Origin of the sequence: Geobacillus sp. PK12 (assembly GCF_004123125.1) — a bacterium.
GTDB classification, from domain to species: Bacteria; Bacillota; Bacilli; order Bacillales; family Anoxybacillaceae; genus Geobacillus; species Geobacillus zalihae.
Window position 1 is genome coordinate 113,053 of sequence record NZ_SDKL01000013.1, and the last position, 56,953, is coordinate 170,005.

Sequence of the window (56,953 nt, forward strand, 5' to 3'; positions counted from 1 at the left end):
TCGTCTGCAGATCGACAATGCCTGATCGTTGACCCCGGCGCGGAAGGCGCGGCGCTCGTCCGCCGGATCGAGGAAAAAGGGCTGACCCCGTTGGCGATTTTGCTGACGCATGCGCATTTTGACCATATTGGCGGCATCCCGGACGTGCTTGCCCGCTGGGACATTCCAGTGTATGTGCACGAAAAGGAAAAACAATGGCTGCAAGATCCGGCATTGAATGGCTCGCTTTATTTCGGCGGTCCGGTCGCTGTCCGCTGCGAACCGACATGCCTGAAAGGACCGACGGTGCTGAACATTGGTCCGTTTGCGTTGGATGTCCGCGAAACGCCGGGTCATTCCCCGGGCAGCGTCTCGTATTATTGCAAACAAGCCAATATTGTGTTTTCCGGCGATGCGCTGTTTGCCGGCAGCATCGGACGCACGGATTTGCCAGGCGGCAACCATCAGCAGCTGTTGAAAAGCATTCATGACGAACTGCTTACGCTGCCGGAGGAAACGATCGTTCTTTCAGGCCATGGGCCAGAGACGACGATCGCCGCAGAGATGGATGCAAATCCGTTTTTGCATGGGTTTTCGTAAGAAAAAAAGCCGTCTACGCCGGCTTCACACAAGCAATCCCCTCGGGCAAACGCAGGGGGCTCCTTTGGGCAAGGAAAAGCGCAACCGAAGGCCTCCTGGCGCCGGAACACAAAAAAACCCTTCTTAGCCGCGCCAAGAAGGGTTTTTGGGGGATGTTCTATCCACAATAATGGGAGGGGATATAGTTAAGCTGCTACTATAACAATATATGATTATTTTCACTATGTCAACAGTAAAAAAGTGAACGACTCCCACTTCACTTTGCTTGAGGCGGGAGCTTCTTTCGGAATGATGAGGAAGACGGGGTAGAGAAATGGTGATGGATCGATTGTATGAACAGATTGCCGCGGCGCCGGGTGGGCGGGTGTCGTACGCCGATTACATGCAGATGGCTCTTTACGATGAACGATTCGGCTACTATATGCGAGAACGGGCGAAAATCGGCAAGGGAGGCGATTTTTTTACGAACAGCTCATTCGCGCCGGTGTTTGGCAAAGCGCTTGCTTCGCTTTGGGTTCGGATGGTGGAACAGAGCGGCCTGCCGCCGGCTGTTTGCGAGTGGGGGGGCGGAGACGGAAGATTGGCGCTTTCGGTATTGGAAGAATGGAAGAAAAAAAGTCCACATACATACGACCGCTTGTCGTATACGATCATCGACCAAAGCCCGTTCCACCGCCGGCGCCAGCGCGAAACGCTTCAACCCGCAGCCGAGAAGGTGGAGCAATATGACGATGTCTCTCGCTGGCTGGCCGAGCGTGGGCCGTTTTCCGGCATTGTGTTTAGCAACGAATTTTTTGATGCATTTCCCGTTCACGTCATTGTAAAGGAAGGCGGCGTTTTGCACGAATGTTTTGTCGCCGCCCGCGATGGCCGGCTCGTTGAAGAAAAGGCGCCGCTTTGCCGTCCCGCTATTGTCCGCTATTTACATGAGCGCGGATTGGATCTTGCTGAAGGGCAAAGGCTTGAGGTGCCTCTCGCGATGAAGGCGTTTTGGCTCGAGGTTGGGACGCTGTTTCATCAGGCGGTGATGGTGACGATCGACTATGGCTATACGGACGAACAGCTGCGCGCCCCGGCGCGGCGGCATGGAAGCTTGCGCGGATATTTCCGTCATCAGCTTGTTGCCGACCCGCTTCGCCATCCGGGGGAGATGGACTTGACGAGCCATGTACAATGGGATGCGTTTCGCTTGTACGCCCGTCAGGCCGGGTGGGAGGAAGTGGCGTTCGTTCGCCAAGATCGGTTTTTGCTCGCAGCCGGCCTTTTGCATGAATGGGACGTTTCAGAAGGCGGCGATTTCTTTTCGCCGGCAAGCCGCCAAAATCGAATGATCCGCGCGCTGATCGCCGACGATGGCGTCAGCCGCTTTTTTGACGTGCTGATCTTGCAGAAAGGGATGAGTTTTGCCGCGCGCGACTTTTGGCCAGCGCCCGAGTTTTTGCCGGCCGATTAACGGCTTCCTTCGCTGATCTGCAATGGAGAAAAGGAGTTCTGGTCAAAGCGGCAAAAAAACAGGCAGGAGGTTCTGCCTGTTTTTTATTCGCCCATGCCGGGCACCATCATAAACGTCGTCCAATACGTAAACGCCGCGAAGAAGATCGTCAAATACGCCCCGAAAATGTAAATGTACATTCTTTCGGTCAGCTTTAAAAAGCCGAGGAACAGGAAAAACACCGTTTGCCCAAAGAAGATGAGCGACGTCGTATGCATGTGGCCGAGGTAAAACATGACAGCAAAAATGCCGGTCCAAAAGGCGAGCACGCGGAACATGCGGTCCATTCTATATCCCTCCTTTGTTTGAAACCATTGGTCCTTACTTATTATAATGTACAACGATTGGGAATGTAAATAACGCTTTCGGACAAGGGGCAAGAAATAAAGCTAAGGCCGGCCGTTGATTTTTTCAGACAAAAAAGAAGGAAGGAGGGACGCTGTCACGGACGGATGACGATGCGGTAGGCGCAGCGATGGCTGCCTTCCATCATATTTTCCGTTTCCGTTACTTCAGCACCGGCAAACAGCGTCTCGACCATTCCTTCCAAAAAGGAGTGATGCATACCGCAAACCGTATCAGGTGCTTGCGCTGCGATTTCCTTGAACGGGCAGTTGAAAATATCGAGGTATAGCACTCCTTTTTCTTCATCATGGTGCAACTGCGGCAAACATCCAGCCGCTTCGGCCGCTTCTTCCATTATAGCGATTTTGTCTGCCATGGTGAGCGCGCTCGCTGCGCTGTTATGCGGCAAACGGCTGGCGACGAGCTCACGGCCGAATCGTCTTCCTGTTTCACGCAACGCCTCGCTTCCAACGGGACCGAGTTTGGCCATCGTTTGAATGGCGATGCGGGCGAGGAGTTGATAATCGCGGAACGGAAAATACAGCCCGATCACTTCGTCGGACAGCCGATACAGCCGGCTCGGCCGTCCGCCTTTTCCCGTTTTTTGCGTATCCGATACGACCATTCGAACGTCCTCAAGCTTCGTTAAGTGCAGGCGTGCGACATTTGGATGGATATGGAATTTTTCTGCGATTTCTTGAACGGAAACTTCGCGATGCACTTTTGCCATGTATTCATAAATATGAAATCTTGTCGGGTCAGACAATACGCTTGTGATTTTCAATGTTTGTTCCATCGGTTTCCCTCCCAAATGAATCATTGATATGGTTATTATAATGAAATCGTCCAAAGCGAGGAATGATTTTTGTCACTGCTTTCAGTGAGTGGACTGACATTCAAAAAAATTTCACAAAAAAGCTGCGCCAAAAGCAGGATAACGACTCATGCTCGTCGAAATAGAAAGCAACCTGTCGAAAGGAGGGAATCTGTGCTGAACGAGATCGAACAAACGGCAAACCGCCTCCTCGCTGAAGCGGTGCAGCGCCGCGCCTCGGATCTCCACCTCGTTCCGCGCCGCCGTGATGCCGCCGTTCGTCTTCGGCTCGATGGCATGCTTGTCGACGTTGGCGCTCTTCCGAAAGAAACGGCGGAACGCCTCATCGTTCACTTTAAATTTTTAGCCGGCATGGACATCGGGGAACGACGCCGTCCGCAAAGCGGCGCCATGGAAGTAGCGGAGTTTGGGGAAACGGTGTATTTGCGTTTATCGACATTGCCGACGCTCTACGATGAAAGCCTCGTCATTCGACTTCTGCCGCAGCGCCTCTCGCTGCCGCTTCGCGAACTATCCTTATTCTTCCACTCCACCGCACGATTATTTTCCTTCATGCAGCATCCGCAAGGGCTTGTGCTGTTGACCGGCCCGACGGGGTCGGGAAAAACGACGACCCTCTACACCCTTCTTGATCTTTGCCAAGCGGAAAGGCAACGCAACATCATCACGCTTGAAGATCCGATCGAAAAACAGAACGAACGATTGTTGCAAGTGCAAATCAATGAAAAAGCAGGCATCACATACGCCGCCGGGTTAAAAGCGGCGCTGCGCCATGACCCGGATGTGTTGATGGTCGGCGAGATCCGCGATCATGATACGGCGGCCATTGCCATCCGTTCAGCGTTGAGCGGCCATTTGGTCGTCTCGACGATGCACGCCGCCGATGCAGTCGGCGCCGTCTACCGGCTGCATGAATTCGGCATTCCGCTCGGCGATTTGGCCGAGACGCTGCTTGCCGTCTCTGCCCAGCGGCTTGTCGAGCTTTGCTGCCCGCTGTGCGGCGACGATTGCCATCCATCGTGCGGCCGTCTTGGGCGCCGCCGGCGCACGGCTGTTTATGAGTTGCTTTGCGGTTCAGCCCTGGAGGACGTGATTCATTTTCTCTCCAATGGGAGAGGGAAGCCCAAGCGCTCTTATATGACGCTCGCTCGCTTGATCCGCAAGGGGATTGCGCTCGGCTACCTGCCCGTCCGCATGCTTGAGCTCGTCGGAGGGGAAGAAAGATGAAACGCAAAATGTGGCCGCTTGTTGAACAGGCGTTGTTTTTCACCCGGCTCGGCCGGCTGCTCGAACGCGGTTACCCCCTTGGGCAAGCGCTTGAGTTTTTGGCCATCCAAGCTCCAACACACCGGCGGCTGGAAATAGAGCGCTGCCTGCAGCAGCTGCGCGCCGGGCTGCCGCTGTTTGCGGCTGTCGAAGCGCTGTCGGTCGATCGCATGGCGGTTAACCTTCTCTTTTTTGCCGAACGGCATGGCGACTTGCCGCGCGGCATGGCAGAGACAGGGGAAACGCTGGCGCAAAAAGCGCGCTTCCACGAGCAGCTTCGCCGCTTCAGCCGCTATCCGATGTTCCTTCTTTCTTTGCTCATCATCATGCTCGTCTTGATGGAATGGTGGCTGCTGCCGCAGTTTGAACGGGCGGCGGCGGCGTTTTCTCCACAACGCGGGCACACCGCTTGGCTGCTTGCGGTGGTCGCCCATGCCCCTATGGCGATGGCGGCCATCGCCGTCTTGGCGGTGTTCTCCGGGCTGTTTTACACCGCTTATTTCCGCCGCTGGCCGGTCTCCCGAAAACTTCAATTCGCCTTGCGAATTCCAGGGCTTGCTTCTTTTCTGAGACTGTTCCTCACCTGCCTGACTGCCCGACAGCTCGGGCGCTTGCTGCAGGCCGGGTTGTCGGTTTATGATGCGCTCGGCGTGTTCAGCGAGCCGTCGTCCTGGCCATTTTTGCAAATGGAAGGCCGGCGCCTTCGCCACGGGTTGATGAAAGGGATGGCGCTTGACAGATTAATCGGCGCCGCCCGCTATTACGAACAAGAGCTGGCGCTTGTCATCCGCCACGGCCAGTCGAACGGCGAGCTTGGCAAAGAACTTGAACATTACAGCGAGTTTTTGCTGCAGGTGATGGAGCAGCGAATCGAGTCGGTCTTAAAACGCATGCAGCCGCTTTTATTGGCGGTCGTTGGCTCGTTTGTTGTCGGCCTGTATTTGGCGATTTTGCTGCCGATGTTTTCGATGTTGAATGAAATGTGACAAGAATGGGACGGCTCTGTAGGAACAAGATGCTCAATCTTGGTGTGTTGCTCTTTGAGGAAGAGGCGCGCCCCTCGCCTCCTAAGGCTCAATCGACGAACAGATTCGATGGTCAATAGCCTGAACCGGTCATTCGCTAGATTCTATTTCTGAAATTTCGCATATGAGGAGGAGCGATGATGAATCAAAAAGGATTTACATTGATCGAAATGCTGATCGTGATGATGGTGATTTCTGTTCTGCTTCTGATTGCCATTCCGAATATAACCAAGCACAACAGCATGATCAATTCGAAAGGATGCGAGGCGTTTTTGAACACCGTGCAAGCGCAGGTGAAAGCGTATGAGATGGAGCATAACAAAATTCCGACGGTGCAGGAATTGCTCGCTGGCCGCTATATCAAGTCGGACAAATGTCCGAACGGTCATGCGATCCAAATCAGCACGAACGGCGATGTGAGTGAAAGTGGCTCGTAACGGCGGGTTTACGCTGCTTGAGATGCTGATCGTTTTCTCGGTGGTGCTCGTGCTTGCCGGGCTGGCTGTTCCGACGCTTGGCGGCGCTGTGCGCCATCAAGAGGAGATGTATATGCTGGCTGTGCTGCGCGCGGATTTGTATGGCGCGCAGCAGCATGCCATCGCCCGGCGGGTGAATGTAGCGGTTTTTTTTACCGACGGTGGCGCTGGGTACAAGGCGATTGATGCAGCGAGCGGCCGGCAGGTTGTCGCTCGTTCGCTCCCTTCTCCGTGGCGGTTTCGGCTCGGCACGCTGCGCAATCCGCTCATCTTTACCGACAACGGCAACATTGAACGGGCTGGAACCATTTGGATAGGGGGTGGCCCAATGACGTATAAAGTCACCTTTTTGCTGGGGAAAGGGCGATTTTATGTGCAAAAAATGTAGCGGCGGATTTTTGCTTGTTGAAGCGTTGTTCGCTTTGGCGCTGCTATGGACGACAGCGGCCGTTCTTCTCCCGCTGTTGACGCAAATGGCGCAAGAGCGCAACAGCCTCATTCTCGAGGAGAAAGCGCGCCGGCTGTTGGCCATCGCGCTGTATGAGGAGCCGCTTGTCGGAGAAACCACCATTGCCGACGGGCGCACGGTATTTCGGCTGCAAGCGAGCGATGAAGGGGGGCGAATGTGGAAAGTATGCGTGCGTTGGAACGATTACGCCGGCCGCGAGATGGAGCGGTGCGGGTATGGCAAGCGGTAGCGGCAAAAGAAAACGGGTTTACGATGATCGAAGCACTGTTGGCGCTGGCGGCTGCGATGGCGGTGGCGGCGGCCGTTCCGGCGCTGTTGTCCGTCCGCTTGCTGGCTCCGGAGCCGACGGACGCGTTTTCCCGATTGGAATGGCGGCTGTTTGTGCAACAGCTGGAAATCGAGCTGAATGAAACGAAGCAATGGTCGACTGGCGGCCGTGTCCTCTATTTGCAAAAATGGAGCGGTGAGACGGTCAGTTTTTCTGTTGTTGCGTCAAGAGCCGAACTGATCCGCCAGGTGGACGGCGCTGGCAATGAAACGGCGCTCCGTCATGTGCGCACTGTTTCGTACCGCGCCGGCGCACGCGGGATATTTTTGCAAGTGACGGCTGATGACGGCACCGTTTGCGAGGCGTTTGTGGCGCGGGCGTTTTAGCGGGCGGCTTGTACGGTGAGACCCCCTTGACCGCCGCTTCCCCCTTTTAGACTGGAAAAACGAGGGGAAGGGGAAATGGGTCGACAAGATGGCGTCATGTTTCCGATTGTGGCTGTTGTTTCTTTGTTGCTTGTCTTTTCTGTCATGCATGTCTTGCTCCTCTATGAAGCGGAACGACAGGCGGCTTATGCGGCCCGGCAGGCAGCCGAGGCGGACGAGCTTGTGCAGATGGCCGTGTTTGACGTAAAAGAACGCATCGCATCAGCAGATCCGTCGACCGCGGGAGAGGCTGGGGAATGGACCTATCCGCGCGGAATGGCCGCCTACCGGTGGGTGCGGGAAGATGCAGCGCACGTTCGGGTTTCTTTGTCCATCCGTTCGGCCTCTGGGCTGAGGCGCGCTGTCATGTTTACTGTCACGCTTCCGGCGCTTCATATTGTCGAATGGAGCGAGCAAAACGGTTAAAAGAGGAAAGAAGCGGAAAAACTAAAAGAAAAAAGGGGGGATTTGATGGCGGTCAATGATTATGTCAAGTTTGTCACCCAACAATTTGTCGCCTACATGGACTTGCCGAAAGAGGAGCGGAGGCAGCGGCGTCAGGTGCGGAAACAAGAGCAGCTTCCGCTTTCATACCGATTGTTTGGCATGGTGCCGCTTTCGCTTCGCTTGCTGTTTCGGCGCCGCCCGTAGCAGCCGCCCGCTGGCCTAGGCCGGCGGGCGGTTTTCGTGCCGACGGAAGGGGGTTCGTCGGTTTGAGCGCTGTGAGCCGGATGGACCCATCCCGGAGTTGATTCACGATGAGCGGGGCAGCAAATAAAACAGTCCGCCGTTGATGACGGAAACGGTGATGCGCGGCTTGTACTGCTTTTCCAACGCTTCCTTCTCAATATAATAGCACTCCGGCTTTTCTTCGCAGTCTTTGTAAAATTCATCAAGCAACGCCAAATCGTCGGCCCAGCGTCGGCGCGCCTCATCCGCCCACGCATGGTTGTCGGCGGCGATGCGGCTGCGTATGTATTGCTCGAGACGGCCGATGCCGCTTCTCGGCTTAATGAGCGGGGAGATGGTGAAACAGTAATCAGGGATTTTCGGCGTCAGCCGTCGCTCGCGCATCCGCTCATGAAACGACTCGACGATCGTTCCGCTAATGAGGTGAAGACCAAGGGAGACGATTTCATCTTTTTTTCGGTCGCATTCGTACGAAATCGTGACGTTCATGCCGAGCCATGGATGGAGGGCGGCGTTGCCGTCCAAAGGCGCGCTTGGCTCCTCATACAGGCGGATGAAGCTGCCGCGTTTTTGCGCTGAGCGGAACAGCTGGTGCAGCCGGGGAGCGCCGAAATGGAGGCGCTCGCCTTTGAGTTTGTCCGTCCGCTCGCTCGCGCGGGTGATGAGCGTCAGTCGCATCGGCTGCGGGACGCCGCCTGTCCGTTCAATATAATGCCAGTAAAACGGCCGATTCATCAGCTCTTTGTCCATTTCTGCCGTCAGCTGCACGGTGAGGTAGTCGTCGCTTGCTTCCACAAACGTGCAGCCGTTGGCGGCAAAATAGCGTTCGACAAAGCGGCGGATTTCATGTTGCTGCATGCCGCTCTCCTCCTTCCTTTCCGAGCTGCTCCGCCAGCTCGATCATCGCGACGATGTTTTCCATTTTGATTTTCATCTCCCCTTCGCTCCGTGAATGAACGAAGGCGTCTTCGAAGTAGCGCTCCAGGTTGGCGAGGTTCATTTTCGCCAAAATGTCGTCCAGCTCGCCGACGACTCGTTCGAACAGGCGGATTTTTTCGTACAGAAGCGTTAAAATATGTTCTTCGACCGTCTGTTTGACAGCGAAGTTATAAATGTAGACGTCATCCGTCTGCCCGAGCCGGTGGACGCGGCCGATTCGCTGCTCAAGGCGCATCGGGTTCCACGGCAAGTCGTAGTTGATGACATAGCGGCAAAACTGCAAGTTGATGCCCTCGCCGCCCGCCTCGGTGGCGATGAACACTTGGGCGTGGTGTTTAAACAGTTCCTGCATCCAGTCTTTTTTGCCGCGCCGGAAGCCGCCGCGAAACGGAACGGACGAGATGCCGTGCTGCTTTAAAAACCATTGCAAGTAAAGCTGCGTCGCCCGGTATTCCGTGAAAATAATGACTTTGTCATGAATGGAACGGATGAGCTCGAGCGCTTTTTCAGCCTTTGAATTCGTCTTGACGGCGTTGATTTTTTCCAATACGCGTTCAAGCGGCTCTGGAACCGCTCCGCTGCATTTATCGATCATGTTTTTGATCGTGAGAAACAGCGCCTCGCGGCTGCTGCACGCCTCGCGAAGAAGCGTGATGAGCGAAAACGAGCCGGCGAACGATTCGCGGCGGAGCGCCTTGACCGCTTCATACAGTTCCCGTTCCTCATTCGTAAACTCGATCAGCACCGGTTCAACGTGGCGCTTCGCCCATTCGATCGGCGTATCGGCGCGGCGGTTGCGGATCATCACTTTGTTGACGAGCGCTTTTAAATGGTCGTTCGTCTGTACGGCCCGCGTTTTTCCGTACGTTTTGGCAAACTGTTCCGAGCTGCCTAAATGGCCGGGTTTCAACAGCGAGACGAGGTTGAAAATTTCTTCGATCCGGTTTTGGATCGGCGTCGCTGTCAGGAGCAAACAAAACTTCTTTTTTAAATTTTGCACAAACTCGTAGTTTTTCGTTTTGTTATTTTTCAGTTTGTGCGCCTCGTCGATGATGATCATGTCGTACGACTGCCCGTAGATGATGTCACGGTGCGGCGGTTTTTTCGCCGTGTCGATCGAGGAAACGACGATATCGCACTGCTCCCAGACGTAGCTCTTTTTCTGCTGGACGGCCGGGATGAAAAATTTTTCGTTCAACTCTCTCACCCATTGCGAAACAAGGGAGGCGGGAACGAGAATCAGCGCTTTTTTCACAAGGCCGCGAATCATATATTCTTTTAAGACGAGCCCGGCCTCGATCGTTTTTCCAAGCCCGACTTCATCCGCCAAAATGGCTTTGCCGTTCATCTCCTCGACGACGCGGCGCGCCACTTCAAGCTGGTGCGGAAGGATCGTCAAGTGGGGCAGGTGTTTGGGCGCCTGCAAGCCATGAAATTCTGGGACGCTTAAATGATGGGCGGCCTCAAGCGCCAGTTCGTACATTTCCCAGCTCGCCCACGGACCGTCTTTTTCGACGCGTGCCAAAAATTCCTCCTTCCATGTTTCATCCATTTCAAGGTCAATGTTCATGGCGATCCCCTTCCCTTGTTGCGAATGTTTATATAGATTGCATGTGGTATGTTGGATAAAACAAGAACATTATTATGACTAATTGCCATGAAAGTTCGATTATTTCCTATTGCCCTTTGACTGTGATTGATGGTAGTATAAATTTAGAACATTCTCATGACTCGTTGATCAGGGTGTTTGTTAGTATGCCCGATATGGAAACAATTTATTGATGGGCGGATGACGGCAAGGGGAGAGACTACGGAATGTAGCGCCGAAGGAGCAAGCGGAAACGCGAATCTCTCAGGCAAAAAGACTCTTGCTTGACGCAGCTCTGGAGAGCGCCTGCGTTCACGCAGGCCACCCAAGAGGAAACCGATCGGCCCCATGGACCGCGAACGGACGCGCCAAACGGGCCGGCGGGAAACTTTCAGGTGCCAGGACAGAGCCCCCTTACTTGTTGATAGGGGGAAGTCTGTCCTTTTTTGTGTGACGTGGATCAAAGGAGGGAATCAGATGCTAAAGCGCACGCCCCTATTCTCGGTGTACGCCCGTTACGGCGCCAAAACGATTGAATTTGGCGGCTGGGAAATGCCGGTGCAGTTTTCCAGCATAAAGGAAGAACATGAGGCTGTAAGAACGCGCGCCGGGCTGTTTGACGTCTCCCATATGGGGGAAATTGTCGTCCGCGGCCGTGGGAGCCTCGCGTTTTTGCAAAAGCTCATGACCAATGACGTCGCCAAACTGCGGCCCGGCCGGGCGCAATATACGCTCATGTGCTATGAGGACGGCGGCACAGTCGATGATTTGCTCATCTATCAAAAAGGAGAGAATGACTACTTGCTGGTCGTCAACGCGGCGAATACGGAAAAAGACTTCGCTTGGCTAAGCGGGCATGTTGAGGGCGACGTCGAGCTTCAAGATGTATCGTCCGAAACGGCTCAGCTTGCCTTGCAAGGGCCGGCAGCGGAGCGCGTCTTGCAGCGATTGACGGATTTTGATTTGGCGGCGCTGCGCCCGTTTTCATTCGCTGACGGCGTCGAAGTCTCGGGCGTGAAGGCGCTCGTTTCGCGCACCGGCTATACGGGGGAAGACGGGTTTGAGCTATATTGTAAAGCGGAAGACGCCGCCGCGCTATGGGAGGCGATCCTAGCGGCCGGAGCTCGTGACAGCGTTCTCCCATGCGGACTGGGGGCGCGCGATACGCTCCGCTTTGAAGCATGCCTGCCGCTTTACGGTCAAGAGCTGTCCGACTCGATTTCACCAGTTGAAGCCGGGCTTGGTTTTGCCGTCAAAACGGAAAAAGAGCCGCCGTTTATCGGTCAAGCTGTATTGAAACGGCAAAAAGAGGAAGGGCCGCCGCGCCGGCTCGTCGGCATTGAAATGATCGACAGAGGCATTCCGCGCCACGGATACCTTGTATTTGCCGACGGCGAAGAGGTCGGGTTCGTCACGACCGGCACGCAGTCGCCGACGCTGAAGAAAAACATCGGCTTGGCCTTGGTGAAAGCGGATGTGGCTGCCATCGGCCGGGAGGTGGAGGTGGACATCCGCGGCAAGCGGCTGAAAGCGAACATCGTGCCGATTCCGTTTTACAGGCGGGCCAAGTGACGATTCCAAAGCGACAAGGAAAGGGGAAAAACGCAGTGCTCCATCGTTATTTGCCGATGACGGAAGAAGACAAACAGGAGATGCTGAAGACGATCGGCGTTGCCTCGATTGACGACTTGTTTGCCGATATTCCAGAACAAGTCCGCTTCCGCGGCGAGCTGAAGGTGAAACCGGCCAAATCCGAGCCGGAGCTGTGGAAAGAGCTTGCGGCCTTAGCGGAAAAAAACGCCAGCGTAAAACAATACGTTTCCTTTTTAGGAGCCGGGGTGTACGACCATTATATTCCGGCTGTCGTCGACCATGTCCTGTCGCGCTCTGAATTTTATACGGCCTATACGCCGTATCAACCGGAAATTTCCCAAGGCGAGCTGCAGGCGATTTTTGAGTTTCAAACGATGGTGTGCGAGTTGACCGGCATGGATGTCGCCAACTCGTCGATGTACGACGGCGGCACGGCGCTTGCCGAAGCGGTGCTTCTTAGCGCCGCGCATACGAAGCGGAAGAAAGTGCTCATCTCGACCGCCGTTCATCCGCAATATCGGGAAGTCGTGCGCACGTACGCCAAAGGACAGAAGCTCGAAGTGAAAGAAATTCCGTATGACGGCGGCATCACCGATCTTAAGGCGCTTGAAGCGGAAATGGGGGATGATGTGGCGTGCGTTGTCGTCCAATACCCGAACTTTTTTGGTCAAATCGAGCCGCTGAAAGCGATCGCGCCGCTTGCGCATGAAAAGAAAAGTTTGTTTGTCGTCGCCAGCAACCCATTGGCGCTTGGTGTGTTGACTCCACCCGGAGCGTTTGGCGCCGACATTGTGGTCGGCGACATGCAGCCATTTGGCATCCCGACGCAATTTGGCGGCCCGCATTGCGGCTATTTCGCTGTCAAAGCGCCGCTCATGCGCAAAATTCCAGGCCGTCTTGTCGGGCAGACGACCGATGAGGACGGGCGCCGCGGGTTTGTCTTGACGCTTCAAGCGCGCGAACAGCACATCCGCCGCGATAAGGCGACATCCAACATTTGCTCCAATCAAGCGTTAAACGCCTTGGCCGCTTCCGTTGCGCTGTCGGCGCTTGGCAAGCGGGGCGTGAAAGAAATGGCGGCGATGAATATTCAAAAAGCGCATTATGCGAAGGTGGAACTTGAAAAGCGCGGACTGTCGTCGCCGTTTGCCGGTCCGTTTTTCAACGAGTTTGTCATCCGGCTTGGACGGCCGGTTTCTGATGTGAACGATCGCCTGCTCGAAAAAGGAATCATCGGCGGCTATGACCTTGGGGCTGACTATCCGGAGCTTGCCGGTCATATGCTTGTTGCTGTCACCGAACTGCGGACAAAAGAAGAAATCGATCGGTTTGTCAATGAATTGGGGGATGGCCATGCGTAACGATCAACCGCTTATTTTCGAACGAAGCAAGCCGGGGCGCATCGCCTACAGCCTGCCAGCGCTTGACGTGCCGGCTGTCGATGTCAGCGAGCTCGTGCCGGCCGATTATCTTCGCACTGAAGAGCCGGAGCTCCCGGAAGTGTCGGAGCTTGACTTAATGCGCCATTATACGGCGCTCTCGAAACGAAACCACGGCGTCGATTCCGGGTTTTACCCGCTCGGGTCGTGCACGATGAAATACAATCCGAAAATCAATGAAAACGTCGCCCGCCTCGCCGGGTTTGCCCACATTCATCCGCTTCAGCCAGAGAAAACGGTGCAAGGGGCGCTTGAGTTGATGTACGACTTGCAAGAGCATTTAAAAGAAATCACAGGCATGGATGCGGTCACCTTGCAACCGGCGGCCGGCGCCCACGGCGAATGGACCGGGCTGATGATGATCCGTGCTTACCATGAAGCAAACGGCGACTTCAACCGGACGAAAGTGATCGTCCCGGATTCAGCGCACGGCACGAACCCGGCGTCGGCAACGGTCGCGGGTTTTGAGACGGTGACGGTCAAATCGACCGCCGATGGACTTGTCGATTTAGAGGACTTAAAGCGCGTCGTCGGTCCGGATACAGCGGCGCTTATGCTCACGAATCCGAACACACTCGGGCTGTTTGAAGAGCATATTGTCGAAATGGCCGAAATCGTCCACAAAGCCGGCGGCAAGCTGTATTATGACGGCGCGAATTTAAACGCGATTCTTGGCAAGGCGCGCCCGGGGGACATGGGCTTTGACGTTGTTCATTTGAACTTGCATAAAACGTTCACCGGCCCGCATGGCGGCGGAGGCCCAGGCTCGGGCCCGGTCGGGGTGAAAGCCGACCTCGTTCCGTTTTTGCCGAAGCCGGTCATCGAAAAAGGGGAAAACGGTTATTACCTTGATGATGACCGTCCGCAATCGATCGGCCGCGTCAAGCCGTTTTACGGCAATTTCGGCATCAATGTTCGGGCGTACACGTACATCCGCTCGATGGGGCCGGACGGCTTAAAAGCGGTGAGCGAATATGCGGTGTTAAACGCCAACTATATGATGCGTCGGCTTGCTGAGTATTACGATTTGCCGTATGACCGCCATTGCAAGCACGAGTTCGTTCTCTCTGGCCGCCGGCAAAAGAAACTCGGTGTCAGAACGCTCGACATCGCCAAGCGACTGCTTGATTTCGGGTTTCATCCGCCGACGATTTACTTCCCGCTCATCGTTGAAGAATGCATGATGATCGAGCCGACGGAGACGGAGTCGAAAGAGACGCTCGACGCGTTTATTGACGCCATGATCCAAATCGCCAAAGAGGCGGAGGAAAATCCGGAAATCGTTCAAGAAGCGCCGCATACGACCGTTGTGAAGCGACTTGATGAAACGACCGCGGCGCGCAAGCCGATTTTGCGCTATCAAAAACCAAAACATAGCGACAACTGATGTTTGAGCATTGATGAGCGCTCGCTCCCTAACGGAGCGGGCCGTTTCTTTGTACGACGGATGAGTCATTGACAGAAATGTTGAATTAGTTTATTATATAAACTAAGATCAAGAAAGAAAAAGCATGTGTCCATATGGAGAAGTTAGCCTTAACAGTCGGTGCACGGGCGCCCGACGGCTTGGGCGAAAAAGCTGATGGTCAAGAGTCGAACACGGCAGGAATCGACGGATGCAGCAACCGCCATAATAGCGAGGCGCCCCTGCCCTTTCGCAAGACACATTCGATCAATCAAATGAAAAGGATGACAGAGACGTGCGGACAGGAAACATTTCTCTTGTAAAAAAAATGAATAAACAGCTCGTCTTAAAATTGATTCGCGACCAGCATCCGATTTCGCGCGCCGATATCGCCAAGACAACCGGATTGAACAAGGCCACTGTCTCCGCGCTTGTTGACGAACTGATCGCCGAGCATTTCGTCCATGAAAGCGGAATCGGCGAGTCAACCGGCGGGCGCCGGCCGCTCATGCTTCGCTTCAACGCCGACGCCGGCTCGCTTATCGGCGTTGAGCTGGGGGTGAACTATTTGTATGCCGTGTTGACCAATTTAAACGCGGACATTCTTTGGGAGCAACGGCGTTCGTTCCGCCCGTCTGAAGGGCAGGAGGCGATCATCGGCGAAATGATGGAGCTCATCGAGGCGGCCATCCGCCGGGCGCCGGCGACGCCGTACGGCGTGATGGGAATCGGCATCGGCGTGCCGGGCGTCGTCCATACCGAAAGCGGGACCGTTGTGTTTGCTCCGAACTTGCGCTGGGACGATGTCGCCTTGGCGGCTGTTTTGCGGCAACGGTGGCCTGAGCGTCCTGTCATTGTCGAGAATGAGGCGAAACTGGCGGCGCTTGGAGAAAAGTGGTTCGGCGCCGGCAACGAGTTCGCCCACTTTGTTTACATCAGCGCCGGAATCGGCATTGGCGCCGGCGTCGTTCTTCACCATCAGCTCTATCGGGGTGTCAGCGGCCTAGCTGGTGAAATCGGCCATCATACGATCGATGTCAACGGCATTCGCTGCAGCTGCGGCAACATCGGCTGCTGGGAAATGTATGCGTCGGAAAAATACATTGAACGCCGTTTGGCTGAAGAAGGGCGTTCCGAATGGCTCGATGAACGCTTTTCCATCGCTGCGATGGCGTTGGCAGCAGAAAGCGATGAACAGTTGGCGCGCATTTTGGAGGAAACGGGGCGCTATCTCGGCGTTGGATTGTTGCAGGTGATTTATGCGTACAATCCAGAAGCAGTCATCATCGGCGGTCCGATTGCCCAAGCGGGCGAGTATGTGATCGGTCCGGCGCGCCAAGAAGTGAGAAAGCGAATTCTCGTCAAAAAAGAAAGCGAGCCGTCCATCATCTCCTCCAAGCTGAAAGAGAAAAGCTGCGCCATCGGCGCGGCTGCTTCGGTGCTTGAGGCGGTCGTCCTGCCGCCGGAATTTGCGGCGGTCTAGCGCATGCGAAAAGAGGCGCCTGCCTGTTTGGGCAGAGCGCCTTTTTGGTTAACGGGCTACGCTTTTTTCTTCACTTTCCCGGTCCATGTTTTAAATCCGCCTTTTAAATGGTACAAGTCGCGGTATCCTTTTCGGTAGAGCATTTGCGCGGCTCGCCCGCTGCGCAGTCCGTTTTGGCAGTACAAATAGATCGGCTGGTCTTTGCGCAATTCTTTCATGCGCATGCGAAGCTGCGTGAGCGGGATGTTGCGAGCCCCTAAAATATGTCCAGCCGCAAACTCATCCGGTTCGCGGACGTCGACGAGTTGCGCTTTTCGATAACCGGCGCGGAACTCTTCCTCTGTCAATGCTTTGACAATTCTCTTCTGCCAGAAGTACGTAATGACGGAATACACGATGATTGCGCCGAGAATAATGAGCAATGCTTCCACCCGTCATGCCTCCTTTCGCTTCGTCTGCTATTTCCTATTATATAAAGTCGCCGCCGGGAAGCAAAGAGGTTTTCGTGATGCCATTTTTCTTTCCTTCACCGGCGTTGTTTGCTAAACTAATAAAGGCGGCCAAAAGCGTCCCGCCCCTTGGCGGTGGTCGACAAGCCGCCGCAGCGTTTAGAGTATGGAACAATAGAGAAGGTGGAACGATGGCAAAAGAAGTATGGCGCTTTATCGATTCCGGCTATTGCCCGCCGGCGTTCAATATGGCGCTCGATGAGGCGCTTCTCGATTGGCACAGCGAAGGCAAAATTCCGCCGACGATCCGCTTTTATGGCTGGAATCCGCCGACGTTGTCGATTGGTTATTTTCAAAAAGTGGAGAAAGAAATTGATTTAGAGGCGGTCAAACGGCACGGCCTCGGCTTTGTCCGTCGGCCGACCGGCGGGCGCGGCGTCCTGCACGATAAAGAATTGACATACAGCGTGATCGTCTCCGAGTCGCACCCGGCGATGCCGAAGACGGTGACGGAAGCATACCGCGTCATTTCCCAAGGCATTTTAGAGGGATTTCGTTATCTTGGATTGGATGCGTATTTTGCCGTGCCGAGGACAGAAGAAGAGAAAGCCGATTTGCGCAGCCCGCGTTCGGCTGTTTGTTTTGACGCGCCGTCATGGTACGAACTTGTCGTTGAGGGGCGGAAAATCGCCGGCAGCGCGCAAACGCGGCAAAAAGGCGTCATTTTGCAGCATGGTTCGATTTTGCTCGATTTGGACGAAGACTTGCTGTTCAGCTTGTTTAAATATCCAAACGAGCGGGTGAAAGAGCGTCTGCAGCGCGATTTTAAAAAGAAGGCGGTCGCGATCAATGAGTTGACGAGCCGCACGGTGACGATCGAGGAAGCGAAAGAGGCGTTTTACAAAGGATTTGAAAAAGGATTGAACATCGTATTGGAACCGTACACGCTCACCGCCGAAGAGCGGGCGTACGTCGAAGAGCTGGCGCGGACGAAATACGAAAGCGACGAATGGAACTTCAAGCGCTGAGCAGCGACGCGGTAAATCGTTCGTTTTCCGGCAAAAACAGCGGCACTCCCCCGTTTTTCTCCGCTTTTCGCCGTGTTTTGTTTTTTTTTGCTTGACAAAATGAAATCATTTGTTCTCTTTAACAATATATAGTATGATTTTCATAAAAAATCATACTATATATTGTTTTTTTCTGTTTGATATGGTAAGGTAGAGAAGACAGGACAACTTTGCCAAAAACATGAGAGATTATATAAAAGAGGAGAGATAGGAGAATGACGGTGGCGTCATCCGAAAAAATGAAGATCAATATTGACAAGCTGAACGAGGATATCCGCCTATTTCCGCAAGTGCATCCGATTACGCCGGATATGCACATCACCCATAAAGGCGTATCCCGTTTGGTCATGCTTGACCGGTATTCATTCAAAGATACGGAGAAGCTGACGCTCACACCGGGCGACTTCGTCGTGTTGACGATCAAGGAGGATCCGAAATTCCCGGCACGAGGGCTCGGGTTTATCGTCGACATCGATTGGGAGGCGAAAAAGGCGCGCGTGTTGATTGAAGACGAATACCGGCACGTGCTCGAAGGGGAAGAGGCGGAGACCGGCATTGTGGTTCGGTCGCTCGACATTATTGATAAGCCGCTCGAGATTTTCTATGAGCAAATCGCCAAGCGCAATGCGACCGGGCTGGCGGCGGTGGAAAAGACGGAAGAAAAGCGGAAAGAGTGGTTCGAAAAGTTTTATCAAGAGCTCGCAAGCTTGAATTTTGTTCCGGCCGGCCGCGTGTTGTACGGGGCGGGTTCGGGCAAGGAAGTGACGTATTTCAACTGCTATGTGATGCCGTTTGTGAAAGACTCGCGCGAAGGAATTTCCGAACATCGGAAGCAGGTGATGGAAATCATGAGCCGCGGCGGCGGCGTTGGGACGAACGGCTCGACATTGCGGCCGCGCCATACGCTTGCGCGCGGGGTGAACGGCAAATCGTCCGGGTCGGTCTCGTGGCTTGACGATATTGCGAAGCTGACCCACCTTGTCGAGCAAGGTGGCTCCCGCCGCGGCGCCCAAATGATTATGCTTGCCGACTGGCACCCGGACATTATCGAATTCATCGTCTCGAAAATGCAAAACCCGCGCATTTTGCGCTACCTGCTCGAAAATATGGAAGACGAAGGCATCAAAAAAGCAGCGCGCGACAAACTGAAATTTACGCCGCTCACCGAGCGGGAGCGGGCGATGTACGAAGCGATCGTCCGATACAAGAACGCGCCTGACTACGGCGGTTTCACCGAAGACATCATCAAAGACGCCGAAGAAAAACTGCGCACCGGCGGTACATATACGGTGCACAACCCAGACTTTTTGACCGGTGCGAACATTTCCGTCTGCTTGACGAAAGAGTTCATGGAAGCGGTCGAAAAGGACGAAGAATACGCGCTCCGCTTCCCGGACGTGGAAACCTATTCCGAAGAGGAAATGCGCATTTACAACGAAAAATGGCATGAAGTCGGCGATGTACGCGAATGGGAGAAAATGGGCTATCGCGTCCGCGTCTACCGGAAAATCCGTGCCCGCGAACTGTGGAAGCTGATCAACATTTGCGCGACGTATTCGGCCGAGCCGGGCATTTTCTTCATCGACAACGCCAACGAAATGACGAACGCCCGCGCGTACGGGCAAAAAGTCGTTGCGACCAACCCGTGCGGGGAACAACCGTTGGCACCGTATTCGGTGTGCAATCTGGCCGCCATTAACTTGGCGAACATGGTCGACAAAGAACGGAAGGTCGTGGACTACGAAAAACTGAAACGCACGGTCGAAATCGGGGTGCGGATGCAAGACAACGTCATTGACGCCACGCCGTACTTCCTTGAGGAAAACAAAAAACAAGCGCTCGGCGAGCGCCGCATCGGCCTTGGCGTCATGGGGCTTGCAGACTTGCTCATTTACTGCGAAAAAGCGTACGGCTCTGAGGAAGGAAACCAGCTTGTCGATGAGCTGTTCCGCACGATCGCCACGACCGCATACCGGGCATCGATCGAGCTGGCGAAAGAAAAAGGCAGCTTCCCGTTTCTTGTCGGCGAAACGGAGGAAGAGACGCGCAAGCTGCGTGAAGCGTTCATCAACACCGGCTACATGAAACGGATGCCGGAAGATATTCGTCAAGATATTTTGAAATACGGCATCCGCAACTCGCACTTGCTGACGGTGGCGCCGACAGGATCGACGGGAACGATGGTCGGCGTCTCAACCGGGCTTGAGCCGTACTTCTCGTTCTCGTACTACCGGAGCGGGCGCTTGGGCAAATTTATCGAAGTGAAAGCGGACATCGTCCAAGAATATTTGGACAAACACCCGGAAGCCGACCCGAACCACTTGCCGCCTTGGTTTGTGACGGCGATGGACTTGCCGCCGGAAGCGCACGCCGATGTGCAGTGCATCATTCAACGTTGGGTCGACTCGAGCTTGTCGAAAACGGTCAACGCGCCGAAGGGCTACACCGTCGAGCAAGTGCAAAAAGTGTACGAGCGTTTATGGCGTTGCGGTGCGAAAGGCGGAACCGTCTATGTCGACGGCAGCCGCGATGCACAAGTGTTGACGTTAAAGGCTGAGGAGAATCGGATTGAAGAGCAACTTGAACTGCTTCCAGAGGAGCTCGAGGAAAAAGAGACGAAACGCCCCGTCGTGCTCGTTGATACGATTCAAGATGTGCGCGCCACCGATGTGACAATCGGTTCCGAAATCGGCAATATTTGCCCGATTTGCCGCGAAGGGACGATCGAAGAGATCGGCGGCTGCAACACGTGCACCAACTGCGGCGCGCAGCTGAAGTGCGGCCTGTAATGGCGATACGAATGGGTTTGAATGGATGAAACGCTGGTTTCCGTAGAGGAACCGGCGTTTTTTTTTTTTTACATAAAAGGCAAAAGCCAAAATATAGTGGTAAAAGGAGGGAACGAAAGGGGGAGCGTCATGATTGTTCATGTCGTAAAGCGCGGGGAGACGCTTTGGCAGTTGGCTCAGCGTTACGGCGTTCCACTCGAGCGGATTGTCGCCGCCAATGAACTGAGCGACCCGAACCGGCTAGCCGTTGGCCAAGCGCTCGTCATCCCGGTTCCATATCGTTACCATACGGTCCGCACAGGGGAAACGTTATGGCAAATTGCGCGCCAGTATGGAGTGGCGGTCGAAGCGATTATACAGGCGAACCGGATCACGAATCCGTCGCTCCTTTATCCAGGGACAACGTTGTTCATCCCAGCGCGCATCCATACGGTGCGAAGCGGGGAGACGCTGGCGCAAATCGCTTCGTTCTACGGAGTGACGGTTCAGCAGCTGATCGAAGTAAACGATATTACCGATCCGAACCGGATCGTCCCCGGACAGCGGCTCATCATCCCGCCGGCGAAGCCGCTCATCGAGGTGAACGCATTTACGGTGGACCAAGGGGAGAAAGGAGCGGAGCAAGTGCGCGAAGTCGGCCGCCATTTGACCTATGCCGCGCCATTCGCCTACACGATCCGCGCCGATGGCGGGCTCAATCCGATCAATGATACAGCATTCATTCAGGCGGCTTATGCCGCCCGTGTCGTGCCGATGATGACGATCACGAACTTTACGTACCAAGACCCGGGCTCGAGGCTGGCGCAGACGATTCTGGCCGACGTTGCGCTGCAAACGCGATTGCTTGACAACGTCATTCAAGTGATGCGAGCAAAAGGGTACCGCGCGTTGAATGTCGATTTTGAAAATGTCTATCCGTCCGACCGCAAGCGGTATAACGAGTTTTTGCAGCGGGCGGCCAACCGGCTTCACGCCGAAGGGTATGTTTTATCGACGTCGCTGGCGCCCAAAATAAGCGCTGAACAAAAAGGGCTGCTGTACGAAGCGCACGACTACCCAGCCCACGGACGCATCGCTGATTTTGTTGTCCTTATGACCTATGAGTGGGGCTACCGATTTGGGCCGCCGCAAGCCATTTCGCCGGTGAATCAAATTCGGCGCGTGCTCGATTATGCGGTGACCGCCATTCCGCGTAGCAAAATCATGATGGGGTTTCAAATTTATGCCCGCGACTGGGTGCTGCCGCACGTGCAAGGGCAAGAGGCGGAAACGTTCAGTCCGAAAGAGGCGCTAGAGCGCGCCATTCGCTACGGGGCGTCCATCCAATACGATGCGGCGGCCGCCTCGCCGTTTTACCGGTACACGGACGAGCAAGGCCGCCAGCACGAAGTATGGTTTGAAGACGCCCGCAGCGCGTTGGCGAAATTTGAATTGGTGAAAGAATACGGATTGCGCGGAATCAGCTACTGGGTGCTCGGGTATCCGTATCCGGAAAACTGGGTGCTGTTAGAAGACAATTTCCGCATTCGCAAGCGGGGATAAGCGGTTCGAGCGTATGCGCCGGTCATCGGGCATGCGCTTTTACTTTGTTTCTTGGAGTTCGAGCCGCTTTTTTAGCTGATAAATTTCCAGATCGTGCTGGCCGATCTTATGGTTTAAATATTCAATCGCAATGTTCGCGTTGCGCCAATCATGTGACAATATCTCGAACATGCGCCGATGGTCGGCCAGCTCGTCCTCGATTTTTTTGAAATGGCTGCGCGTCTCGATAATGAAATGGTCCAACTTTTCCTCGAGGCGTTGTTGCTGTTCTTCGAGGCGTTGTTGCTGTTCTTCGAGGCGCTGTTGTCGTTCTTCGAGGCGTTGTTGTCGTTCTTCGAGGCGTTGTTGTCGTTCTTCGAGGCGTTGCTGTCCGGCTTCTAGGCGGTCGAGGCGTTCATGAATCGGCTGCAACTCCTCTTTCAGCACCGAGCGAAGCAATTCGACAAGCTCGTGAGACATTCTGCATCCCTCCTTTCAGTTTAGTTTTATTGTATCATTGCGTTCATGAGCTGTCATGGCAAATCGCAAAGGTGTGCGAATGTTTTGCAGGGCAATCTGTATGTTGGAACGAATATAGTAAGCGAAAGGATCGAGTTTCTAGTTGATGGAATTCAATGGCATGAAGAGAGCGAAGAATGTTGTGAAAAGTCGAAGAATAAGGGAGATGATCAAGTTGAATTTCACATGGGTCGCTGAACGGTTTCGACGTTTTGCTGTTCATGAATGCCGTGGTTCTAGCCCGTTGTATGAACAGCTTTCTCTCCATATTGCCAGAGATGAGAAGCTTCTCTATCTTGCTTCGCATGCCCGCAGCGGTCAACCGATTCCCAACTTGTTGTTCGGAGCGGTGCATGATTTGTTGCTAAAAGGGTATGAACATGGGTTGCGCGAATTTTACGGAAGTATTGTTAAGGAGCCGCGGGCACCGGAAGCTGCTTTTCCTTATTTTCGCGATTTTTGTCTTCGTTACTGGGAGGATATAAAGAACATTTTGGTTCACCGGCTCGTGCAAACCAATGAAGTCCGGCGTTGTGCATATTTATACCCCGTGTTTTGTTGCATTTATGAACAAGTGAAAAAGCCTTTGTCACTCATTGAAATTGGCACAAGCGCCGGTCTGCAATTGGCTTGGGATCAGTACCGGTACGATTATGGCTGGGGGCGTCCGTACGGAAATCTGGATTCTGATGTCCTTATTGCATCAAACATTCGTGGCGACCAACGGCCATTATTGTTGCCGGAAAGCCCGCCGGTCGCTGAACGGATCGGTATCGATTTGCATGTGATTGACTTGAAAAAAGAGGATGATCGACGATGGATGAAGGCGCTCATTTGGCCCGAACATAAAGACCGGCGCCAATTGTTTGAAAAGGCAGCCCGATGTCTGGAACAAACGCCGATTCGTCTGATCGAGGGAGACGGGGTTGAACTTCTCTCTGATCTTGTTGCACAAGTTCCGTCCGATACCGTTGTTTGCATCTTCCACACGCATGTCGCGAACCAAATGTCAGATGAGGCAAAGCGTGGATTGCTTGAGCAGCTTCGTGAAATCGGCCGCCAACGGGATTTGTTCCATGTGTATAACAATATGTGGGATCCGAAACTGCATCTGGATCGCATGATCAATGGCCGAGAATGCCGGCAAATCGTTGCCGAAACCGACGGCCATGCCCGCTGGTTTCGTTGGGAGGCGGATGGATGTGGATGAGGAGGCGACAAGGAAACGAAAAAAGAATTCCAAATAAAGTAAGATAACGACTCCCCCGTTCTCGTCCATACTAAACTGTAAAGATGGACGAAATGGGGGAAAACGATGAAACCGTTTGTGCCAAAACTTGTGTATTTCGAACCGGAGGCGTTGTCGTACCCGCTCGGAAAGGAATTGTACGAGAAATTTACACAAATGGGAATCGAGATTCGCGAGACGACATCGCACAACCAAGTGCGCGGCATTCCGGGAGAGACGGAGCTAGCCCGGTATCGAAATGCGAAATCGACGCTCGTTGTTGGCGTGCGGCGGACGCTGAAATTTGATTCATCGAAGCCGTCAGCCGAATACGCCATTCCGTTGGCAACCGGATGTATGGGCCATTGCCATTATTGCTATTTGCAAACGACATTAGGAAGCAAGCCATATATCCGCGTGTATGTCAACTTGGACGACATTTTCGCTCAAGCGCAAACGTATATTGACGAGCGCGCACCCGAGATTACTCGCTTCGAGGCGGCATGCACGTCCGACATTGTCGGGATCGATCATTTGACCCATTCGCTGAAAAAAGCGATTGAGTTTATTGGCGCGACCGACTACGGGCGGCTCCGATTTGTGACGAAGTATGAGCATGTCGACCATTTGCTTGATGCCAAGCATAACGGCAAAACGCGGTTTCGCTTCAGCGTCAACTCCCGCTATGTGATCAACCATTTCGAGCCGGGAACGTCCTCCTTTGACGCGCGGCTTCAAACAGCGCGCAAAGTGGCCGGTGCCGGCTATAAGCTCGGCTTTGTCGTCGCGCCGATTTACCGGCATGACGGCTGGGAACAAGGGTATTTTGAATTGTTTCAGGAGCTCGCCCGGCAATTGGAAGGGGTGGACTTATCTGATTTGACGTTTGAGCTCATCCAGCATCGGTTTACCAAGCCGGCCAAGCGGGTCATCGAGCAGCGTTACCCGAAAACCAAGCTCGATTTGGACGAATCGAAGCGCAAGTATAAGTGGGGGCGGTACGGCATCGGCAAATATGTGTACCGTGACGAGGAAGCGCGGGAGCTGGAGGAAACCATGCGCTCGTATATTGCTCGCTTTTTTCCATCGGCCCAAGTGCAGTATTTTACGTAATGTTCCCTTCATGGTATAATGGGATTGATTGCTATTTTTTGTTTGCCTGGGCGGCCGACTGGCCCGGCAGCGTCTAGCCGAAGCGGGCAAAGCGGCAATGTTCATGAGAGATGCTGACGGCCGCTGCACTTGTCTGCGGCAGACAAATGTAATGGGAGGGGACAAACGTTGCCGACACCAAGCATGGAAGATTATATTGAGCAAATTTACATTTTGATTGAAGAAAAGGGCTATGCCCGCGTCTCTGACATCGCTGAAGCGTTGTCCGTCCATCCCTCCTCGGTGACGAAAATGGTGCAAAAGCTCGATAAAGATGAGTATTTAGTGTATGAGAAATACCGCGGACTCGTCTTGACGCCAAAAGGAAGAAAAATCGGCCAGCGGCTCGTCTACCGCCATGAGCTGCTTGAGCAGTTTCTCCGTTTGATCGGTGTCAGCGAAGAAAACATTTACCGCGACGTGGAAGGGATTGAACACCATTTGAGCTGGAACGCCATCGACCGGATCGGCGATTTGGTGCAGTATTTTCAAGAGGACGAACGCCGCCTTGAAGCGCTGCGCGATGTCCAAAAGCGCAATGAACAAGGAGAGTAAGCCGATGCTTGCTCTTTTTTGTTTGCCGTACTAAATGCCCTCCTTTTTTCTTACATATGTATAAACGGCAAAAAGGGGGAGGCGGCGGTGGACATTGATCTTGTCTTTTCCGGCGGCGGGGTGAAAGGGTTTGCGTTGCTTGGAGCGTATGAAGCGATTGAGGAAAAAGGTCTGCGCTGGAAGCGGCTTGCCGGCACGAGTGCGGGAGCGTTGCTTTCGGCGTTGCTATCGGCAGGCTACAGCGCCCGCGACATCGCCCGACTGCTTGAGGAGTTGGAGTTGGAGCAGTTTTTGGATGAACGGCCGCTATGGATTCCGTTTTCGCTTTGGAAATGGGTGCGCTTGTATTGGCATCTTGGGCTGTATCAAGGAAAGGCGTTTGAGCGGTGGCTCGAGGCGGCGCTCGCCGCCCGCGGCGTGCGGACGTTTCAAGATGTGCCGGCCGGCAGTTTGTATATCGTCGCTTCCGATGTGACGAACGGGCGCATCGTCGTGCTGCCGGACGATTTAGCCATATACGGCATTGACCCTGGGTCGTTTTCCATCGCCAAGGCAGTGCGGATGAGCATCAGCATTCCTTATTTCTTTGAGCCGGTCCGCCTTCGCGGGCGAAACGGTGTGGCTTTCATTGTCGACGGGGGGGTGCTCAGCAACTTTCCGCTGTTTTTGTTCGATGAAGAAAAGAAGAAAAAACGGCCGGTGCTGGGCGTTCAGCTGAGCCCAAAACCAGGGGAGCGGCCGAAACGAACGATCACCAATGCGCTCGATTTGTATGAGGCGCTGTTTGCGGCCATGAGAGAGGCGCATGATGCGCGCTACATTTCGCGTCGCCATGAAAAAAACATCGTCTTTTTGCCGGTGGACAACGTTATTTCTACGGAATTTTCCATCGAACTGGAAGCGCGCCGGCGCCTGATCGATTACGGACGCGAGCGGACGCGGCAGTTTTTGCGCCAATGGGCGTACTAGACGGGAAAGCGACAATAGGTCACACCTCTGCCGCCGATTTTTCAGCTGAACGGCAGAGGCAAACAAAAAAGAATCAAGCTAAAACGAAGCTCGATTCTTTTTTTTGCCTTTTTTGCCCTCGATCACGGTCAAGTGCGGAATGGCCGTCCGTTTTTTCAGCGGCCGCTTCAGTTTCGCCGGCTTTGCTTGTTTGCGCCCGGAGCGGGGATGGAGCTTTTTCGACTGCCGCACCGCCTTTAAATACGATAACCGATCTTTATCGGTGCGGCGTTGGTATACGAACCGGTAGAAGAGATAAATGGCGGCCAAAAACAGCGCAACAAACAACAGCTGGCGGAACAGCACCGTCGGATGGGCAAAAAGGGTATAGACAATGCCAAGCGTTCCAAGCAAAATCATAAGCCCGACAAGCGGATGAATGGCCCGGCGCCGCAATGAGTCCACCCCCTTTGATCGATTACTGCACCGCTTGTTTCCTTTCGGCTTCCGCTTCCAAATCGAGAAGCCGCTGAAACGAGGCGATGGCCACTTCCACTTGGTCATCGTCCGGTTCTTTTGTCGTCAACCGCTGCAGCCATAGCCCGGGATAACCAAGCCAGCGAAGCAGCGGAATATCTCTCAATTTATTTGTAAACTGCAAGACTTCAAACGAAACGCCAAGCACGACAGGAATTAAAGCGAGCCTGTTTGCGATTCGCAGCCAAAGCGGATCCGTCGGCACGAACAAATAAAGGAATAAGCTGATCATGACCGTAAATAAAATGAAGCTGCTGCCGCATCGGTAGTGAAGGCGCGAGGCGCGCTGGACGTGCTCAACAGTGAGCGGCCACCCCGCTTCAAAGGCGTTGATGACTTTATGTTCCGCCCCGTGGTATTGGAACACGCGCCTAACAAGCGGCGTCAATGAAATAAAGTAAATGTAGCCGAGCAAAAGAGCAAGCTTAAAGGCTCCTTCAAGCAAAATTTGCCCCATTTTCCCCGGTACGAGCGGTTTAAAGGCGTCGGCGGCGAGCGCCGGAACGAGCGTAAAAATGGTTTTGGCGAATAAAAACGATAGCACGCCGATGACGGCGGCGCCGAGAATCAGCCCGAATTTGGAGCGGCTTTCTTCGGCGGCCTGTTTTTCGTCCGAGGACGCCTCATATTGTTCGCTGGCAAACTGCAAATGCTTGGCCCCGTTTGCGCTCGCCTCAATAATGGCGACAATGCCGCGGACAAACGGGATTTTTTTCAGGGCAGCCAGCGTCGGATGGCTGCGGCGAGGCAGCGTAAAATAGTCAATCGTCCCGTCATGGCGGCGAATAGCGGTGACGGAGTGCGTCTTGCCAGCAAACATCACCCCTTCAACGACCGCTTGGCCGCCGTATAACGGTTTCTCCATTGATGATTTCATCAGGCCAACACCAACCTATTTTTTATGTTTATTATTTTATTCTACAAGAAATATCCGGAAACCTCTAGGTTGATGCTACGATTATGATTTCCAAAAAATCCATGATTTACACAAGGGCGGTCATTTTTTCGTTTGATTCATGGGATGGTCGGCTGTCGGTCATACTAACAGACAAGGAGGTGTACGATGATGGCGGAACAAAAAGGGAAGCTTGAGCAGGAGGAGACGGAGCGGCCGATGACGCTCATACAAAAAACGATCATCATCGGGTTTGTCGGCGGGGTGTTTTGGAGTTTGATCGGCTATTTGGCTTATTTTTTCCATTTCAGTGAAATCAGTCCGAATATGATTCTCATCCCGTGGGTGGCCGGGGACTGGAAATATGGGAAAGCCGGCAATTATGCGGCCATCGTGCTGATCGGCATCATTTCCATTGCGGCGGCGCTTTTGTACTACGCGTTCCTGCGCAAGATCGCCGGTATGTGGGCGGGAATGGTATATGGCGTGGTGCTTTGGATGATGGTCTTTTATTTGTTTAATCCACTGTTTCCAAACGTCCAACCAGTTGCAGATTTAGAAACGAATACGATTATTACGACGCTTTGCTTATACATTTTATATGGCGTATTTGTCGGGTATTCGATTTCTTTTGAAACGCAAGAAATGAATCGAACGGCGTTAAATGTCGGAAAAGAGGCGGCAAATGAAGGAAACTGACGAAGCTTCTTTTCGCTCTCATCCGCTGAAGTAAGTGCTGCATCAAGCGCCGCGCGGACGTCTAGCGGAAACGACCATCTTTATGGTAAAATAAAGAAGGTTTTGCATGTTTCAGCATCAGTCCATGGCTGCTGCGGGCGCTCGTGAAACTGGCGCGCCTACGAGGTTTTTCGCGTCATCCTGACCGCGAAGATTTTCTCCGCTCTCGACGCAGGCAGCCAAGGAGACGAGCACACTCTAAGGGAAGAGGAGACGGAAACATGGAAAAGCTGGAAAAGCTTCGGGAGCTTCTTGACGAGCAGCATATCGACGGGCTGTTAGTAACAAACGGCTACAACCGCCGCTATTTGACCGGGTTTACTGGCACGGCCGGCGCTGTACTTGTCAGCCGTCAAGGGGCGGTGTTGGTTACGGACTTCCGCTACGTCGAACAAGCATCGAGGCAAGCCCAAGGGTTTGAAGTCGTCCAGCACAGCGGGCCGATCATCGAAGAAATTGCCAATCAGGTGAAGCGGCTTGGCATCAAGAGGCTTGGCTTTGAGCAAGAACATGTCACCTATGCCGCATACAAGTCGTATGAAGAAGCCATCCGCGCTGAACTCGTGCCAACGTCTTGGCTCGTAGAAAAATTGCGCTTGATTAAGTCAGAGGCAGAGATTAAGATATTAAAGGAAGCAGCAGAAATCGCCGATGCGGCGTTTTCGCACATTTTGTCGTTCATCCGTCCAGGCGTTAAAGAAATCGAAGTGGCGAATGAGCTGGAATTTTTTATGCGCAAACAAGGGGCGTCTTCGTCCTCCTTTGATACGATCGTTGCCTCCGGCTACCGTTCGGCGCTGCCGCACGGGGTGGCGTCAGAGAAAACGATCGAGCGCGGCGAGCTCGTCACGCTTGATTTCGGGGCTTACTATAAAGGGTATTGTTCCGACATTACGAGAACGGTCGCCGTCGGCGACATTAGCGTGGAGCTGCGGACGATCTATGACATCGTTCTTGAAGCGCAGCAACGCGGCATGAACGGGCTCAGGGCAGGCATGACCGGCAAAGAGGCTGATGCGCTCACGCGCGATTACATCCGCGAAAAAGGGTATGGCGACTATTTCGGCCATTCGACCGGCCATGGGATTGGATTGGAAATTCACGAAGGGCCGACGCTTTCGTTCCGTTCGGATGTCGTGCTTGAGCCAGGCATGGTTGTCACCGTCGAGCCGGGCATTTACATCCCGGGGCTTGGCGGGGTGCGCATCGAGGACGATACGGTCATCACTGCTGACGGGAACGAAGCGCTCACCCATTCGCCAAAAGAACTGATCATTTTATAATGGATTGCGTGAGGAGGATTTCGGCTAATGATTTCAGTCAACGATTTTCGCACAGGACTTACGATTGAGGTGGACGGCGAGATTTGGCGCGTCCTTGAATTCCAGCACGTCAAGCCGGGCAAGGGGGCGGCGTTCGTCCGTTCGAAGCTGCGCAATTTGCGCACCGGCGCCATTCAGGAGCGGACGTTCCGCGCCGGCGAAAAAGTGAACCGGGCGCAAATCGACACACGCAAAATGCAATATTTGTACGCCAACGGCGACCAACACGTTTTTATGGATATGGAAACGTACGAACAAATCGAGCTGCCGGCGAAACAAATCGAGCATGAATTGAAGTTCTTGAAAGAGAATATGGAAGTATTTATTATGATGTACCAAGGCGAAACGATCGGCGTCGAGTTGCCGAACACCGTCGAGCTGAAAGTCGTCGAAACAGAGCCGGGCATTAAAGGTGACACCGCTTCTGGCGGTTCGAAGCCGGCGAAGCTCGAAACCGGCCTTGTCGTTCAAGTGCCGTTTTTCGTCAACGAAGGCGACACGCTCATCATTAATACGGCCGACGGCACGTACGTTTCGCGGGCGTAAGCGCAAGCCCGACAGGCACCGTCTCGGACACCTTCCGGGGCGGTGTTTTTTATGCGCAAAATGGGCGACGTTTTGCTCTCCCCCATCGTTTTCCTCAGTAAAAACTTCTTCTGAAACGGCTTGTTTTCGCATACGTTTGTACTAATCGATCCCATTTGGCAAAACAGGAGGGGAACATGAAACATTGGCTGCGATCAATCGACCCGTCCGTTATGGCCATGGCTGGCATGCGGATGGTGTCCGCGTTCATTGAACTGAGCGCGGCGCTGTTGATGCTTGTGTTCAATGACGTGAAAAAAGCGCTTGCCGTTAATGCCGCGCTTGCTGTCGTCGGTCCAACCGTCATGATGGTGACCATGGCGATTGGACTGCTTTCGCTTGCGGACGAGCTCTCGTTTTCACGGCTTGGGCTTGTGGCGCTCGGGATCGCGCTCATTTTGTTCGCAATTTACAAGTAAGGCATAAACGGCGCATTCCGCCCATACATATGAACTAGTCCACAAGAAAAGGGGGAGGGCCATGGAAGCGGTGTGGGGAATTTTGCCGAAAACGGTCGCCGCCGCGTTGCAGCACCATCTTCCTTCATGCCGCCGCGGAATTGAAGAAATCCGCATCCGCGTCTCCCGGCCGCTTGAGGTGATCGTCGACGGAACGGCCCGATTGCTGCCGTATGAAGTGACGAAAGAAGACGGCGTGCATTTGCTCAACAAATTGAGTCATTATTCGATCTATGCCGTCGAAGAAGAGCTGAAGCGCGGATTTATGACGATTGAGGGGGGGCATCGCGTTGGGCTGGCCGGCAAAGTCATTACTGAAGGGGGCAAGGTGAAAGCGATCCGCGATGTTTCCTCGTTTAACATTCGCATCGCCAAGGAACAGATCGGCATCGCCGAGCCGCTGATTCCGTATGTGTACGACGGCCGCTGGCGTCATACGATGATCATCGGCTCGCCGCAGACGGGAAAAACGACGCTCCTGCGCGATGCGGCGCGCTTGATTAGCAGCGGGACGAGGCGCATTCCGGCGCAAAAGGTGGCGATCGTTGACGAACGATCGGAAATCGCTGGCTGTGTGAAAGGGATTCCTCAGTTTTCGTTCGGCCCGCGCCTTGACGTGTTGGACGCCTGCCCGAAAGCGGAAGGGATGATGATGATGATCCGCTCGATGAGCCCTGATGTCATGATTGTCGACGAAATCGGGCGCGAGGAGGACAGCGAGGCAGTGCTTGAAGCGGCCAATGCTGGCGTCTCTGTATGGACGACTGTGCACGGCCGCAACATCCAAGACGTCTGGCAGCGTCCGACGCTCGGACCGGTGATGGAACAAAAGGTGTTTGAACGGTTTATTGAGCTGACGAACATTCCCCATCCCGGCTCAATCCGACGCATTCTCGACGCTGGCGGAACGGTGCTGTATGAAAGGGCGGTGGTCCATCGATGAAATGGTTTGGCGCTCTGTTGATTCTCGCCGCCTCAACATGGCTTGGGTTTGCCGCCGCCCGCGTGTTGCACGAGCGGCCGCGCCAGCTCCGCCAGCTGAAAGCGGCGCTGAGGGCGCTTGAGGCGGAAGTGATGTATGGCCATACGCCGCTTGCCGACGCCGCTATGCATCTCGCCCGGCAAACGGCCGCCCCGTTGTCCGAATTGTTCGAGCGGTTTGCCGCCGCGTTATGCACAGAAGAAACGAGCGCCGCCGAGGCATGGGAAAAAAGCTTGCGAGCCGTATGGGGAAAAACCGCTCTAAAGCAAGGAGAATTTGAAGTGATGAAACAATTTGGCGCCACGCTTGGCCAATACGACCGGCTCACCCAGCAAAGGCAAATCGCGCTGGCGCTCGCCCATCTTGAGCGGGAGGAAGCGGAAGCGCTAGACAACCAGGCGCGCTACGCCAAGATGGCGAAAAGTTTAGGCGTGTTGGCCGGCCTGCTGCTCGTCATTTTACTCATGTAGACAGGAGGCAGAATCATGGGCATCGATGTCGATCTCATTTTGAAAATCGCCGGCGTCGGCATCGTCATCGCGTTTTTGCATACGGTGCTCGATCAGATGGGGAGGAAAGAATACGCCCAATGGGTGACGCTGCTCGGCTTTATTTATATTTTGTTTATGGTCGCTTCCATCGTCAGCGATTTGTTCCAAAAAATCAAGGATGTCTTTTTGTTCCGCGGGTAGGAGGGATCGGCCATTGACATTTTGCAAATCGTCGGCCTCGGGTTGATCGCGACGTTTTTGGTCGTGTTGCTGCAAGAGCAAAAGTCGAATCTCGCCTTTTTGTTGACCGTGTTTGTCGGCTGCACCATTTTTCTGTTGTTGGTCGATCAAATCAGCAGCATTTTGGCGATGTTGCGAAAAATGGCCGAAGGCGCCCATATTCAGATGGTGTATTTAGAGACGATGCTGAAAATCATCGGCATTGCCTACATTGCCGAGTTCGCTGCCCAAATTTCCAAAGACGCCGGCCAAGGGGCGATCGCCGCCAAAATTGAGCTCGGCGGAAAAATCATCATTTTGGCGCTGGCGGTCCCGATTTTGACGGCGATCATTGAAGCGGTCATCGGCCTCATCCCGTCGGCGCGCTAAAGGGGGGAACGGATTGAAGCGAACAGCGTTCCTTATTGTCGGGCTGCTTTCTCTCTTTTTTTGTCCGTTGGTCGTACAAGCCGCAAGCGATGGACCGTCGGTCAGCGAGCAGCTCGCTCAGCTCGATGTGAGCGATATCCGCCGCTATTGGGAAACGATCGTCAGCGAGTATGGAGGGTTTTTGCCGGAAAGCGAGAAAGGGCCGCTCACCGATTTTTTAAGCGGCGACAAGCAATGGTCGCCGGCCGAATGGCTGAAGGCGCTCGCCCGCTATTTGTTTTATGAACTGCAGGTGAACGGCAAACTGCTCGGCACGCTCATTTTGCTTGCTGTCTTCAGCACGGTGCTGCAATCGCTGCAAAATGCGTTCGCTCAGCAGGAAGTAAGCAAAATCGCCCAGGCGGTCGTCTATATGGTGCTCTTGTTGATCGCCTTAAACAGCTTTCGCCTCGCGGCGGATTATGCGCTTGAGGCGGTGCGGACGATGAGCCATTTCATCATCGCCCTCGTTCCGCTGCTGCTCGCCCTGCTCGCCACTTCCGGCGGGGTCGCGTCGGCGGCGTTTTTCCACCCGATCATTTTGTTTGTGATGAACACCACCGGCACGGTCGTTGAATACGTCACCTTGCCGCTTTTGCTTTTGGCTGCGCTGCTTTCTGTCGTCAGCACGCTCAGCGACCGTTACAAGGCGACTCAGCTCGCCGATTTGCTCAACAAAGCCTCCCTCGGTTTGCTCGGCCTCATTTTGACCGTGTTCCTTGGCGTCATGTCCGTGCGAGGAGCGACAGCGGCCGTGGCTGACGGCGTGGCGCTCCGGGCGGCGAAATTTGTCACCGGCAATTTCATCCCGGTCGTCGGCAAGCTGTTCACCGATGCCGCCGATACGGTCGTCGCCGCTTCCATGCTGTTGAAAAATACGGTCGGGTTGGTCGGGGCGGCGATTTTGCTCATGATCGCCATCTTTCCAGCGGTGAAAATTTTCGCCATCGTCATCGTCTACAAACTATCGGCTGCTCTTCTGCAGCCGCTTGGCGGCGGACCGGTATTGTCCTGCCTCAACATCATCGGCAAAAGCATCGCTTACGTGCTGGCGGCGCTGCTCATTGTGTCGCTCATGTTTTTCTTAAGCCTCACCGTCATGGTGATGGCCGGGAACATTACGATGATGGTCCGCTAGGGGGAGCGCTATGCAGCTAGTCATTGAGTGGGTGACAAACATCATTTTGTTTTTGTTGTTTGCTATCATCATCGATTTTTTGCTGCCGTCGGGGACGATGCAAAAATACGTGAAAATGGCTGTCGGGCTTATGCTCGTTCTCGTGATGCTCGCTCCGGTACTCAGGCTCGCTTCCGTTGATCCCGAGCAGCTCATCGCGTCGGCGCTCGTCCATTTTTCCAACGGCCGTGCGGGGGAGGAGGCAATAAAAAATCAAATCGAACAGCAGAAAAAAGAAATACAAGCCTCGCAACGCGCATATATTTTAAAACAAATGGCTGTCCAGCTCGAAAACGATGTCAATGAGGAGTTGATGGAAAAGTATGGGCTGAAAGCGGATGTCAACGTTTACGCCAAGCCAGGCGACGACTGGCGCATGCCGGATGACATCAAGACGATTGAGGTCGTCCTTTCGAAACAGAAGTCAGCCGGTTCGGTGGAACCGGTTGTCATCGATACGACGAAGCCGCCGGCTTTGCCGGAGGGCGATGCTTCGCTGGCAGAGGAGGTGCGCGCTTTTCTCGCCGGCCGATGGGAAATCGATGAAGATAAAATTGACGTGCAATTTAGGGGGAGGGAATAGAGGGGGGATGTTGCCGCTCATCAAACGGCTCTTTTCTTCAGCGCCGAAAGACGGGGAAGGAGCACAGAAAAAATGGCCGTTTTCGTACGTCGTCGTCCTGCTGTTGGCTGGTGTCGCCTTGATGGCGGCAAGCCATTGGGCAAACAGTGGAGAGGAAGCCGAAGCGAAGCCTTCCGCCGGGCAGCCGTCCGCTCCAGCCGAGCCGGCATTCCTGGCAAGCAAGGAGACGAAAGAGAAAGTGATCGCCGCCTATGAGGAGCGGTACGAAAAAGAACTGAAAGCCGCTCTTGAGGCGATCGAAGGGGTGGATGATGTCACGGTCGTCGTCAATCTCGATTCCACGGAGTTGAAACTGTATGAGAAAAAGCGTTCGACTCAGCAGCAGACAACGGAAGAGAGCGACAAGGAAGGCGGGAAGCGGACGATCGAAAACGAGTCGACCAATGAAGAAGTCATCATTATTCATAACGGCGAAGAAGAAACGCCGCTTGTCGTCGCCACGAAAAAGCCGGACATCCGCGGCGTTCTCGTTGTCGCCAAAGGGGCGGATAATTTGCAAATCAAAAAATGGATCGTCGAGGCGGTGACGCGCGTGTTAAACGTTCCGAGCTACCGCGTCGCTGTCTTGCCGAAAAAATGACCGGGTAAGGGGAGGAGATCGGCATGTTGAAAAAACAAACCGTATGGCTGTTGACGATGTTGAGCTTGGTCGTTGTGCTGTCGGTCTATTACGTGACAGCGCCAAAAAATATGAACGACAGTCCGGCATTTACCGCCAATAAGAAAACGGAAAAAACAACCGATCAGCCGAGCGTCGCTGTCGAAGAGGCGAAAAAGCCGTCCGCGTCTGGCGAAACGGGCGACGACTTGTTTACAGCGCTGCGCATGAAAATTGAGGATGAACGGAGCCGGCTGCGCGATGAGCTGAACGCCATTGTCGCTTCAGCGAACGCGACAGCGGAAGAAAAAAATGAAGCGCTCGACAAAATTGAAAAATTGCAAGCATTGTCCGAAAAAGAAGCCACGTTGGAGACGCTCATCAAATCAAAAGGCGGTTATGAAGACGTGCTCGTGCGCGCCGATGACAACCAAGTGCGCGTGACGATCAAAGCGAAACAAAGCTCAGCGAAATCGGCGAATGAAGTCATTCATATGGTGAAAAAAGAAATACCCGATGCTGAATACGTGACGGTTGAGTTTCAGCCGGCTGGATGAACGCGCTGCTCTTTAGGGCAGCTTCTTTTTTTGCGGAAAAGTCTTTTGTTTGTCCTACTGTTGTGTGTATAATCGTTATGGACACGTTTAGGCACCGCCAGAAAGGAACGGGCTGCACGATACTTGGAGAAAGGTGTGAGATCGATGAAAATTCAAGAAATCCGTGAATTGATCCGCTTGGTCGACCAGTCCTCAATTGACGAATTCGTATACGAACAAGGCGAAACAAAAGTACATATGAAAAAAGGAACGGCTGCTGTCGCCGTTGCGTCGGCTGCGGCCGCACAGACGGCGGTCGCGCCGCCGGCGCCTGCCGCTCCGGCCGCGGTCGAACCGGCTTCGGCAGCTGCTCCCGTTCAAGCAGCGGCCTCAGAAGCGCCGGCACCGAAAGCGGAAACGCCGGTAGTCAAAGAAGAAAAGCCGGCTGTGGAAGGCAACTTGCATCAAATTACTTCGCCGATGGTCGGCACGTTCTACGCAGCGCCGGCGCCGGACAAGCCGCCGTATGTGAAGCCGGGCGACAAAGTGAAAAAAGATACGGTCGTTTGCATCATCGAGGCGATGAAGCTGTTTAATGAAATTGAAGCGGAAGTCGATGGCGAAATTGTCGAGGTGTTGGTGCAAAACGGCCAGCTCGTCGAATATGGCCAGCCGTTGTTTTTAGTCAAGCCTGAATAAGGGAGAGAACGGACGATGATCAAAAAAGTGTTGGTGGCGAACCGCGGGGAAATCGCCGTCCGCATCATCCGCGCCTGCCGCGAGCTTGGGATTGAGACGGTCGCTGTCTTTTCGCAAGCCGACCGCGACGCCTTGCACGTGCAGCTGGCTGATGAGGCGTACTGCATCGGGCCGACCGCTTCGAAAGACAGCTATTTAAATTTCACAAACATTATGAGCGTCGCCACGCTGACTGGCTGTGACGCCATCCACCCCGGTTACGGGTTTTTGGCGGAAAATGAAGCGTTCGCGGAGCTGTGCCGTGAATGCAACGTGACATTTATCGGCCCAAGTCCGGAAGCGATTGCAAAAATGGGCATGAAAGACATCGCTCGCGAGACGATGCGCGAGGCGGGGGTGCCGATCGTGCCTGGGTCGCGCGGGGTTATCGAAAGCCTTGATGAGGCGCGGGCGATTGCCGAAGAGATCGGCTATCCGGTCATCATTAAAGCGACGGCCGGCGGCGGCGGGAAAGGAATCCGCGTCGCCCGCGACGAAGGCGAGCTCGTCAAAGGCATCAACATCACCCAGCAGGAAGCGGCGACGGCGTTTGGCAACCCAGGCGTCTATATTGAAAAATATATCGAAGATTTCCGCCATGTCGAAATTCAAGTGCTCGCTGATTCGTACGGCAATACGATTCATCTCGGTGAGCGCGACTGCTCGATCCAGCGCCGGCTGCAAAAACTGGTCGAGGAAGCGCCGTCGCCGGCCATTGACGACGAGATGCGCCGGAAGATGGGCGAGGCAGCCGTCAAGGCGGCAAAAGCGGTCAACTACACCGGCGCCGGCACGGTTGAATTTATTTATGACCACCGGAACAAGCAATTTTACTTCATGGAGATGAATACGCGCATTCAAGTCGAGCATCCGGTCACCGAACTGATCACCGGCATCGATTTGGTCAAGGAGCAAATCCGCATCGCCGCCGGTGAAAAGCTGTCGATCACCCAAGAGGACGTCACGTTTAACGGCTGGGCGATCGAGTGCCGGATCAACGCCGAAAATCCAGCGAAAAACTTTATGCCGTCGCCGGGGAAAATCGCCATGTACCTGCCGCCGGGCGGCCCGGGCGTGCGCGTCGATTCCGCCGTCTATCCAGGCTATACGATCCCGCCGTATTATGATTCGATGATCGCCAAATTGATCGTTCATGCGCCGACGCGTGCGGAAGCGATCGCCCGCATGAGACGGGCGCTTTCGGAGTTTATCATCGAAGGCATTCATACAACGATTCCGTTCCACATAAAATTAATGGAGCATGAGAATTTTCAAAGCGGTGAGTTTAATACGAAGTTTTTGGAGTTATATGATATTATGAAGGCGGAATAGGAGGTGCCTTATGTCTGAGCATGTCTTTGAAACAGAGCAAGTGTACCCGGCGCTCGGCAAGGTGGAAATTGCACCGGAAGTGATTGAGGTGATCGCTGGCATCGCGGCGTCAGAAGTCGACGGCATCGCGCAAATGCGCGGCAATTTTGCCGCCGGCGTCGCCGAGCGGTTTGGAAAGAAACACCATGGCAAAGGCGTCAAGGTTGATTTGCGCGACGACGGCGTCGTCATCGATCTTTATTGCCTCGTCCAGTTTGGCGCATCGATTCCGAACGTGGCGAAAAAGGTGCAGGAAAATGTGCGCCAGGCGCTTTGGAACATGACCGGCCTCGAGGCGAGCGAAGTGAACGTTCATATCGTCGGCATCCAGTTTGAGGGCGGCAAGCAGGAACAAGGCGTGGTCGAACAGTGATCTCGCAAGGCAGTTGCTTTTTCGGCGGCTGCCTTTTTGTTTTTTTGGCCAAAGTTTGTTATTGTAATGAACGAGGCCGTTATGGCGCAACCAACGGCAGCGCGAATGATTTGTGGGAAAAGGCTGGCTTTTTCCGAAAAATATGATATGATTTCATTGTGAATGTTCGTTTTTTTGGAAAGGGGGACCGCCATGAAGCGGCATGAAGCACGGGAAAAGGCGTTGCAGGCGCTGTTTCAAATCGATGTCGGACGCATTCCACCAGACGAGGCGCTCCACAATGTCACGGGCGGCGGCGACATCGACCCGTTTTTGCGCCAGCTCGTCTTTGGCGTCGTCGAGCACCAGGAGGAGATTGACGAGCTGTTGCGCGCCAATTTGGAAAAATGGACGCTTGAACGCGTCGCCAACGTTGACCGCGCCATTTTGCGCATGGCGACGTACGAGATGAAATACGCCGATGATGTGCCGGTAAGCGTCAGCCTCGATGAGGCGGTCGAGCTGGCGAAAAAATTCGGCGATTGGAAATCCGGAAGTTTTGTCAACGGCGTGCTTTCGAAAGTGAAGGCGGCGCTGCAAAAATAAAACCGGCTGCATCGCGGGCAGATATCGAACGATGAACGAGGAGAGGGGAACGAAACACGATGACAGCACAAATCATTAGCGGAACGGAGATGGCGAGGACGATTCGCACCGCATTGGCGGATGAAGCCGCACAGTTGAAAGCGGACGGCGTTGAGCCGGGGCTGGCCGTCATTCTAGTCGGCGACGATCCGGCATCGCATTCGTATGTAAAAGGAAAACAAAAAGCGTGCGCCGAGGTCGGCATTCGCTCGTTCCTTTACACGTTTCCGGCGGCGATCGACGAAGAGACGCTGCTTGCGAAAATCCGCGAGTTAAACGTCGATCCGGCGGTGCACGGCATTTTAGTGCAGCTGCCGCTGCCGGATCACATTTGCGAATGGTCGGTCATTGAAACGATCGCACCGGAAAAAGATGTCGATGGGTTTCACCCGATCAATGTCGGAAAAATGATGATCGGCCAACGGGCGTTTCTCCCTTGCACTCCGCATGGCATTTTAGTGATGGTGCAATCGGCCGGCATTGACATCGCCGGCAAGCACGTCGTCGTCGTCGGCCGAAGCAACATCGTCGGCAAACCGGTTGGCCAGCTGTTTTTGCGCGAACATGCCACCGTCACCTACACTCACTCGAAAACGCCGGATTTGGCCGCCATCACTCGGCAGGCGGACATTTTGATCGTCGCTGTCGGCAAGGCGCGCCTCATCGGCCCGGAACACATCAAGCCCGGGGCGGTCGTCATCGACGTCGGCGTCAACCGGCTTGAGAACGGCAAATTGTGCGGCGATGTCGATTTTGACGCTGTGAAAGAAGTGGCTGGCTATATGACGCCGGTGCCGGGTGGAGTCGGGCCGATGACGATTACAATGCTCTTGCACAACACGATTGAAGCGGCACGGCAGCTGGCCGCAAAGTGAGGGCAGGATCAGTGGAAGTGAAATATGTGACGGTCGGGGCGTTGACGAAGTACATCAAACGCAAGTTCGATGTCGACCCGCATTTGCGCGATCTATGGGTGAAGGGCGAGATTTCGAATTTTAAGCAGCATTCGCGCGGCCATATGTATTTTACGTTGAAAGACAGCCAAGGACGCATTGCCGCCGTCATGTTCGCCGGCTACAACCAGCATTTGCCGTTCCGCCCTGAAGATGGGATGAACGTGCTCGCGCGCGGGGAAATTTCCGTCTATGAACCGAACGGCAACTATCAGCTTTATGTCAAAGAAATGCAGCCGGAAGGTGTCGGAAGCCTCTATCTAGCCTACGAACAGCTGAAGCAGCGGCTCGAGGCGGAAGGGTTGTTTTCGCCGGTCCATAAAAAGCCGCTTCCAGCCTTCCCTCGCTGCATCGGCGTCGTTACATCGCCGACTGGAGCGGCGGTGCGCGATATTATGACGACGATTCGCCGCCGCTATCCGCTCGCTAAAGTCATTTTGTTTCCAGCGCTCGTTCAAGGGGACGGGGCGGCGCCCTCCATCGTGCGCGCCATCGAGCGGGCGAATGCGTTCGGCGGGGTTGATGTGCTGATTGTCGGCCGCGGCGGCGGCTCGATCGAAGAATTGTGGGCGTTCAATGAAGAAATCGTCGCTCGCGCCATCTTCGCCTCAAAAATACCGATTATTTCCGCTGTCGGCCATGAAACAGATTTTACGATCGCCGACTTTGTCGCCGATTTGCGGGCGCCGACGCCGACGGCAGCAGCTGAGATGGCGGCGCCGCATGTTGGGGAGCTCGCTGAGCGGCTCGCCGAGCGGAAATGGCGGCTCATCCGCGCCATGAAAGAGCAGCTTGCCGCTGATAAAGAGCAGCTTCGCCGGCTGCAAGGATCCTACGCATTCCGCTATCCCAAGCGGCTCTATGAACAAAAAGAACAGCAGCTTGATGCGTTGCTTGAGCGGCTTAGCCGCCAACGCGAACGGCTCGTCGACAAACATCGTCAGCGGTTGCATGAGCTTGACATGAGACTATGGCGGCACCATCCAGCTGCAGAGCTTGAGCGGATGAAAGAACGGCAAAAGGCGGCCGCCAATGCGCTGGAAAAAGCGATGCGCACCGCGGTGGAGCGCCATCGGTTCCGCTTTCGCTCCAACCTCGCCCGGCTTGAGGCGCTCAGTCCGCTTCGCATCATGGAGCGCGGCTACAGCTTGGTGTACAATGAGCAGGGCGAGCTCGTGAAACGAACGAACCAGCTTCGAATCGGCGAGCATCTTTCCATTCAAGTTCAAGACGGACGAGTCGATTGTCAAGTGACGGGAGTGGAGGAAAAACACGTATGAGCGAAGAAAAAGAGATGACGTTTGAAGAAGCGATGAAAAAACTGGAGGAAATCGTCGAAAAGCTCGAGGAAGGGAACGTGCCGCTTGAGGAGGCGATCGCCTTTTTTCAAGAAGGCATGAAACTGTCCAAGCTTTGCCATGATAAATTGCAGCATGTGGAGAAACAGTTGGAGTACATGCTGCGTGAAGACGGCGAGCTTGTCCCTTTTTCGCCGGAGGAGGAGTGACGGGTGGCGCAGCTTTCGGTTGAACAGTTTCTCAACGAACAAAAACGGGCCGTCGAGGCGGCGCTTTCCTCCTATATGGCGCGGCTTCGTGGGCCGGAGACGCTGAAAAAGGCGATGGCCTACTCGCTTGAGGCCGGCGGCAAACGAATCCGCCCGCTTTTGTTGCTGGCGACCATCCAAGCGCTTGGCAAAGACCCGGCGATCGGTCTGCCAGTCGCTTGCGCCATTGAAATGATCCATACGTACTCGCTCATTCATGATGATTTGCCAAGCATGGACAACGATGATTTGCGGCGCGGCAAACCGACGAACCATAAAGTGTTCGGCGAGGCGATGGCCATTTTGGCCGGGGACGCTTTGTTGACGTATGCCTTTCAATTGATGGCCGAAATCGATGATGATCGCGTGCCGCCTCCCGTCCGTCTGCAGCTCATCGAGCAGCTCGCGAAGGCGGCCGGCCCGGAAGGCATGGTCGCTGGACAGGCGGCTGATATGGAGGCGGAAGGAAAAACGCTGGCGCTTGCGGAACTGGAATACATCCACCGCCATAAGACGGGGAAAATGCTGCAATACAGCGTGCACGCCGGCGCCCTGCTTGGCGGCGCCGATGGTCGGCAGACGCGCGAACTCAACGAGTTCGCCGCACATTTAGGCCTCGCCTTTCAAATTCGCGACGATATTTTGGACATTGAAGGAATGGAAGAAAAAATCGGCAAGCGAGTCGGCAGCGACCGCGACAACAAGAAGGCGACATATCCGGTGCTTCTTTCGCTAGGCGGTGCTAAAGAGAAACTGGCGTTTCACATTGACGCCGCGAAGCGCCATTTGCAGCAAGCCAAAATCGATGACGCGGTGCTGGCCTACATTTGCGAGCTTGTCGCGGTCCGCGACCACTGATGCGGGGCGGCCGCCTCTTGTTCCCGTTGTTCGCTTTCCTGCGGGGCGGAGGCGGCCTTGTTTTTTTGGTTGTTTTCCGCCGGGCGGCCGCCGCAAGTTCTATAGATACACCACAAAACGCGTCCTAGTGGTGACGGGCTGCGTTGGCGGGAAAAGTCGATTTTTCGCGCCGGATCATGTATAATAATACTACCTGTACGAGGAGAAACGGCTCGGAGAACGACAGAATGAAAGCGAGTGATCTTTGTTGGACTTGACAAAAATTGACCATCCGCGCGTTGTCAAAAACATGTCCATTCCTGAGCTGAAACGGTTAAGCGCCGAGATTCGGCGGTTTTTAATTGAGAAGTTGTCGAAAACAGGCGGACATATCGGCCCGAACTTAGGGGTCGTCGAGCTGACGATCGCCCTCCACCGCGAATTCGACAGCCCAAAAGACAAGCTCATTTGGGATGTCGGACACCAGTCATACGTGCATAAAATTTTGACCGGACGCGCCGCCGCGTTCGACACGCTCCGCCAATACAAAGGGCTGTCCGGGTTCCCGAAACGGAGCGAAAGCGAGCATGACGTGTGGGAAACGGGCCATAGCTCGACGTCGCTGTCGGCGGCGATGGGAATGGCGATCGCCCGTGATTTGAAAGGGACGGATGAATACATCGTGCCGATCATCGGCGACGGGGCGCTCACCGGCGGCATGGCGCTTGAGGCGCTCAACCATATCGGGCATGAGAAAACGGATATGATTGTCATCTTAAACGACAATGAAATGTCGATCGCCCCGAACGTCGGCGCGTTGCACAACATCCTCGGTCGGTTGCGCACCGCAGGCAAATACCAGTGGGTGAAAGATGAACTGGAGCTGCTGCTCAAGCGCATCCCAGCGGTCGGCGGCAAGTTGGCGGCGACGGCCGAGCGGCTGAAAGACAGCTTGAAATATTTGCTTGTCTCCGGCGTGTTTTTCGAAGAGCTCGGGTTTACGTATTTAGGCCCGGTCGACGGCCACGATTTTGAGGATTTGCTTGAGAACTTGCGCTATGCGAAGAAGATGAAAGGCCCCGTGCTTGTCCATGTCATCACGAAGAAGGGAAAAGGGTACAGTCCGGCGGAAAACGACAAAGTCGGCACATGGCACGGCACAGGGCCGTACAAAATCGAAACCGGCGCTTTTGTCAAAACGAAAGAGGCAGGTCCGTCATGGAGCGCGCTTGTCAGCGAAACCGTGCGCCGGCTCGCCCGCACCGACCCGCGCATCGTCGCGATTACGCCGGCGATGCCGGTCGGCTCGAAGCTGGAAGGGTTCGCAAGCGAGTTCCCCGATCGGATGTTTGATGTTGGCATCGCCGAGCAGCATGCGACAACGCTTGCGGCTGGATTGGCGACGCAAGGGATGAAACCGTTTTTGGCCATTTATTCGACATTTTTGCAGCGCGCCTATGACCAAGTCGTCCATGATGTATGCCGGCAAAACTTAAATGTCTTTTTCGCCATTGACCGTGCTGGGTTGGTCGGGGCGGACGGCGAAACGCACCAAGGGGTGTTTGACATCGCCTTTTTGCGCCATGTGCCGAACTTGGTGTTGATGATGCCAAAAGACGAAAACGAAGGACAGCACATGGTGTACACCGCCATCCGCTACGACGACGGGCCAATCGCCATGCGTTTCCCGCGCGGCAACGGGCTTGGCGTACCGCTTGATGAGGAGCTGAAAGAAATCCCAATCGGCACGTGGGAAGTGTTGCGCGACGGCTGCGATGCGGCGATTTTGACGTTTGGCACGACGATTTCGATGGCGCTTAAGGCGGCCGACGAGCTGGCGAAAGACGGCATATCGGTGAAAGTCGTCAACGCTCGCTTTTTGAAGCCGATGGACGTGGCGATGCTTCACGAACTGCTTGAGAGCCGCCTGCCGATCTTAACGGTCGAAGAGGCGGTGCTGCAAGGCGGCTTTGGCAGTGCTGTGTTGGAGTTTGCTCATGATCATGGTTATCACGGAGCGGTCATCGAACGGATGGGCATCCCGGACCGCTTTATCGAACATGGAAGCGTCAGCGAGCTGCTCAATGAAATCGGGCTGACGTCGACCCATATCATCGACCGCATCAAAACGATGGTGCCAAGAAAACAGAAAAGGGCTTGAGACATGAAAGGAAAAAAAGAACGGCTCGATGTGCTGCTTGTCGAACGAGGGCTGGCGGAAACGCGAGAAAAGGCGAAGCGGGCGATCATGGCCGGGCTTGTCTATTCAAACGACGTTCGACTCGATAAGCCCGGGGAAAAAGTGCCGGTTGACATTCCGCTTGAGGTGAAAGGCAACCCGCTTCCGTACGTCAGCCGCGGTGGGTTGAAACTGGAAAAAGCGTTGCGCGAGTTTCATATTCGCGTGGAAAATAAAATTGTTCTTGACATCGGCGCGTCGACCGGCGGTTTCACCGACTGCGCCTTGCAGCATGGGGCGAAGCTGACGTATGCCGTCGATGTCGGCTACAACCAGCTTGCTTGGAAGCTGCGTCAAGACGAGCGCGTCGTTGTGATGGAGCGGACGAACTTCCGCTACGTGACGCCGGATCAGTTTACGAAAGGGCTGCCGGAAGTAGCTGTCATCGATGTCTCGTTTATTTCGCTGCGGCTCATTTTGCCGGTCGTCAAGACGGTCATGGTGCCGGGCGGCGATGTGATTGCGCTCGTCAAGCCGCAGTTTGAAGCCGGCAGGGAAAAGGTCGGCAAAAAGGGGATTGTTCGCGACCCGAACATTCACGAGGAAGTGCTCGAATCGATCATTCAATTCGCCTGTGCGGAAGGGTTCGATGTTCTTCATTTAACGTATTCACCGATTACCGGCGGCGATGGCAACATTGAGTTTTTGCTTCACGCCGTTTATTCGGGAGAAAATCGCAAAGGGGAAAACCGTCTGTCGATGCCGATCGCACATATCGTACGTGAGGCGCACGCCCATCTACGTGGCGACAGGACAGAGGGGCATGGCGAATAGAGGCGGGAAACAACAGCGTGGCATTTTGCAAGCAAAGAGGTGGCGCAGTGTGAACAAAGGGCAAAGGCATATTAAAATTCGCGAAATCATTATGAACCATGACATTGAAACGCAAGACGAGCTTGTCGACCGGCTGAGAGAAGCTGGCTTTAACGTCACCCAAGCGACTGTCTCGCGCGACATTAAAGAAATGCAGCTCGTCAAAGTGCCGATGGCCAACGGACGCTACAAGTACAGCCTTCCGTCCGACCAGCGCTTCAATCCGCTGCAAAAGCTGAAGCGGGCGCTTGTTGATGTGTTTGTGAAGCTTGACGGAACGGGCAACTTGCTTGTGTTGCGGACGTTGCCGGGCAACGCCCATGCCGTCGGCGTCTTGCTCGACAATTTGGATTGGAACGAAATCGTCGGTACGATTTGCGGCGACGATACGTGCCTGATCATTTGCCGGACGCCGAAAGATGCGGAAAAAGTGTCCGACCAGCTGTTGTCCATGCTCTAGGCGAGGACCGACCCAGCTCCCGTTCTGCGTTCAAGGACGGAACGACAGGGCGGTCCTCGTTTGCAAATTCGAACATATGTGCTATAATCAAAAGTGGAATGAATCGGACAGGCAAGGAGTGGTGAAATGCTCGCCGAGCTGTCGATTAAAAATTTCGCCATTATCGAGTCGCTCTCGTTGTCGTTCGACAAAGGGCTGACGGTGTTAACCGGCGAAACGGGAGCCGGCAAATCGATCATCATCGACGCGATTCATTTGTTGATCGGCGGACGCGGCTCCGCTGAATTTGTCCGCTTTGGGGCGGAAAAGGCGGAAATCGAAGGGCTGTTTTTGCTTGATGATGACCGCCATCCATGCTGGCAAAAATGCGCAGACGTTGGCATCGACGCCAGCGACGGCATGATCGTGTTGCGCCGCGATATTTTCGCCAACGGCAAAAGCGTCTGCCGCATTAACGGCAAGCTCGTCACGACGGCGGTGCTGCGCGACATCGGGGCGACGCTTGTGGATATTCACGGCCAGCATGAACATCAAGAACTGATGGATCCGTCCCGCCATCTGCCGCTTTTAGACGAGTTCGGCGGCCTAGAGGCAGCAGAGGCGCTTGCTCGCTACCGCGCCGTCTACGAGCGGTATGAGGAGCTCGGAAAAAAATTGAAAAAGCTGAGCGAAAATGAACAGCAAATGGCGCACCGGCTTGATTTGTTGACGTTTCAGTTGCGCGAAATCGAACAGGCGGCGCTCGAGCCGGGCGAGGACGAGCGGCTGATGGAGGAAAAAGTTCGCATCGTCAATTTTCAAAAAATTTATACCGCGCTGCAGAAAAGTTATGAGGCCCTCTCCGGAGAGGGACGCGGACTTGATTCGATCGGGGAGGCGATGCGCCATCTCGATGACGTCGCAGGCATGGATGCAGCGCTCAAAGATGCGCATGAAACGACGTCGAACTGCTACTATTTGCTCGAGGAAGTCATGTACAAGCTGCGCGATCAAATTGAGGAGATGGAGTACGACCCAGAGCGGCTCGATGCCATTGAAAGCCGTCTCGCGGAAATCGGGCAGCTCAAACGAAAATACGGGGCGACGATCGCCGATATTTTGCACTATGCCGAGACGATCGCCGAGGAAATCGAGACAATCGAAAATCGCGAAACGCATGTGCATGAGCTTAAGCAGCAGCTCGCTCTGGTGACGGACGAGTTGCTTACGGAGGCGAAAAACGTCACCGCTGTTCGGCAAACATATGCCCAGCGCCTGATTGAGCGCATTCATCAAGAACTGAAAGACTTGTACATGGACAAAACGAAATTTGACATCGTATTTGCCAAGCGCGAAGGATCGCTTGACGCCCCCTTGGTCGACGGCGTGCCGGTTAGGTTCCAAGAAGACGGCATCGATGTCGTCGAGTTTTACATTTCGACGAACGTCGGCGAGCCGTTAAAACCGCTCGTCAAAGTCGCTTCCGGCGGCGAGCTGTCGCGCATTATGCTGGCGTTGAAAACGATTTTTTCCAAACATCAAGGAGTGACGTCGATTGTTTTTGATGAGGTCGACACCGGTGTCAGCGGACGCGTCGCCCAGGCAATGGCGGAAAAAATTTACCGCATCGCCAGCCAGTCGCAAGTGCTTTGCATTTCCCATCTGCCGCAAGTCGCTGCGATGGCGGACACGCACTTGTTGATCGCCAAAGAGACGGATGGGGAACGGACGAAAACAGTCGTGAGGAAGCTCAATGAGGAGGAGAAAGTGAAAGAAATCGGGCGGATGATTTCCGGCGTCGAGATGACGGAATTGACGAAACGGCATGCCAAAGAGCTGTTGGAACTGGCGGCGAAAATGAAACATTGATTCCTGTTTCCCCTGTTCGTCGAGGGGAGGCGCATCCCTCTCAAAGCGGGCCGATTCCGCCTGCCTGTTCTCACTTGGCGCTCGCTTTCCTTAAGAGAACTACGGTGTTTCATAAAGATAAGCAAAAAGCCGCGCGGCTGTCCGGATGCAAGTCCATCCAATTCCGGGCAGCTTTTTTATCGACAGGGCGATTATATTTTCCCCGGTTCAGGCAAAATTAAAACTGTAACCGTTTTTGCATGGTGTAGGCGGGAGCGAGGAGAGTGGACGACATTGAATAAAGAAACGGCGCGAAAAATCGCAGGAGTGCTTCTCCTTGGTATATTGACGGCCATCGCCTTTTCCAAACCGATGAAGGAATATTGGCAAATTCCGAAGCAGCTTGTCCTGTTTGAAGGCGATGCGGTTGAATTTCCTGCCGCTTCCCTTCCCGTGCAAGCGGCCGTCAATGACCGAAACGCTCCCGAAACGCTCAATATTGAGCGAAAAAACGGTTCTCTGTCTGTAAAGGCGAAACGCCGCGGACATGAAACGATGATGTTGCAGGTTGCCGGAATGCCGATCAAGCAAGTGGATGTCAACGTGCTGCCGACGCTCAAAGTCATTCCCGGCGGACAATCGATCGGCGTCAAGCTCAATACCGTCGGCGTTCTTGTCGTCGGTTACCACCTTGTCGAAACCGAAAACGGGAAAAAATCGCCGGGAGAGGCAGCCGGCATTCAAGTCGGCGACATCATTATCGGCATTAACGGCCAAAAAATCGAAAACATGAGCGACCTTTCCCCTTTCATCGAGGAGGCCGGCAAAACGGGAAAACCGCTTCATCTAAAAATTCTGCGCGATCAGCACTCCATGACGGTGAAGCTCGTTCCGCTGAGAGACAAGCATGACGATGTGTACCGCATCGGCCTGTACATTCGCGATTCGGCCGCCGGCATCGGGACGATGACATTTTACGACCCCAAATCAAAAACATATGGCGCACTTGGCCATGTCATCTCTGACATGGATACGAAAAAGCCGATTGTCGTGCAAAACGGGCAAATTATGCGCTCGACCGTCACATCGATCGAAAAAGGGACGAGCGGCAATCCAGGTGAAAAATTAGCCCGCTTTTCCGACGGCGAAGAAGTGATCGGCACGATCACCACCAACAGCCCGTTTGGCATTTTTGGCAAGCTTACAAAGCCACTGCCGAACGGTCCGTTCACAAAACCGATCCCGGTTGCCTTGGCGAACCAAGTGAAAGAAGGACCGGCAAAAATATTGACAGTGGTAGAAAACGACAAAGTCGAGCAGTTTGACGTGGAAATTGTCAGCACCATTCCGCAGAAATTTCCGGCGACCAAAGGCCTCGTGATTCGCGTCACGGACCCGCGCTTGTTAAAGAAAACAGGGGGCATCGTCCAAGGGATGAGCGGCAGTCCGATCATTCAGGATGGAAAACTTGTCGGCGCAGTGACGCACGTTTTCGTGAACGATCCGACATCCGGCTATGGCGTCCACATTGAGTGGATGTTGCAAGAGGCAGGCATCGATCTATACGGCAAACAAAAGAAAGCGAGCTGACAAAGTCGGCTCGCTTTTTCCCGGCAGCCAACATTCGATTCTTGCGTATATTTGGTGAAATGACGAGTGATGATTTGGTCACCATTCATCTCTTCCTGATCATCCCAAGGTCAATGTTTCGAAATGCTGTGAGCGGCTTGATTGATTCCGCCATATTTGGTTAGGCTGCCACTAAAAATTTTTCAAAAAAGGCGGCAAAAATTTTGCCGGTTTGGCATAGATATTTGGTGAAACATCCGTTAAAATGAAATTTGTAAAGATTTTTCGACAAACGCATCGCTGGTGAAAACGAATATTGTCTAATGAGCTCGTTTTTTGTTATAATTTTTATTTTTTGAAAAATAAAAGGATTTTTTGCCGCTGTTGTCGAATGTACGTTAATGGAATGTTACATAGCAAGAAAAAGTGGGGGAGGACGATCGTTTTGAGCATTAAGGTGTGCATTGCCGATGATAACCGCGAATTGGTGACATTGCTTGACGAATATATCTCGAGTCAGCCGGACATGGAAGTGATTGGCACGGCGTATAACGGCCAAGATTGCCTTCATATGCTCGAGGAAAAGCGGCCGGATATTTTGCTTCTGGACATCATTATGCCGCACTTGGATGGGTTGGCTGTGCTTGAGAAAGTCCGCGCAGGTTGTGAGCATCAGCCGAGCGTCATTATGCTGACGGCGTTCGGCCAGGAGGATGTCACGAAAAAGGCAGTGGAACTCGGCGCTTCCTACTTCATTTTAAAACCGTTCGACATGGAGAATTTGGTCCATCACATTCGGCAGATTCATGGCAAAACGGCGCCGATGGTCAGAAAAACCGGCTCTGCCTACCAGGCGCGCGACAACAAACCGAAAAATTTGGATGCGAGCATTACGAGCATCATCCATGAAATCGGCGTCCCGGCGCATATTAAAGGCTATCTGTACTTGCGCGAAGCGATCGCGATGGTGTACCACGACATCGAACTGCTCGGCTCCATCACGAAAGTGCTCTATCCGGACATCGCGAAAAAATACAACACGACGGCCAGCCGCGTCGAGCGCGCCATTCGCCATGCGATCGAAGTCGCTTGGAGCCGCGGCAACCTCGAATCGATTTCCTCGCTGTTCGGCTATACGGTGAGCGTCTCGAAGGCAAAGCCGACAAACTCGGAATTCATCGCCATGGTGGCCGATAAGCTCCGGCTTGAGCATAAAGCATCGTAACGGAAAACGAATGATAGCCAAAGCGGCAAGACGCTCCGCAATCGGGGGCGTCTTTTTTGCCGTTTGGCGGCTTGCTGGAACGAAAAAAGGGGGAACGTGGCTTGCGCCGGTGTGGTGCACAGAGGCGGCTTTACCGCCAAGGGCCAGACGGTTAAGATGGGTCGTTTTCTTTTTCTTTTTTCTCCAATTCCAGCAGCTTGTTCACCAAAATGTGCGGCGGCATATGCATGATCTGCTCGATCGGCACGCCGAGCGCTTTGGCCAGCTTTTGCGCTGTTTCCAGCGAAATTTTCAACGGCTGCATCATCTCCACCTCGTTTGTTCATAGTATTATTTTTAGTATAACGAACGACCGCCGGTTTCGGCCAGCTCGTTGGCTGAACGGCGAATAAATGCGAAAGGAAGAAGGCAGAATGACATTGATTTTTGCCCACCGCGGGGCGGCGGGGACGCACCCGGAAAATACGATGGCGGCGTTTATCGAGGCGGAAAAAGCGGGAGCGGACGGCATTGAATTGGATGTGCAGCTCACAAAAGACGGCGAAGTGGTCGTCATTCATGACGAAACGGTCGACCGGACGACGGACGGCAGCGGCTGGGTGAAAGACATCACGTACCGCGAACTGCGCCGATTGAACGCGGCGGCCATGTGGGACGGCAAACACGGCCATTGTCCGATTCCGCATCTTGAGGAAGTGCTTGCTTGGCTGTCATCAACACGGATGGCGGTCAACATCGAGCTGAAAAATAGCCTCATCGCCTACGAAACGCTTGAGCAAAAAACGATCTCCCTCGTGCGCCGCTATGGGCTTGAGAAGCGGACGATTTTGTCATCGTTCAATCATCATAGCATGCGCCTTTGCCGAACGCTTGCACCGGAAATCGAGACGGCGCTCTTGTACATTGAGCCGCTGTATGCCCCATGGACGTATGTGCGTGCCATGAACGCCGACGGGGTGCATCCGCACTATCGGACGGTGACGGCGGAATTTGCCGCCGAAGCGCGGCGGCGCGGGGTGGCGGTTCGCCCGTTTACGGTAAATAAGCGAAATGTGATGAAAACGATGTTTGCTTATGGCGTTGACGCCGTCTTCACCGACTACCCGCGCCAAGCGAAGCAATGGAAAGAGAAAACGCCTTAACGAGAGACGTTAAGGCATTTTTTGTTTGCCTTGAAATGGATGTTTTCCCAGTGTAATAGGCATCAACGTTCCGGGTCAAGGCGTTTTTCGTTTTCGTTGAAAACGCGCCTGCACTTTGTTGCGTTTCCGGTCGCGGTGCAGCAAAAAACCGCCGAGAAACGCCAGCCCAGCGGCAAACAGCGCGAGCCCGGCGAGAAATTGCAGCCGTAAGGCAGAAAACAGCGGCCCGTTGATGCCAAACAACGCATCGCGCATCCATTTGATGCCAAGCGCCGCTCCAAGCCCGGGAATGACTAAAATCAACAGCGCAATCATTCGCCCCATCGCGATCGCGTTCCTTTCCGAAAAGAGTAGCCTTATCGACTATCATAGCGGTTATTGGGCGTTTGTCAAGGAAAGAGCAAATCAAGTATGATAAAAGTGTCTGCAAAAATTGGCATACTATAAAGTGTGGTGGACGGACATGAAAAAAGTGATGCTTATTGGCGCTGACTCGCGTGGGACATCGTTGTTGAAGCTGCTCCATGGGGCATCAGGGTTTGAAGTCGTGGCAGTCGTGGATGTAGATGAACACGCTCCGGGGTTGCAGCTGGCGCGCCGATGGGGGATTGCCGCCGCCAGCGACTGGCGTCCATGGATGGCCGAGCCGCTTGATTTGATCATTGAAACGACGGGCAGGGCGGATGTCCTTGAGGAAATCCGTCGATTGGCGCCAGAGGGAGCCAATATTGTCCCAAGTGCAGTCGCGCAGATGATGGCCGAGCTCGTTGAAGAAAAAGAAGCGCTCATCGCCAAATTGAAAAGCGAAGCGGCTCGGCGCGCGCTCATCTTTCATTCGTCCCACGATGGCATGATTGTCGTTGATGAATATGGTTACATTACCGATATGAATCAAAGCGCGGCGGAGCTGCTTGAAGTCGATAAAGACAAAGTGATCGGCAAGCATATTTTGACCGTTCTGCCGTCAAGCGGCTTGCCGCGCGTGCTCGAAACGAGGCAGACGGAGTTTCATCAAGAAGTGGAGCTGGCCAATGGAAAAAAATTGATCACCACCCGCATCCCGATCATCGATGACAATGGCAAACTGTTTGGGGCGCTCGCGGTATTCAAGGACATCACCGAGCTTGTCGCTTTGGCGGAAGAAATCACCGACTTAAAAGAAGTCCGCATGATGCTCGAAGCGATCATCTATTCGTCGGAAGAGGCGATTTCCGTCGTCGATGAAAATGGGAACGGCATTTTGATCAACCCGGCGTATACACGGCTTACCGGCCTGACAGAGGAAGACGTCATCGGCAAACCGGCGACGGCCGACATCGCGGAAGGGGAAAGCATGCACATGCAAGTATTGAAAACGCGCCGCCCGGTGCGCGGAGCGCGCATGAAAGTCGGCCCGAAAAACCGGGATGTCATCGTCAATGTCGCGCCGATTATTGTTGATGGCGTATTGAAAGGGAGTGTCGGCGTCATTCATGATGTGTCAGAAATTCAGCGGCTGACGACTGAGCTCAATCGGGCGCGGCAAATCATCCGCACGCTCGAGGCGAAATATTCGTTTGCGGATATTGTCGGTGAGTCAGAGGAGATGAAGGTGGCGATCGAGCAGGCGAAGCTGGCGGCGAAAACACCGGCGACGATTTTGCTGCGGGGGGAATCAGGGACGGGCAAGGAGCTGTTCGCCCACGCCATTCACAACGCGAGCGACCGAAAGTATAACAAGTTTATCCGCGTCAATTGCGCGGCCATTCCGGAAACATTATTGGAAAGCGAACTGTTTGGCTATGAGGAAGGAGCGTTTTCCGGCGCGCGGCGCGGAGGCAAGCGAGGGCTGTTTGAAGAAGCAAACAACGGAAGCATTTTCCTTGACGAAATCGGCGAACTGTCGGCCAGCACGCAGGCGAAGCTGCTCCGCGTCTTGCAGGAGCGGGAGATCGTCCGCGTCGGCGGGACGAAGCCGATCCCGATCAACGTCCGCGTCATCGCCGCCACGAACGTCAACCTTGAAAAAGCGATTGCCGAAGGCGCCTTTCGCGAAGACTTATACTATCGGCTCAATCGGATGCCGATTTATATTCCGCCGCTGCGCGCCCGCAAGGAAGACATTCCAGCTCTTTGCCGGCGTTTGATCCAGAAACTGAACCAAGATTACGGGCGCAACGTCGAAGGTGTCACGGATGAAGCGATGGCGAAGCTTCTTGCCTATGATTGGCCGGGAAATGTCCGCGAGCTCGAAAATGTGCTCGGGCGGGCGATGATTTTCATGAAATTTCATGAAGTGATGATCGATGCGACGCATTTGCCGCCGCTCGCTTCGCCTTCGTCAGTGCCGGCTCATCGAGTGGAAACGGAAGAGGAGATTCGGCCGCTTGAGGAAATGGTGAGCCGATACGAAGCGAGCTTGATTGAGCAGGCGCTTCGCCGCCATCGAGGCAATAAAACAGCGGCGGCCCGGGCGCTTGGCATTTCGGTGCGCAATTTATATTACAAGCTGGAGAAATACGGGCTTGACAAAAATATCATGCAATAATTTGCGCGGAGTGAAGAATATTGCACATATCTGTTTGCGAAGGTAGTGTGTTTTAAAGCGCTTTCAGTCATTTTTGGTTGGCACAGTTTTTGCATAAAAAGACTGTGCCGCACGATTTGCAGAAAAGGTTGGTGCAGATGATGAAGCTTGAATCGTTAGTGCAAGAAGCAAGACAATGCCAGGACCGGACGGTGGCCGTGGCGGCGGCGGAAGATGAAGAAGTGATTGAAGCGGTGGCGATGGCGCTCGAACACCGTCTCGGACGCTTTGTGCTTTATGGCGATCGGGAGCGGCTCGGACGACTGTTGAAGGAAAAAGGATGCGCCCGCTTTTCCGACGTCGATGTCGTTCATGCGAATTCGATCGGGCAAGCCGCAGAGCTTGCCGTGCGCGCCGTCCATTTGAACGAGGCGGATGCGTTGATGAAAGGGCATGTGCCGACAGCAACGCTGCTGAAAGCCGTTTTGAACAAAGAATACGGGCTGCGCACGGGAAAGGTGTTGTCCCATGTCGCTGTTTTTGAGGTGCCGGAGTTTGACCGATTTGTCATCGTCACCGACGCGGCGATGAACATCGCTCCGGATTTGGAGCAAAAGGTGCAAATTGTCAACAACGCCGTCAGCATCGCGCGTTCCATCGGCATCGAGCGCCCAAAAGTCGCGGCGCTGGCGGCGGTGGAGACGGTCAATCCGGCCATGCCGGCAACACTTGATGCAGCGGCGCTCGCGATGATGCAAAAGCGGGGGCAAATCGAACATTGCCTGCTTGACGGACCGCTTGCGTTGGACAACGCGGTGTCGCTGGCGGCGGCGAAGCATAAGCGGATTGAAAGCGAAGTGGCTGGACAGGCTGATATTTTGCTTGTGCCGGACATTGAATCCGGCAACATGCTGTATAAGTCGCTCGTCTATTTTGCGAACGCACGCGTCGGCGCCGTCATCGCTGGGGCGAAGGCGCCGATCGTCTTGACGTCGCGCGCCGACTCGGCGGAAAGCAAACTGTATTCGTTGGCGCTTGCTATTTGTTCGGCAGCAAAATGAAATAGATGAAGGAGGCCATCAGTGTTGGAACTGTTTCAATATATGGAAAAATATGATTATGAGCAAGTGTTATTTTGCCAAGACAAAGAATCCGGATTGAAGGCGATCATTGTCATTCATGACACGACGCTCGGCCCGGCGCTCGGCGGGACGCGCATGTGGATGTACAATTCGGAAGAAGAGGCGCTTGAAGACGCCTTGCGCCTCGCCCGCGGCATGACATACAAAAACGCGGCCGCCGGCCTTAATTTAGGCGGGGGCAAGACGGTCATCATCGGCGATCCGCGCAAAGATAAAAACGAGGCGATGTTCCGCGCTTTCGGCCGGTTCATTCAAGGGCTGAACGGCCGCTACATTACGGCGGAAGACGTCGGCACGACCGTTGCCGATATGGACATCATCTACCAGGAAACGGACTATGTCACCGGCATTTCGCCGGAATTCGGCTCATCCGGCAACCCGTCGCCGGCCACGGCTTACGGCGTATATCGTGGGATGAAAGCGGCAGCGAAGGAAGCATTTGGAAGTGATTCGCTTGAAGGAAAAGTTGTCGCCGTCCAAGGAGTCGGCAATGTCGCCTACCATTTATGCCGCCATTTGCACGAAGAAGGAGCGAAACTCATCGTTACCGACATCAACAAGGAAGCGGTGGCGCGCGCGGTCGAGGAATTTGGGGCGAAAGCGGTCGACCCGAACGACATTTACGGCGTGGAGTGCGACATTTTTGCTCCATGCGCGCTCGGCGGCATCATCAACGACCAAACGATTCCGCAGCTGAAAGCGAAAGTGATCGCCGGCTCGGCGAACAACCAGCTGAAAGAGCCGCGCCATGGCGACATGATCCATGAAATGGGCATCGTCTATGCACCAGATTATGTGATCAACGCCGGCGGCGTCATCAACGTCGCCGATGAGCTGTACGGCTACAACCGTGAACGGGCGATGAAAAAAATCGAGCAAATTTATGACAACATCGAAAAAGTGTTTGCCATCGCCAAGCGTGACAACATTCCAACGTATGTGGCCGCTGACCGGATGGCCGAAGAACGAATTGAAACGATGCGCAAAGCGCGCAGCCAATTTTTGCAAAACGGCCATCATATTTTAAGCCGCCGCCGCGCCCGCTAATAGCGGCGCGGGGCGGCCTTCCGCCCCGCCGGCGGATGATGGAGGGACAGCAACGATGGAAGAGCAGAAGTTTCGCATTTTAACGATCAATCCAGGCTCGACTTCAACGAAGATCGGCGTCTTTGAAAACGAACGGCCATTGCTCGAAAAAACGATCCGCCACGAGGCGGACGTGCTTCGGCAATATAAAACGATCGTGGACCAGTATGAGTTTCGCAAGCAAACGATTTTGCAAGCACTGGATGAAGAAGGGATCAATTTATCGAAGTTGAGCGCCGTCTGCGGCCGCGGCGGGCTTCTTCGTCCGATCGAAGGCGGTACGTACCGCGTCAATGAGGCGATGCTTGAAGATTTGCGCCGCGGTTATTCGGGACAGCACGCGTCCA

62 protein-coding genes and 1 riboswitch (2 of these 63 running past the window's edge) are annotated in these 56,953 nt (G+C 54.3%); of the genes, 52 read left to right on the forward strand and 10 right to left on the reverse strand.

From position 1 onward, the window contains the following. Both ETR37_RS06710 and ETR37_RS06715 read left to right on the forward strand, forming a co-directional pair. Positions 1–579 carry the 3' portion of an MBL fold metallo-hydrolase gene (locus ETR37_RS06710; RefSeq protein WP_011231920.1) on the forward strand. Its footprint begins 54 nt before the window's first position, so the window shows 579 of its 633 coding nt (coding positions 55–633); its start codon lies off the left edge, out of view; the stop codon is at positions 577–579. Positions 580–898: 319 nt separating this feature from the next. Beyond that, positions 899–2,032: a class I SAM-dependent methyltransferase gene (locus tag ETR37_RS06715; RefSeq protein WP_015375399.1), complete on the forward strand. Its 1,134-nt coding sequence runs from the start codon at positions 899–901 to the stop codon at positions 2,030–2,032. An 83-nt stretch (positions 2,033–2,115) separates the two neighbouring features. On the opposite strand, the gene ETR37_RS06720 is transcribed toward ETR37_RS06715, so the two are convergent. Both ETR37_RS06720 and ETR37_RS06725 read right to left on the reverse strand, forming a co-directional pair. After that, positions 2,116–2,358 carry a DUF2626 family protein gene (locus ETR37_RS06720; protein WP_008879854.1) on the reverse strand — a complete coding sequence of 81 codons (243 nt, stop codon included), beginning with the start codon at positions 2,356–2,358 and terminating at the stop codon, positions 2,116–2,118. Between the two features lie 155 nt (positions 2,359–2,513). Further along, a complete protein-coding gene (locus tag ETR37_RS06725; protein ID WP_015375398.1) occupies positions 2,514–3,212 on the reverse strand; it encodes a helix-turn-helix transcriptional regulator in 699 nt (232 codons plus the stop codon). A gap of 192 nt (positions 3,213–3,404) precedes the next feature. Between ETR37_RS06725 and comGA the strand changes: the two genes are divergently transcribed. The 8 genes from comGA (at position 3,405) to ETR37_RS06765 (ending at position 7,831) form a co-directional block, all read left to right on the forward strand. Then, positions 3,405–4,478 carry a competence type IV pilus ATPase ComGA gene (comGA, locus tag ETR37_RS06730; RefSeq protein ID WP_015375397.1) on the forward strand — a complete coding sequence of 358 codons (1,074 nt, stop codon included), beginning with the start codon at positions 3,405–3,407 and terminating at the stop codon, positions 4,476–4,478. Beyond that, positions 4,475–5,503, forward strand: coding sequence for a competence type IV pilus assembly protein ComGB (gene comGB, locus ETR37_RS06735; protein WP_015375396.1), 1,029 nt, complete (start codon positions 4,475–4,477; stop codon positions 5,501–5,503). Before comGA ends, comGB begins: the two co-directional genes overlap by 4 nt. Before the next feature lie 179 nt (positions 5,504–5,682). Beyond that, entirely contained in the window at positions 5,683–5,979 is a 297-nt protein-coding gene (gene comGC / locus ETR37_RS06740) for a competence type IV pilus major pilin ComGC (RefSeq protein ID WP_015375395.1), read from the forward strand. Next, a complete protein-coding gene (gene comGD, locus ETR37_RS06745) occupies positions 5,969–6,406 on the forward strand; it encodes a competence type IV pilus minor pilin ComGD (RefSeq protein ID WP_033004731.1) in 438 nt (145 codons plus the stop codon). The genes comGC and comGD overlap by 11 nt, the downstream gene beginning before the upstream one ends. Beyond that, positions 6,390–6,716 carry a type II secretion system protein gene (locus ETR37_RS06750; protein WP_042380986.1) on the forward strand — a complete coding sequence of 109 codons (327 nt, stop codon included), beginning with the start codon at positions 6,390–6,392 and terminating at the stop codon, positions 6,714–6,716. The genes comGD and ETR37_RS06750 overlap by 17 nt, the downstream gene beginning before the upstream one ends. Continuing rightward, complete coding sequence (gene comGF / locus ETR37_RS06755; RefSeq protein ID WP_129447060.1) at positions 6,695–7,141, forward strand: competence type IV pilus minor pilin ComGF; 447 nt, start codon at positions 6,695–6,697, stop codon at positions 7,139–7,141. The genes ETR37_RS06750 and comGF overlap by 22 nt, the downstream gene beginning before the upstream one ends. A 75-nt stretch (positions 7,142–7,216) precedes the next feature. Further along, complete coding sequence (gene comGG / locus ETR37_RS06760; RefSeq protein WP_012820555.1) at positions 7,217–7,606, forward strand: competence type IV pilus minor pilin ComGG; 390 nt, start codon at positions 7,217–7,219, stop codon at positions 7,604–7,606. A gap of 45 nt (positions 7,607–7,651) precedes the next feature. Then, positions 7,652–7,831 carry a YqzE family protein gene (locus tag ETR37_RS06765; protein ID WP_011231910.1) on the forward strand — a complete coding sequence of 60 codons (180 nt, stop codon included), beginning with the start codon at positions 7,652–7,654 and terminating at the stop codon, positions 7,829–7,831. 102 nt (positions 7,832–7,933) lie between these two features. Here the strand turns inward: ETR37_RS06765 and ETR37_RS06770 are convergent, their stop codons facing one another. Together ETR37_RS06770 and ETR37_RS06775 are read right to left on the reverse strand one after the other, a co-directional pair. Then, positions 7,934–8,728 (reverse strand): YqhG family protein, encoded by a 795-nt coding sequence (locus ETR37_RS06770; RefSeq protein WP_011231909.1) that lies wholly within the window; start codon positions 8,726–8,728, stop codon positions 7,934–7,936. After that, complete coding sequence (locus tag ETR37_RS06775; protein ID WP_020753849.1) at positions 8,715–10,379, reverse strand: DEAD/DEAH box helicase; 1,665 nt, start codon at positions 10,377–10,379, stop codon at positions 8,715–8,717. The genes ETR37_RS06770 and ETR37_RS06775 overlap by 14 nt, the downstream gene beginning before the upstream one ends. A 219-nt stretch (positions 10,380–10,598) precedes the next feature. Further along, positions 10,599–10,687, forward strand: a riboswitch (glycine riboswitch). 187 nt (positions 10,688–10,874) lie between these two features. Between ETR37_RS06775 and gcvT the strand changes: the two genes are divergently transcribed. The 4 genes from gcvT (at position 10,875) to ETR37_RS06795 (ending at position 16,317) form a co-directional block, all read left to right on the forward strand. Further along, on the forward strand, positions 10,875–11,969 hold the full coding sequence (gene gcvT / locus ETR37_RS06780; protein WP_015375391.1) for a glycine cleavage system aminomethyltransferase GcvT: 1,095 nt from the start codon (positions 10,875–10,877) through the stop codon (positions 11,967–11,969). 35 nt (positions 11,970–12,004) lie between these two features. Next, entirely contained in the window at positions 12,005–13,351 is a 1,347-nt protein-coding gene (gene gcvPA, locus ETR37_RS06785) for an aminomethyl-transferring glycine dehydrogenase subunit GcvPA (protein WP_011231906.1), read from the forward strand. After that, a complete protein-coding gene (gcvPB, locus tag ETR37_RS06790; RefSeq protein WP_012820559.1) occupies positions 13,344–14,816 on the forward strand; it encodes an aminomethyl-transferring glycine dehydrogenase subunit GcvPB in 1,473 nt (490 codons plus the stop codon). Before gcvPA ends, gcvPB begins: the two co-directional genes overlap by 8 nt. A 313-nt stretch (positions 14,817–15,129) precedes the next feature. After that, the gene (locus ETR37_RS06795) at positions 15,130–16,317 is read left to right on the forward strand and encodes an ROK family transcriptional regulator (RefSeq protein WP_014196334.1); all 1,188 of its coding nucleotides are present in this window, start codon (positions 15,130–15,132) and stop codon (positions 16,315–16,317) included. 56 nt (positions 16,318–16,373) lie between these two features. On the opposite strand, the gene ETR37_RS06800 is transcribed toward ETR37_RS06795, so the two are convergent. Then, positions 16,374–16,748 (reverse strand): rhodanese-like domain-containing protein, encoded by a 375-nt coding sequence (locus ETR37_RS06800; RefSeq protein ID WP_011231903.1) that lies wholly within the window; start codon positions 16,746–16,748, stop codon positions 16,374–16,376. A gap of 209 nt (positions 16,749–16,957) precedes the next feature. Here ETR37_RS06800 and ETR37_RS06805 point away from each other — a divergent pair, with 209 nt between their 5' ends. From ETR37_RS06805 to ETR37_RS06815, 3 genes are all read left to right on the forward strand, one after another. Beyond that, a complete protein-coding gene (locus tag ETR37_RS06805) occupies positions 16,958–17,794 on the forward strand; it encodes a lipoate--protein ligase family protein (RefSeq protein WP_012820562.1) in 837 nt (278 codons plus the stop codon). Positions 17,795–18,048: 254 nt separating this feature from the next. Beyond that, entirely contained in the window at positions 18,049–20,622 is a 2,574-nt protein-coding gene (locus ETR37_RS06810; RefSeq protein WP_129447061.1) for a vitamin B12-dependent ribonucleotide reductase, read from the forward strand. Positions 20,623–20,751: 129 nt separating this feature from the next. Then, on the forward strand, positions 20,752–22,164 hold the full coding sequence (locus ETR37_RS06815) for a glycoside hydrolase family 18 protein (RefSeq protein WP_015375388.1): 1,413 nt from the start codon (positions 20,752–20,754) through the stop codon (positions 22,162–22,164). 39 nt (positions 22,165–22,203) lie between these two features. Here ETR37_RS06815 and ETR37_RS06820 read toward each other — a convergent pair whose 3' ends face one another. Beyond that, positions 22,204–22,623 (reverse strand): hypothetical protein, encoded by a 420-nt coding sequence (locus tag ETR37_RS06820; RefSeq protein WP_020756522.1) that lies wholly within the window; start codon positions 22,621–22,623, stop codon positions 22,204–22,206. 214 nt (positions 22,624–22,837) lie between these two features. Between ETR37_RS06820 and ETR37_RS06825 the strand changes: the two genes are divergently transcribed. The 4 genes from ETR37_RS06825 (at position 22,838) to ETR37_RS06840 (ending at position 26,566) form a co-directional block, all read left to right on the forward strand. Beyond that, positions 22,838–23,872, forward strand: a complete 1,035-nt coding sequence (locus ETR37_RS06825; RefSeq protein ID WP_033013471.1) for a DUF2332 domain-containing protein — start codon at positions 22,838–22,840, stop codon at positions 23,870–23,872. A 105-nt stretch (positions 23,873–23,977) separates the two neighbouring features. After that, complete coding sequence (gene splB, locus ETR37_RS06830) at positions 23,978–25,003, forward strand: spore photoproduct lyase (protein WP_015375385.1); 1,026 nt, start codon at positions 23,978–23,980, stop codon at positions 25,001–25,003. A gap of 168 nt (positions 25,004–25,171) precedes the next feature. Then, positions 25,172–25,597, forward strand: a complete 426-nt coding sequence (mntR, locus tag ETR37_RS06835; RefSeq protein WP_011231898.1) for a transcriptional regulator MntR — start codon at positions 25,172–25,174, stop codon at positions 25,595–25,597. 87 nt (positions 25,598–25,684) lie between these two features. Continuing rightward, complete coding sequence (locus ETR37_RS06840; RefSeq protein WP_015375384.1) at positions 25,685–26,566, forward strand: patatin-like phospholipase family protein; 882 nt, start codon at positions 25,685–25,687, stop codon at positions 26,564–26,566. Between the two features lie 78 nt (positions 26,567–26,644). Here the strand turns inward: ETR37_RS06840 and ETR37_RS06845 are convergent, their stop codons facing one another. Continuing rightward, positions 26,645–27,001: an SA1362 family protein gene (locus ETR37_RS06845; protein ID WP_013144760.1), complete on the reverse strand. Its 357-nt coding sequence runs from the start codon at positions 26,999–27,001 to the stop codon at positions 26,645–26,647. Positions 27,002–27,023: 22 nt separating this feature from the next. Beyond that, positions 27,024–27,959, reverse strand: coding sequence for a DUF1385 domain-containing protein (locus ETR37_RS06850; RefSeq protein ID WP_015375383.1), 936 nt, complete (start codon positions 27,957–27,959; stop codon positions 27,024–27,026). A 186-nt stretch (positions 27,960–28,145) separates the two neighbouring features. Between ETR37_RS06850 and ETR37_RS06855 the strand changes: the two genes are divergently transcribed. From ETR37_RS06855 to spo0A, 26 genes are all read left to right on the forward strand, one after another. Next, positions 28,146–28,676, forward strand: a complete 531-nt coding sequence (locus ETR37_RS06855; RefSeq protein WP_129447062.1) for a YqhR family membrane protein — start codon at positions 28,146–28,148, stop codon at positions 28,674–28,676. Between the two features lie 260 nt (positions 28,677–28,936). Continuing rightward, a complete protein-coding gene (locus ETR37_RS06860) occupies positions 28,937–29,998 on the forward strand; it encodes a M24 family metallopeptidase (protein WP_031206532.1) in 1,062 nt (353 codons plus the stop codon). A gap of 27 nt (positions 29,999–30,025) precedes the next feature. Beyond that, positions 30,026–30,583, forward strand: coding sequence for an elongation factor P (gene efp / locus ETR37_RS06865; protein WP_011231892.1), 558 nt, complete (start codon positions 30,026–30,028; stop codon positions 30,581–30,583). A 176-nt stretch (positions 30,584–30,759) separates the two neighbouring features. Then, complete coding sequence (locus ETR37_RS06870; protein WP_011231891.1) at positions 30,760–31,041, forward strand: YqhV family protein; 282 nt, start codon at positions 30,760–30,762, stop codon at positions 31,039–31,041. 61 nt (positions 31,042–31,102) lie between these two features. Next, complete coding sequence (gene spoIIIAA / locus ETR37_RS06875; RefSeq protein ID WP_011231890.1) at positions 31,103–32,023, forward strand: stage III sporulation protein AA; 921 nt, start codon at positions 31,103–31,105, stop codon at positions 32,021–32,023. Next, the gene (gene spoIIIAB, locus ETR37_RS06880) at positions 32,020–32,532 is read left to right on the forward strand and encodes a stage III sporulation protein SpoIIIAB (protein ID WP_011231889.1); all 513 of its coding nucleotides are present in this window, start codon (positions 32,020–32,022) and stop codon (positions 32,530–32,532) included. Before spoIIIAA ends, spoIIIAB begins: the two co-directional genes overlap by 4 nt. 15 nt (positions 32,533–32,547) lie before the next feature. Then, positions 32,548–32,754: a stage III sporulation protein AC gene (gene spoIIIAC, locus ETR37_RS06885; RefSeq protein ID WP_011231888.1), complete on the forward strand. Its 207-nt coding sequence runs from the start codon at positions 32,548–32,550 to the stop codon at positions 32,752–32,754. A 21-nt stretch (positions 32,755–32,775) separates the two neighbouring features. Then, positions 32,776–33,162 carry a stage III sporulation protein AD gene (spoIIIAD, locus tag ETR37_RS06890; protein ID WP_011231887.1) on the forward strand — a complete coding sequence of 129 codons (387 nt, stop codon included), beginning with the start codon at positions 32,776–32,778 and terminating at the stop codon, positions 33,160–33,162. Positions 33,163–33,175: 13 nt separating this feature from the next. Then, on the forward strand, positions 33,176–34,339 hold the full coding sequence (gene spoIIIAE / locus ETR37_RS06895; protein WP_011231886.1) for a stage III sporulation protein AE: 1,164 nt from the start codon (positions 33,176–33,178) through the stop codon (positions 34,337–34,339). A 10-nt stretch (positions 34,340–34,349) separates the two neighbouring features. Beyond that, positions 34,350–34,961 carry a stage III sporulation protein AF gene (gene spoIIIAF, locus ETR37_RS06900; protein ID WP_015375379.1) on the forward strand — a complete coding sequence of 204 codons (612 nt, stop codon included), beginning with the start codon at positions 34,350–34,352 and terminating at the stop codon, positions 34,959–34,961. A gap of 7 nt (positions 34,962–34,968) precedes the next feature. Further along, entirely contained in the window at positions 34,969–35,601 is a 633-nt protein-coding gene (spoIIIAG, locus tag ETR37_RS06905; RefSeq protein WP_011231884.1) for a stage III sporulation protein AG, read from the forward strand. Between the two features lie 23 nt (positions 35,602–35,624). Continuing rightward, complete coding sequence (locus tag ETR37_RS06910; protein WP_063193019.1) at positions 35,625–36,176, forward strand: SpoIIIAH-like family protein; 552 nt, start codon at positions 35,625–35,627, stop codon at positions 36,174–36,176. 144 nt (positions 36,177–36,320) lie between these two features. After that, positions 36,321–36,854, forward strand: coding sequence for an acetyl-CoA carboxylase biotin carboxyl carrier protein (gene accB / locus ETR37_RS06915; protein WP_011231882.1), 534 nt, complete (start codon positions 36,321–36,323; stop codon positions 36,852–36,854). A 15-nt stretch (positions 36,855–36,869) separates the two neighbouring features. Then, positions 36,870–38,225 carry an acetyl-CoA carboxylase biotin carboxylase subunit gene (gene accC, locus ETR37_RS06920; protein WP_060787684.1) on the forward strand — a complete coding sequence of 452 codons (1,356 nt, stop codon included), beginning with the start codon at positions 36,870–36,872 and terminating at the stop codon, positions 38,223–38,225. 10 nt (positions 38,226–38,235) lie between these two features. Beyond that, positions 38,236–38,637, forward strand: a complete 402-nt coding sequence (locus ETR37_RS06925; RefSeq protein WP_011231880.1) for an Asp23/Gls24 family envelope stress response protein — start codon at positions 38,236–38,238, stop codon at positions 38,635–38,637. Between the two features lie 192 nt (positions 38,638–38,829). Continuing rightward, positions 38,830–39,222 carry a transcription antitermination factor NusB gene (nusB, locus tag ETR37_RS06930; protein ID WP_011231879.1) on the forward strand — a complete coding sequence of 131 codons (393 nt, stop codon included), beginning with the start codon at positions 38,830–38,832 and terminating at the stop codon, positions 39,220–39,222. A 59-nt stretch (positions 39,223–39,281) separates the two neighbouring features. After that, positions 39,282–40,136: a bifunctional methylenetetrahydrofolate dehydrogenase/methenyltetrahydrofolate cyclohydrolase FolD gene (folD, locus tag ETR37_RS06935; RefSeq protein ID WP_060787683.1), complete on the forward strand. Its 855-nt coding sequence runs from the start codon at positions 39,282–39,284 to the stop codon at positions 40,134–40,136. Positions 40,137–40,147: 11 nt separating this feature from the next. Continuing rightward, positions 40,148–41,494 (forward strand): exodeoxyribonuclease VII large subunit, encoded by a 1,347-nt coding sequence (gene xseA, locus ETR37_RS06940; protein WP_129447063.1) that lies wholly within the window; start codon positions 40,148–40,150, stop codon positions 41,492–41,494. Further along, entirely contained in the window at positions 41,491–41,721 is a 231-nt protein-coding gene (locus ETR37_RS06945; protein ID WP_012820585.1) for an exodeoxyribonuclease VII small subunit, read from the forward strand. The genes xseA and ETR37_RS06945 overlap by 4 nt, the downstream gene beginning before the upstream one ends. A 3-nt stretch (positions 41,722–41,724) precedes the next feature. Beyond that, positions 41,725–42,618: a polyprenyl synthetase family protein gene (locus ETR37_RS06950; RefSeq protein WP_012820586.1), complete on the forward strand. Its 894-nt coding sequence runs from the start codon at positions 41,725–41,727 to the stop codon at positions 42,616–42,618. A 247-nt stretch (positions 42,619–42,865) separates the two neighbouring features. Further along, positions 42,866–44,758, forward strand: coding sequence for a 1-deoxy-D-xylulose-5-phosphate synthase (gene dxs, locus ETR37_RS06955; protein ID WP_033004878.1), 1,893 nt, complete (start codon positions 42,866–42,868; stop codon positions 44,756–44,758). 3 nt (positions 44,759–44,761) lie between these two features. Further along, on the forward strand, positions 44,762–45,610 hold the full coding sequence (locus ETR37_RS06960; RefSeq protein WP_063193015.1) for a TlyA family RNA methyltransferase: 849 nt from the start codon (positions 44,762–44,764) through the stop codon (positions 45,608–45,610). A gap of 49 nt (positions 45,611–45,659) precedes the next feature. Beyond that, positions 45,660–46,109 (forward strand): transcriptional regulator AhrC/ArgR, encoded by a 450-nt coding sequence (gene ahrC, locus ETR37_RS06965; protein WP_011231872.1) that lies wholly within the window; start codon positions 45,660–45,662, stop codon positions 46,107–46,109. A 126-nt stretch (positions 46,110–46,235) separates the two neighbouring features. Then, positions 46,236–47,957 carry a DNA repair protein RecN gene (gene recN, locus ETR37_RS06970; protein WP_063193014.1) on the forward strand — a complete coding sequence of 574 codons (1,722 nt, stop codon included), beginning with the start codon at positions 46,236–46,238 and terminating at the stop codon, positions 47,955–47,957. Between the two features lie 273 nt (positions 47,958–48,230). After that, positions 48,231–49,526, forward strand: coding sequence for a SpoIVB peptidase (gene spoIVB, locus ETR37_RS06975; protein WP_129447064.1), 1,296 nt, complete (start codon positions 48,231–48,233; stop codon positions 49,524–49,526). 385 nt (positions 49,527–49,911) lie between these two features. Next, entirely contained in the window at positions 49,912–50,730 is an 819-nt protein-coding gene (gene spo0A / locus ETR37_RS06980; RefSeq protein ID WP_025038882.1) for a sporulation transcription factor Spo0A, read from the forward strand. Between the two features lie 151 nt (positions 50,731–50,881). Here the strand turns inward: spo0A and ETR37_RS06985 are convergent, their stop codons facing one another. Continuing rightward, positions 50,882–51,034, reverse strand: coding sequence for a YycC family protein (locus tag ETR37_RS06985; protein WP_011231868.1), 153 nt, complete (start codon positions 51,032–51,034; stop codon positions 50,882–50,884). A 109-nt stretch (positions 51,035–51,143) separates the two neighbouring features. Here ETR37_RS06985 and ETR37_RS06990 point away from each other — a divergent pair, with 109 nt between their 5' ends. Then, positions 51,144–51,872: a glycerophosphodiester phosphodiesterase gene (locus tag ETR37_RS06990; RefSeq protein WP_011231867.1), complete on the forward strand. Its 729-nt coding sequence runs from the start codon at positions 51,144–51,146 to the stop codon at positions 51,870–51,872. A gap of 75 nt (positions 51,873–51,947) precedes the next feature. On the opposite strand, the gene ETR37_RS06995 is transcribed toward ETR37_RS06990, so the two are convergent. Further along, positions 51,948–52,196: a DUF2627 domain-containing protein gene (locus ETR37_RS06995; RefSeq protein ID WP_129447065.1), complete on the reverse strand. Its 249-nt coding sequence runs from the start codon at positions 52,194–52,196 to the stop codon at positions 51,948–51,950. Between the two features lie 139 nt (positions 52,197–52,335). On the opposite strand from ETR37_RS06995, the gene ETR37_RS07000 reads away from it, so the two are divergent. The 4 genes from ETR37_RS07000 to buk form a co-directional block, all read left to right on the forward strand. Further along, positions 52,336–54,399, forward strand: coding sequence for a sigma-54 interaction domain-containing protein (locus ETR37_RS07000; protein WP_129447066.1), 2,064 nt, complete (start codon positions 52,336–52,338; stop codon positions 54,397–54,399). Positions 54,400–54,539: 140 nt separating this feature from the next. Further along, on the forward strand, positions 54,540–55,439 hold the full coding sequence (gene yqiS, locus ETR37_RS07005; protein WP_129447088.1) for a phosphate butyryltransferase: 900 nt from the start codon (positions 54,540–54,542) through the stop codon (positions 55,437–55,439). 24 nt (positions 55,440–55,463) lie between these two features. After that, complete coding sequence (locus ETR37_RS07010) at positions 55,464–56,567, forward strand: leucine dehydrogenase (RefSeq protein WP_011231863.1); 1,104 nt, start codon at positions 55,464–55,466, stop codon at positions 56,565–56,567. A 55-nt stretch (positions 56,568–56,622) separates the two neighbouring features. Next, positions 56,623–56,953: the 5' end (the start) of a butyrate kinase gene (gene buk / locus ETR37_RS07015; protein WP_060787680.1), read on the forward strand. It continues 782 nt past the right edge of the window; the window shows 331 of its 1,113 coding nt (coding positions 1–331); its start codon is at positions 56,623–56,625; its stop codon lies beyond the right edge, outside the window.

Coding starts and splice junctions, on each gene's coding strand:
- ETR37_RS06715 (WP_015375399.1), top strand. CDS start 899: ATGGATCGATTGTATGAACAGATTGCCGCGGCGCCGGGTGGGCGGGTG.
- ETR37_RS06720 (WP_008879854.1), bottom strand. CDS start 2,358: ATGGACCGCATGTTCCGCGTGCTCGCCTTTTGGACCGGCATTTTTGCT.
- ETR37_RS06725 (WP_015375398.1), bottom strand. CDS start 3,212: ATGGAACAAACATTGAAAATCACAAGCGTATTGTCTGACCCGACAAGA.
- comGB (WP_015375396.1), top strand. CDS start 4,475: ATGAAACGCAAAATGTGGCCGCTTGTTGAACAGGCGTTGTTTTTCACC.
- comGC (WP_015375395.1), top strand. CDS start 5,683: ATGAATCAAAAAGGATTTACATTGATCGAAATGCTGATCGTGATGATG.
- ETR37_RS06750 (WP_042380986.1), top strand. CDS start 6,390: ATGTGCAAAAAATGTAGCGGCGGATTTTTGCTTGTTGAAGCGTTGTTC.
- comGG (WP_012820555.1), top strand. CDS start 7,217: ATGGGTCGACAAGATGGCGTCATGTTTCCGATTGTGGCTGTTGTTTCT.
- ETR37_RS06765 (WP_011231910.1), top strand. CDS start 7,652: ATGGCGGTCAATGATTATGTCAAGTTTGTCACCCAACAATTTGTCGCC.
- ETR37_RS06770 (WP_011231909.1), bottom strand. CDS start 8,728: ATGCAGCAACATGAAATCCGCCGCTTTGTCGAACGCTATTTTGCCGCC.
- ETR37_RS06775 (WP_020753849.1), bottom strand. CDS start 10,379: ATGAACATTGACCTTGAAATGGATGAAACATGGAAGGAGGAATTTTTG.
- gcvT (WP_015375391.1), top strand. CDS start 10,875: ATGCTAAAGCGCACGCCCCTATTCTCGGTGTACGCCCGTTACGGCGCC.
- gcvPB (WP_012820559.1), top strand. CDS start 13,344: ATGCGTAACGATCAACCGCTTATTTTCGAACGAAGCAAGCCGGGGCGC.
- ETR37_RS06805 (WP_012820562.1), top strand. CDS start 16,958: ATGGCAAAAGAAGTATGGCGCTTTATCGATTCCGGCTATTGCCCGCCG.
- ETR37_RS06810 (WP_129447061.1), top strand. CDS start 18,049: ATGACGGTGGCGTCATCCGAAAAAATGAAGATCAATATTGACAAGCTG.
- ETR37_RS06815 (WP_015375388.1), top strand. CDS start 20,752: ATGATTGTTCATGTCGTAAAGCGCGGGGAGACGCTTTGGCAGTTGGCT.
- ETR37_RS06820 (WP_020756522.1), bottom strand. CDS start 22,623: ATGTCTCACGAGCTTGTCGAATTGCTTCGCTCGGTGCTGAAAGAGGAG.
- splB (WP_015375385.1), top strand. CDS start 23,978: ATGAAACCGTTTGTGCCAAAACTTGTGTATTTCGAACCGGAGGCGTTG.
- ETR37_RS06850 (WP_015375383.1), bottom strand. CDS start 27,959: ATGAAATCATCAATGGAGAAACCGTTATACGGCGGCCAAGCGGTCGTT.
- ETR37_RS06855 (WP_129447062.1), top strand. CDS start 28,146: ATGATGGCGGAACAAAAAGGGAAGCTTGAGCAGGAGGAGACGGAGCGG.
- ETR37_RS06860 (WP_031206532.1), top strand. CDS start 28,937: ATGGAAAAGCTGGAAAAGCTTCGGGAGCTTCTTGACGAGCAGCATATC.
- efp (WP_011231892.1), top strand. CDS start 30,026: ATGATTTCAGTCAACGATTTTCGCACAGGACTTACGATTGAGGTGGAC.
- ETR37_RS06870 (WP_011231891.1), top strand. CDS start 30,760: ATGAAACATTGGCTGCGATCAATCGACCCGTCCGTTATGGCCATGGCT.
- spoIIIAA (WP_011231890.1), top strand. CDS start 31,103: ATGGAAGCGGTGTGGGGAATTTTGCCGAAAACGGTCGCCGCCGCGTTG.
- spoIIIAB (WP_011231889.1), top strand. CDS start 32,020: ATGAAATGGTTTGGCGCTCTGTTGATTCTCGCCGCCTCAACATGGCTT.
- spoIIIAC (WP_011231888.1), top strand. CDS start 32,548: ATGGGCATCGATGTCGATCTCATTTTGAAAATCGCCGGCGTCGGCATC.
- spoIIIAF (WP_015375379.1), top strand. CDS start 34,350: ATGCAGCTAGTCATTGAGTGGGTGACAAACATCATTTTGTTTTTGTTG.
- spoIIIAG (WP_011231884.1), top strand. CDS start 34,969: ATGTTGCCGCTCATCAAACGGCTCTTTTCTTCAGCGCCGAAAGACGGG.
- ETR37_RS06910 (WP_063193019.1), top strand. CDS start 35,625: ATGTTGAAAAAACAAACCGTATGGCTGTTGACGATGTTGAGCTTGGTC.
- accB (WP_011231882.1), top strand. CDS start 36,321: ATGAAAATTCAAGAAATCCGTGAATTGATCCGCTTGGTCGACCAGTCC.
- accC (WP_060787684.1), top strand. CDS start 36,870: ATGATCAAAAAAGTGTTGGTGGCGAACCGCGGGGAAATCGCCGTCCGC.
- ETR37_RS06925 (WP_011231880.1), top strand. CDS start 38,236: ATGTCTGAGCATGTCTTTGAAACAGAGCAAGTGTACCCGGCGCTCGGC.
- nusB (WP_011231879.1), top strand. CDS start 38,830: ATGAAGCGGCATGAAGCACGGGAAAAGGCGTTGCAGGCGCTGTTTCAA.
- folD (WP_060787683.1), top strand. CDS start 39,282: ATGACAGCACAAATCATTAGCGGAACGGAGATGGCGAGGACGATTCGC.
- ETR37_RS06945 (WP_012820585.1), top strand. CDS start 41,491: ATGAGCGAAGAAAAAGAGATGACGTTTGAAGAAGCGATGAAAAAACTG.
- ETR37_RS06960 (WP_063193015.1), top strand. CDS start 44,762: ATGAAAGGAAAAAAAGAACGGCTCGATGTGCTGCTTGTCGAACGAGGG.
- recN (WP_063193014.1), top strand. CDS start 46,236: ATGCTCGCCGAGCTGTCGATTAAAAATTTCGCCATTATCGAGTCGCTC.
- spo0A (WP_025038882.1), top strand. CDS start 49,912: ATGTTACATAGCAAGAAAAAGTGGGGGAGGACGATCGTTTTGAGCATT.
- ETR37_RS06985 (WP_011231868.1), bottom strand. CDS start 51,034: ATGCAGCCGTTGAAAATTTCGCTGGAAACAGCGCAAAAGCTGGCCAAA.
- ETR37_RS06990 (WP_011231867.1), top strand. CDS start 51,144: ATGACATTGATTTTTGCCCACCGCGGGGCGGCGGGGACGCACCCGGAA.
- ETR37_RS06995 (WP_129447065.1), bottom strand. CDS start 52,196: ATGGGGCGAATGATTGCGCTGTTGATTTTAGTCATTCCCGGGCTTGGA.
- ETR37_RS07000 (WP_129447066.1), top strand. CDS start 52,336: ATGAAAAAAGTGATGCTTATTGGCGCTGACTCGCGTGGGACATCGTTG.
- yqiS (WP_129447088.1), top strand. CDS start 54,540: ATGAAGCTTGAATCGTTAGTGCAAGAAGCAAGACAATGCCAGGACCGG.